Here is a 50,685-nt window from a genome sequence, read left to right on the forward strand (position 1 = left end):
CCTAGCAAATCAACCGAAGCACCTCAAGAAGTTTCCTCAGCGCCGCCGGTGAATGGGGATATAGGTCCCACTCCCCATACCGTCAATCATAAAAATGCATATGGGCTAAAAAAATCACCGCGCCTTTTCAGCCCGATAGGCAAAAAACCGCACTAGGCCGCCCGATTGCGGTCCATCAGCATATTCGTAACAGCCGATTTGAACGGAGCCAGCGCATCCGCCACACGCAGTCCGGCCTGACGCAGGACCCTGAAAGCGGGCTCATCACGGGTATAAAGCGTTGCGATTCCATTGGTGGCGGCAAACAGGGGCGCGGTTGCGAGGCGATGCCGCCGTTCAAACCGCCGCAGTACCGACAGGCTGCCCGGCGATTCACCACGCGCCAGCCCAGCTTCGATTTCCTGTGCCAGCGCTTCCTGTCCCTTCAGTCCAAGGTTGAAGCCATGGGCGGTAATGGGATGCATGCCAACCGCCGCATCACCGATCAGGGCAAAGCCGGGAGCAGCAAAACGGTGTGCATAGACACCTCGCAGCGGATAGGCATGCCGGGTGCTGACCAGACGCATGTTCCCCAGCCGCCGCCCCACACGCTGCATGATCTCGGTATTGAAGGCATCGCGTTCCAGCGTGCGCAGGCGGTCGATCTCTTCCACCGGCAGGGTCAGGACAATGGAGGACGCCCCGCCATTGACGGGCAGCAGGGCGATTGTCTGTCCTTCATCAAACCATTGCGTCGCGACATGATGGTGCGGCAGGTCATGCGCCATGCGGCAGACCAGCATGGCACGCCTGAAATCATGCATGACCGCGCCAATGCGCTGCAGGCGGCGGATCTGTGAAAAGCGGCCATCCGCCCCCACGGCCAGACGGGATGTGATCTCCCCCCCATCATGCACGACCGTCATCTCCTCCCCGATGCGCCGGATATGCCGGGTGGAGGTTCCGCCCAGCAGGCGGATGCCGGAACGCTGGCTGGCGGCAACATACAGTCCGCGCCGGACGCAGTGGTTGGACACAAGGTACCCCAGCGCATCCACGCCACGCCCCTGCGTATCAAATGTAAGGGGATGGTTGCTGCGCCCGGTTTCCACCCGTGCTTCACGCAGGGGGGAAATGGCGACCTGCGGGATATGTTCCCACGCGCCCAGCTCCTTCAGCACCGAAACCGAATGATGGGTCAGGGCGATTTCGCGCCCGTCGAACGCGGGTTCGGCCCAGCGCGCCTGCGGCGCACGTTCCAGCACCGCGACGGACAGGCCACGCGCCTCCAGTGACAGGGCCGCGGCCAGCCCCGCCGGACCGCCACCCATTATGGTTACATCATGATATGCCATGGCCTGCCTGCTTCCCTGTCCGTCTACTGTCCTTACAGATTATGCATCCGCGCCGAACTGTACGGGGTTTCCGGTCCATTCGGCCACATATCCGTCAACATCACGGCGCTTCGGTCCCCTGGCGTCCGGCTTCGGCGTGCCGACAAACAGGAAACCCGCCAGCCTGTGTGGAGCAGGAAAGCCCAGTTCAGCTGCAAGTTCCGGATCATAGGCCACGTCGCCACTGACCCATACCCCGCCAAAGCCCGTGGCATGCAGGGCATTGAGGATGTTCATCGCCGCGGCGCCGACCGCCAGTTCCTGTTCGATCAGGGGAATCTTGTGTTCGGGACGCAGGTGCATGCCCAGCACGATGACCAGAGGCATGGTGGAAAAACGGGACTGCCGTTTCTCAATCTTCGCGGGATCAACATCCGGGTCCAGCCGCTTCATGCTGGCCACCACGCGCTGCGCCACTTCGGGCCGGGCGTCGCCACGCACCAGAACGTAACGCCAGGGGCGCAGCTTGCCATGGTCCGGCGCCCGCATGGCGGTGGACAGGATGGCATGCAGCACGTCACCCGTGGGCGCAGGTTCCATCAACGCATCGGTGGAAAAACGGGACAGAAGAAGATCGAGCGATGTCATATGGTCATTCCCTGATAAACCGGGTGCCCGCTGACAGTCCGTGGCCTGATGGCGGGAGCCGTGACGCGACACCATGCAGCAACTGCCCCCTCCTGCCAATATCCACCCCGCCATGCAACGCCCGCGCCACGGGATCGGTATGGATTCCGGCCTCGGGCTTCTATAGAAGGGAGAGCATGAATACCCCGCGCACAGCCACGGTCCACCGCGCCACAAGCGAGACCGACATTACCGTCACCATCAACCTTGATGGCACGGGACAGACCCGCATCGACACCGGCATCGGGTTCCTTGACCACATGCTGACCGCCCTCGGCCGTCACAGCATGTGCGATCTGGACATTACCGCCAAGGGTGACCTGCATATCGACTACCACCACACGGTGGAGGATACCGGCATCGCGCTGGGCAAGGCCTTTGCCAGGGCCATAGGCGACAAACGTGGCATCCGCCGCTACGGCAGCGCCACCGTGCCGCTGGATGAGGCACTGTGCGAAGCGGTCGTGGATATTTCGGGGCGTCCCTTTCTTGCGTGGTCCGTCACCTTCGGGCGTGACAAGATCGGGGACATGGACACCGAACTGTTCGAGGAATTCTTCCGCGCCTTCGCCATGAGCGCCCTTGTCACGCTGCATGTCATCCAGCGCGCCGGGCATAACTGCCACCACATTGCCGAAGCCGCGTTCAAGGCGCTCGCACGTGCGCTGCGCACCGCAAGCGAAGCTGACCCACGCGCCGGCGGCATCATCCCGTCCACCAAGGGCAGCCTGTGACATTCTATTCCGCCCTGCTGCCCCCTGCCCGCGCTACGGGCCCGGCCCCGGGGCCGGTCATGGTGGCGTGGGGCATGTCATGGCTGGTACTGCTGTCGGGGTGGGTCGGGCTGGTGCTGCGTGGCTGCTGGATCAGCGGGCTGCTGGCAGGGGGGGCGTGTATCCTGACCAGACAGCTGCTGCCGCTGCCGGTCGCCTTGCCGCTGCTGGGCGGGATGCACCTTCTGCTTGCACTGAACGCCCCGGACCTGCGGCAGTGGGAACTGCGCCTGCGCGGCTACCAGACCGCGCGCGGCGTTTACGCGACCGATCCCAAGGCAGCCCTGCTGCGCTGGATGGACCGTAACCGGTCCCATCCCCTTTCCCCTGTATCATGAGGCATCCCATGCCCGCGCATCCTTCCGCCCAATCCATCGTGGTGATCGACTATAACGGTGGCAACCTTGCATCCGCCGCGCGGGCGCTGTCCCGCGCGGCGGCCGACAGCGGCATTGACGCCACCGTCACCATCACCGCCGACCCGCAGGCCGTCAGACAGGCCGACCGGATTGTCCTGCCCGGACAGGGCGCGTTCGCCGACTGCGCGGCGGGCCTTGCAGCCCGGCCCGGCCTGCATGACGCCATACTGGCCGCAACCGACAACGGCACGCCCTTCCTTGGCATATGCGTCGGCATGCAGCTTATGGCCGAACGCGGGCGTGAACATGGGGTGACACCGGGGTTTGGCTGGATTGCGGGCGAAATCGCCCTGATGGACGCCCCCGGCCTGCACCTGCCACAGATGGGGTGGAACCAGCTTGAATTCACACCTGGCGCCCACCCGCTGACAGAAGGCCTGCCGGGGGAAGCGCACGGTTATTTCGTCCATTCCTTCGCCCTGCGCGACTATGATGCCGCGGACATGGTGGCGACTACCGACTATGGCGGCACGGTGCCCGCCATAGTCGCGCGCGGCAACCGGGCGGGCACGCAGTTCCATGTGGAAAAAAGCCAGAAGGTCGGCCTGCGCATCCTGTCCAATTTCCTGCGCTGGACACCCGCGCCGGGCAGCACACCATGACACGGCGGACTGCAACGGCCGGCACCATCCATGCCGAACGCGTGCAGCAGATGCATGAAGACGACCTGCATGCCCTGTGCGACGCGACCAATGCCGCCATTCTGGACGGCGGTGGTTTCGGCTGGCTGGCCCCGCCCCCGCGTGAGACGCTGGAACGGTATTTCCGCGGTGTCCTGCTGGTGCCCGAACGCCAGATGTTCGTGGCCCGGCTGGATGACATGATCGTGGGGTCGGCACAACTTGTGCGTCCGCCGCGCAATAACGAAGCGCAGGCCATGAGTGCGACCCTCATGCATTTCTATATCGCCCCCTACGCCCGCGGGCTGGGACTGGGCCGCCTGCTTCTGACCGAAGTGGAAAGCTGCGCGCGCAGCATGGGATACCAGATCATCAACCTGGACGTGCGCGAAACCCAGACCGATGCCGTCCGCCTGTTCCGCAGCAGCGGCTTCCACCACTGGGGCACCCACCCCAGCTACGCCCGCACGGACGGACGCACCGTGCGCGGCCTGTTTTTCACCAAGCGCCTGCAGGATGACGAGCGGATCGTACCCGCCCACCCGCTGGCGGCTTCAACCCCCATTCCTGCAGCAGGACATGCCCCCGTGACCGGACACAGCCTGACACTCTATCCCGCAATCGACCTCAAGGACGGCACATGCGTGCGCCTGCGCCGGGGGGAAATGGACAACGCAACCGTCTATTCCGATGATCCCGGCGCGCAGGCGCGGGCATGGATCGACGCCGGATGCAGCTGGCTGCACGTAGTGGACCTGAATGGTGCCTTCGCGGGGCGTTCGGCCAATACCGAAGCGATTGAGGCCATCATCGCCAATGCCTCCGTCCCGGTGCAGCTTGGTGGCGGGCTGCGTGACCTGGACAGCATCGGCAAATGGCTCAATGCCGGGATCAGCCGCGTGATCCTGGGGTCCATCGCGGTCAAGAACCCCGAACTGGTGCGCGAGGCCTGCCGTCTGTTCCCCGGCCGGATCGTGGCCGGAATTGATGCACGCAGCGGACAGGTCGCAACCGAAGGCTGGGCCGAAACATCGGAAATGAAGGCCGTGGACCTGGGTCAGCGCATGCAGGACGCGGGGGTCGCAGCCGTCATCTTCACCGAAATCAGCCGCGACGGCATGCTGACGGGCATCGATATCGAACAGACCGCCGACATGGCCAATGCCCTGTCCATTCCCGTCATCGCCAGCGGCGGGGTGGGCAGTCTTGAACATCTCGAAGCCCTGCGTGCAGCAACCGCGCAGGCGCCAGGCATCGAAGGCGTGATCGTGGGCCGCGCGCTGTATGACGGGCGCATCGACCTGGGCGAAGCCCTGCGGGTCCTGTCCTGATGCTGAAACTGCGTGTCATCCCCTGTCTGGATGTCAAGAACGGCCGGGTGGTCAAGGGTGTCAACTTCGTCTCGCTGCGCGACGCGGGCGACCCGGTGGAACAGGCCGCCGTATATGACGCAGCCGGGGCAGATGAGCTGACCTTCCTCGACATCACCGCCAGCAATGAAAACCGCGACACCATCCTTGATGTCGTCAGCCGCACGGCGGAACGTATTTTCCTGCCGCTGACGGTGGGCGGCGGCGTGCGCACCACGGATGACATGCGACGCCTGCTGCTGGCGGGGGCAGACAAGTGCGCCATGAACTCGGCTGCAGTCTCACGCCCCGAACTGGTCAGTGAGGCCGCGCAGAAATTCGGCAGCCAGTGCGTGGTCGTCGCCATTGACGCCCGGAGCGATGGCCATGGATCATGGGAGGTCTATACCCATGGCGGCCGTACCCCCACCGGGCGCAACGTGATCGACTGGTGCCGCGAAGTGGCCGAACGGGGTGCGGGCGAGATCCTGCTGACCAGCATGGACCGCGACGGCACGGGCAAGGGGTTCGACCTTGACCTGCTGCGCGCGGCCAATGCGGCAGTGCGGATTCCCATCGTGGCCTCTGGCGGGGTTGGGGAACTGGAGCATTTTGTCGAAGGTGCCCGCGCGGGCGCCACCGGCCTGCTGGCCGCCAGTGTCTTCCATTTCGGCCAGTTCACCATTCCCCAGGTCAAGCAGGCGCTGGCGGCAGCGGGCCTGCCGGTCCGCCTGAGTGACTGATCCCCTTTCCCCTGCCTATCGGAGCACTGTGATGGCCAAGCCAGAAAAATCCCGCAAGAACGCCCCGGCAAAAGCCGCCGCCAGCCTGAAGCTGGAAGCGGTGGGGCCTGCCACCCCTGATGTGCTGGACCGCCTGTTCGATGTTGTGGAATCACGGCGCGGCACGGACCCGTCCGTCAGCCATTCCGCCCGCCTTCTGGCGCGCGGCCGGCGCAAGATCGCGCAGAAATTCGGCGAGGAAGCCGTCGAATGCCTGATCGAGGCGGTGGCGGGCAACCGGGGCGAACTGGTCAGCGAAAGCGCGGACGTGCTGTACCACCTGATCGTGATGTGGGTGGATGCCGGGGTCAAACCGGCGGAAGTATGGGCGGAACTGCTGCGCCGTGAAGGCACCAGCGGCGTCGCTGAAAAGGCGTCGCGCCCGCACGATCCGCTGGCCTGATCCCCATTCGCAAACAGGAGATACCCCATGGCCGTCAACGGCACCGGACCCTACGATCCGCAGAACGTATTCGCCCGCATCCTGCGCGGTGAACTGCCATGCAAGAAGGTGTATGAGGACGAATACGCCCTCGCCTTCCATGACATCGCGCCCAAGGCGCCCGTGCATGTACTGGTCATTCCCAAGGGGCCGTTCGTTTCCTTCGCAGATTTCAGCCGCAATGGCACGGAAGCCGAAATTACCGGCTTCACCCGCGCGGTGGGACAGGTCGCGCGCGACCTGAAACTGGAAGCGCCCGGCTACCGCCTGCTGTCCAATGTCGGCGTGGAAGGCGGACAGGAAGTGCCGCATTTCCATGTTCACCTGTTTGGCGGCAGGGCGCTGGGCGCCATGCTGCCGGGCCAGGACGCAACCTGAAAACGGCATCCCGGAAACCGGGATGCTTCCCCTGCAGTCCCTGGATGCCTACAGGGACTGCAGTTCAAACAGTCCGCGATAGATTCCTCCCTCGCGCGTCATGAGGGTCGCGTGGGGGCCATCCTCGCATACCCGTCCGTGGCGGAACACGATGATGCGGTCCAGACCCATCACGGTGGACAGCCGGTGGGCGATGACCAGAACCGTGCGCCCGGCCATCAGCCGTTCCATCGCCTGCTGGACCAGCATTTCCGAACGGGAATCAAGGCTGGATGTTGCCTCGTCCATGATGACAATGGGCGCATGGCTCAGAAACGCGCGCGCAATGGCGATGCGCTGGCGCTCCCCACCCGACAGCTTGACACCGCGTTCGCCCACCATGGTGGCGTAACCGCGCGGCAGACGGGCGATAAAGTCCGCTGCATTGGCCTGCCGGGCGGCATGTTCGATCTCCGCATCCGTGGCGTCCGGTCGGCCGTAGGCAATGTTTTCCGCCAGCGAACGATGGAACAGCAGTGGCTCCTGCGGGACGATGGCAATCTGCCCACGCAGGCTGGCCTGCGTGACGGTGGCGATATCCGTCCCGTCAATCGTGATCCGTCCCCCCTGCACATCATACAGCCGCTGCAGCAGCCGTGTCAGCGTGGTCTTGCCTGAACCCGACGGACCAACAAGGGCCACCCTGCTGCCCGGCGCGATATCAAGGTTCAGGTCATCGAACAGCAGCCTGCCATGCTGGCGTTCATAGCCAAAGCGCACATGCTCGAAACGGATATGGCCATGCGTCACCCGCAGGGGCGCGGCACCGGGGCAATCGGCCACCGCAGGCTGCATATGAAACAGGGTGACCAGTTCCTCCATTTCATTGACCGAACGCTGCACGACGGAAATCTGCTGGCCAATATCGCGCAGGTAGCCCTGGATCACGAACATCATCGTCAGCACATAGGCCACATCCCCCGGCCCCGCGCGGCCACGCACCCATAGCAGCGCCACCCCCGCGATCAGCACCATGCGCATGACAAGGGCTGCCAGGTTCTGCAGGTTTGCGCTGTCGGTTCCGCGCAGCCACGACCGCACCGTGCGCTTCCGCCAGCGACCCGCCACCCATGCCAGCCGCGCGTCCTCCCGCGCTTCCGCGCCGCATGCCTTCACCACCGCATTGCATGTCACCGCATCGGACAGGGTCGCCCCCATGCGCGTATCCCATGTATTGGCAAGGCGCGCGGATGGCGCGACGTACCGCAGCGTCAGCATGACCGACAGCGCCACCAGTGCGGCCGCCCCCACAGCCAGTACCAGTCCCATCTGGGGCCAGTGAAAGGCCAGCACGGCCGTCGTGGCGCACAGCACGATCCCCTCCGGCACCAGCATGAGCAGCAGCGTATCCCCCAGCGTGTCCACCGCCCCCATTCCGCGCGTGATGCGCCGAACGGTTGACCCGGCAAAGTTGGAGGCATGCCATTCGCTGGAAAACCGCTGTACGCGGGCGAACACCTCCGTCACGATGCCGGTCATGACGTGCGATGTCAGGTGGGAAATGCCGATATAGGCCGTACGCCGCGCGATGATGCCACCCAGCCCCAGCACGGTCAGGCCGACCACATCCCATATGGCGCGATGAACCGCAGCGTGCTGCGCGGGACGGGACACATCATTGACCAGCCAGCCCGCCAGCAGCGGCATCATCACATCCGCCACGGTGGCCGATGCGATCCCCGCCAGCGTCCATGCAAGAAAGCCGGGATACGTGCGCCACCTGCGCCAGACAAAGCCCAGCACGTCGGAAAATTCATGTCGTCCCGATACCGGACGGAAAAGAAAGGATACCATTGCCAACACGCCATGATGCAGGAAACCGCACGGCCATACGCTCGGGCACCCATGCGCCGCCGGGGCCGGAACGACTAGCCCCCACCGCAGCCATGCGCAAGGCCGATGGCCGCCGCCGGGTGGCGGGGTGATTTACACCGCCACCCGCAACGCCGCACAATGGCGTGCGATCCACCGCCTGCGAGTAACCGATGACAACAGCCAGATCCCCGAAGAAACCCGCGCGCCGCGCCATGACACTGGCGGAAGTGCGGTCCTTCATCACCCAGTTGGCCGCCGCCAACCCGAATGCCGAAAGCGAACTGGATTTCGTGGACGACTATACCCTGCTGGTTGCCGTGGTGCTGTCGGCGCAGGCGACCGATGCCTCGGTCAACAGGGCGACAAAGGCGCTGTTCCGTGACGCGCCCACCCCACGGGCCATGGTGGAACTGGGGGAGGAAAAGGTCGGCGCGCATATCCGCACCATCGGGCTGTGGCGGACCAAGGCGCGCAATGTCGTCGCCCTGTCACAGCAGTTGCTGGAACGCTTTGACGGCAAGGTACCCTATGACCGCGCGGCGCTTGAATCGCTTCCCGGCGTGGGGCGCAAGACCGCGAACGTGGTCATGAACGTGGCCTTTGGCGACAGCACCATGGCGGTCGATACCCATATCTTCCGTATCGGCAACCGCACCGGCCTGGCGCCCGGGGCGACCCCACGCGCGGTGGAGGACCAGCTTGTCCGCCGCATTCCCGCTGACATGCTGCGCCCTGCGCACCACTGGCTGATCCTGCACGGACGCTATGTCTGCAAGGCCCGCAGGCCCGAATGCTGGCGCTGTCCCGCCTTTGACCCATGCCAGTACCGCATGAAGGACGACCTGCGCGCGGTGGGGGCGCCAGCCGCATCCTCAAAGGAATGAAAGTCTCCGGGTACCGCCTTTTTTCATCAAGAGCGGTGTCCTTCGAAGCTTTTTGAAAAAAGCCTCATCAAAAAACTTCTTTCTGATTGGCAGATACCTGCGTGTCCTGTCCTATTCCGCCGTGGCCATGGGCAGGTCAGGCATGCCGGTCCCACCGGGCCGCATGACCCAGGGCCGTGCACCACGTACCTGCCGGTCGGTCCGGACCATGACGCCACCTGCATGATCGGGTAATAGGGCATAGGCCCCGTTGCGCCAGATATCGAACCGCCCGATCAGCGGAACGCCGGGGCACCCGGCCTGCCCCGACAGGTTCACCACCAGCCGGGCATCACGACAGGACACCCATCCCGGTTGCCGTGGGGAAAGCACGACCACCACATCTCCATCCGGTTCGCGCACGCGGCACGTCCTGTCCTGACAGGACAGGACGCCCTGCCTGCCGTTATCGGGCAACGTACCCGCATCCAGCCCCGTCACCCGTTGCCATTCGCGTAAAACGAACGGGTCGGGATGCGCACCGGGACCGGTCAGGATTGTATGCCCCACCGTAACGCCCACCATCCGCGCATCAGGCGATACCATCACCCCCGGGCGCGCCGCCCACCATGGTGACAGCAGCGCCAGCGCAACCGGTGCAAACCCCAGCAGGCGCACGCGCCCGCCCCACAGGCACAGCCAGCACAACCCGGCAAAAAACAGCGCCAGTCCCTCATTGCCGATGGCGGGCACCCCGATATGCGCGCCCGGCAGCCATGACACCTGCCGCGCCAGCCAGTCCACCACGGCAATGCCCCACCCCATGGGCACCAGCGCCAGCTTTTCCCAACCCGGTAGCATCAGCACGAAGGACAGCAGCCCCCACGGCATGATCCACACCGACATGAGCGGCACGGCCAGCAGGTTGGCCAGCACGAACCACGGCTGCACCGTTCCGAAATGCGCCATGCCCACCGGGATGCACGCGCTACCCGCAAGGATACTCGCCAGCAGCGGATGCGCACACCGCGCACCGAGCCTGCGCCACCATGCCATGTCATGTTCCCATGCCGACAGGCCGGGACGCAGCGCATCGAAACCGACGATCAGCGCCATCACCGCCGCAGCCGACATCTGCAGCGACAGTTCGGCCACGTTTTCCGCATCAAGGCACAGCAGGATAACCACCGCCACCGCCAGCGCCCGCATGGACACCACCCGCCTGCCAGCCACCAGCGCCACGACCGCAAGCATCGCCATGAACAGGCTGCGCAGTGCCGGCAGGTGCGCACCGGTGACAAGGACATATCCCCCACCCGCCAGTAACGCGCAGACCGCCGCAATCTGACGGCACGGCCAGAACAGCGCCGTACGTTCGGACAGCGCCAGCCCCATGCGCACCGCAGCCATGACCAGCCCCATGACAATGGCAAGATGCAGCCCCGCCACCGCCAGCAGGTGCGCCAACCCGGCATCGGCGAAGGCGTCACGCACGCGCGCCGGAATCGCGCCATCGGCCCCCACCAGAACGGTGGCAGCAATATCACCGCGCGTACCGGGCAGGGCGGCACGAATCCGCTGCGCCAATGCCTGCCGCATGCTGGCGATGCGGGCGGATGGGGGATGCCCATGCCCGCATGTCACCCTGTCCAGCGCACGGGCGGTCCCCGCACGCCCGTCAAACCATGCGCGGCGCTGGGCATCATGACCGCCCGGCAGGGCGGGAAAGGCGGGTGGCGACAGCATCACGCGCGCCAGCACGGTATCGCCCGACACGGGAACACATGCATCATCGGGCAGCAGACTCAACACAAGGACGCGGCGCAGCGGCGGCATGCCGGTATTGATGCCGTCAAGGAAGCGCACATCCGCCAGCCGCACCCGCCATGCCCACGCGCCATCACGCAGGGCCCGTCCGTCGGCATCCAGCACCCGGCCCGACAGGTGCACCGCCCGGCGCGGCAGGTCGGGAAACGGGGGCATGCGGTGCGCCTGCACCCATGCCAGCAGGGCGCCCGCCGCACACGCCCCCACCACCCCGCAGCCAAGGCGCACCAACAGCCCATGACCCCAGACAAGCCGTGCAGCGACACACCCCACGACCAGCATGCCCGCCCCCCATGCCCATGCGGCGGACGGTTCCCATGACAGCGTGAAATACATGGCCATCCCGGCTGCCAGCAGGGCGGGAAGCCACAGCACGAAACGGGTATGCTGCCCCCACAGCCATGCGCTGACGCCCATCGTCATGCGCGACAGTGTGGAGCGGGCGCGGTCGATATGCTGGCGCGGCAGGACAACCCCCGTAATGATCTGCACCCATGTCATGGCCACGTCCATGCGTGGCCGGAATGCACACCCTACCGGCGGAGATGGCACACACGCCAGACTGCCCCCTGTCAGCAGGCGGAAAACATGCTAAGGAACCGGCTCATGACAGTCCGTACGCGTTTTGCACCCAGCCCCACCGGCCTGCTGCATATCGGCAACGCCCGTGCCGCCCTTTTCAATTTCCTCTATGCCCGCCACCATGGCGGCCAGTTCCTGCTCAGGATCGAGGATACCGACCGAGAACGCTCGACCCAGAAGGCGGTCGATGTCCTGTTCGACGGGCTGGCGTGGATGGATATCCACTCAGACGAAAAACCGGTGTTCCAGTCCACCCGGCAGGCACGCCATACCGAAGTGGCGCATGAACTGCTGGAAAAGGGGCTGGCCTACCGCTGCTACTGCACGGCAGACGAACTGAAGGAAATGCGCGAAAAGGCGATGGCCGAGGGCCGTCCCCCGCGTTACAATGGCATGTGGCGCGACCGCGACCCGTCGGAAGCCCCCGCCAACACCCCCTACACCATCCGCATCAAGGCCCCGCGTGAGGGCGAAACGACCATCCATGACCTGGTGCAGGGCGACGTACGCGTGGCCAATTCGGAACTGGATGACATGATCATCCTGCGCGCCGATGGCACCCCGGTCTACCAGCTTGCCGTGGTAGTGGATGACCATGACATGGACATCACCCACGTCATCCGTGGCGATGACCACCTGACCAACACTTTCCGCCAGGCCATGATCTACCGCGCCATGGGCTGGGATCTGCCGCATTTCGCGCATCTGCCGCTGATCCACGGCCCCGACGGCGCCAAGCTGTCCAAGCGGCACGGGGCGCAGTCGGTCGTCGAATTCCGCGAAATGGGCTACCTGCCCGAAGCACTGAACAATTACCTGCTGCGTCTTGGCTGGGGCCATGGCGATGCCGAGATCCTGTCGCGGGAGGAACAGATCAAACTGTTCGACCTTGACGGCGTCGGCCGCTCGCCCTCGCGCATGGATTACGCCAAGCTGCTGTACATCAATGGTGTATGGCTGCGTCAGGCCGATGATACGCGCCTGACCAATGACGTGATGGAACGCCTGGACAGGATGGAAGGGGTCGATACCTCCGACGCTACGCGTGCAAAGGTACTGGCGCTTATGCCGGGGCTGAAGGAACGTGCGAAGACGCTGGTGGAACTGGCGGACAATGCCGCCTTCCTTGGCCGTTCGCTGCCGCTTGAATTCGCGCCCAAGGCCGAAAAGCTGCTGACGCCGGAAAACCGCGTCATGCTGGGCAGGCTGGCCGATGCGCTGACAGCGACCGAGCCATTTACGAAGGACGGCATTGACGCGACCCTGCGCCAGTTTGCCGAAACGCATGACATGAAGCTGGGCAAGGTGGCGCAGCCGCTGCGCGCCGCCGTGACCGGCAGCACCATGTCACCCGGCATTGATGACACGCTGGCCGCCCTTGGCCGTGACGAAGTACTGGCGCGCATCAATGCGGTTGCCGCCCATGAATGATCGCGGCAGCCATGGCAGCAATGTCTTCCTGACCCGACCGGCCCGGCATCTGCTGGGCGTGCAGGGCATGCATCCCAGCCGGATCACGCCATTCCTTGACCTGGCGGAACATTACGCCCTGCTCAACCGGTCGCGCAAAACGCCGCGCGACCTGCTGCGGGGGCGCACGCTGATCAACCTGTTTTTCGAGGACAGCACCCGCACGCGCACCTCGTTCGAACTGGCGGGCAAGCGGCTGGGTGCGGATGTGGTGAACATGACGGTCGCCAGTTCCTCGGTCAACAAGGGGGAGACGCTGCTGGACACGGCCGCGACCCTGAATGCAATGCATACCGACCTGCTGGTGGTGCGCCATTCGCAGTCCGGCGCGCCTGCCCTGCTGGCGCAGAAAGTGCAGGCCAGCGTGGTCAATGCCGGTGACGGCACGCATGAACACCCGACACAGGCACTGCTGGACGCGCTGACCATCCGCCGCCACTTCGGCACGTTCGAGGGGCTGACCGTCGCCATATGTGGCGATGTCAGCCACAGCCGCGTGGCGCGCTCCAACATCCACCTGCTGACCGCCATGGGCTGCCAGGTGCGCGTGGTGGGACCACCGACACTGGTGCCCGGCGCGATCGGGGTGCTGGGGGTCAGCATTCACCATACGATGGAAGATGGCCTGCGCGGGGTGGATGTCGTCATGATGCTGCGCGTGCAGCGTGAGCGCATGAAGGGCACGCAGGTACCCAGCGCGCGTGAATATTTCCGTTTCTACGGACTGGATAACAAACGCCTTGCGCTGGCAAAACCGCATGCGCTGGTCATGCATCCTGGCCCGATGAACCGGGGCGTAGAAATTGACAGCCGCGTTGCCGATTCCGACCAGAGCGTGATCCGTGAACAGGTGGAAATGGGGGTTGCCGTGCGCATGGCGGTTCTGGACATCCTCGCACGCGGGGGAGATGGCGCATGAAGCCGGTCCTGTTTGAAAATGTCCGCCTGATCGATCCGGCAAGCTCCCTTGACCGTCCCGGCCGCCTGCTGGTGCAGGACGGCGTGATCGCCGGTACCGACCTGCCACAGGCGGAAGGTACGCCGGAAGGCGCGGACATCGTGGATGGCGGCGGCCACCTCGTCCTGTGTCCCGGACTGGTGGACATGCGGGTCACCATTGGCGAACCCGGCTATGAATACCGCGAAACGGTGCTGTCCGCGGCAAAGGCTGCGGTTGCCGGTGGCATCACCACCATCGCCGTGCTGCCCAATACCAGCCCGACCATAGACAACCCCGCCCTCGCCCGCCTGCTGCGCGCACGCGGCGAGGAAACGGGCATGATCGGCATCCTGCCCTATGGCGCGCTGACACGCGAATGCGCCGGAAAGGAAATGGCGGAAATCGGCCTGCTGGCCGAAGCGGGTGCGATTGCCTTCACCGACGGTCCCCACGCCATTGCCGACAGCCGCACCATGAGGCAGATGCTGACCTATGCCAAAGGCTTCGACGCGCTGATTGTCCAGCATCCCGAAGATCCGTCACTGGCGCGTGGCGGCTGCGCGACCGATGGCGAACTGGCGACCCGCCTGGGCCTGCCGGGCATTCCGGCGGCGGCCGAGGCCATCCTTATCGCGCGTGACCTGCGCCTTGCGCGCATGACGGGCGGGCGGCTGCATTTCGGCCACGTTTCCACCGCCGAGGGGCTGGACCTGATCCGGGCCGCCAAGGCCGATGGCGTCAGGGTGACATGCGATACGGCGCCACCGTATTTCGACCTGAATGAAACCGTGATCGGTGATTTCCGCACCTATGCCAAGCTGTCGCCGCCGCTGCGTGCGGAAGCGGACCGCCGCGCTGTATGCGCCGCGCTGGCGGATGGTACGATTGACGCCATCGCGTCCGATCACATGCCGTGCGACGCGGATGACAAGCGCCAGCCTTTTGCCGTGGCCTCCGCCGGGGGGACAGGACTGTGCACGCTGCTGGCAGTGACGCTGGCGCAGGTGCATGCGGGCAACCTGGGCATGATGGATGCCCTTGGCCTGCTGACCCATCGCCCCGCCGGCGTGCTGCGCAGCGGGGCCGGGACGCTTGCGGCAGGCAGTGCCGCTGACCTGTGTCTGTTCAATCCCGAGACGGGCTGGGTCGTGCGCGCGGGCGAACTGCCGGGCAAGGCGCAGAATACCCCGTTTGACGGCCGCGCGCTGGAAGGCCGCGTGCTGGGCACATGGAAAAACGGGCGGCGTGTATTCGGGGCCGCCGCCGCATGATCTACGGCATTCCCACCTATGACCTGCCGCTTATGGCCGCGGTCGCGTTCCTGTCCTACCTGATTGGCAGCATTCCCTTCGGGCTGGTGCTGACAGCCCTGTCGGGCAATGGGGATATCCGCAAGATCGGATCGGGCAATATCGGGGCCACCAACGTGCTGCGCACCGGGCGCAAGGGACTGGCGGCCGGCACGCTGGCGCTGGATGGCACGAAGGGGGCTTTCGCCGTTTTCTGCGCCTTCGTGCTGTGTCCGTTCCATACGCTGGCTGCCGAATCCCTTGCCGCCGTCTTTGCCGTGGCGGGGCACTGCTTTCCCGTGTGGCTGAAATTCCGTGGCGGCAAGGGGGTTGCGACCGGTCTGGGCTGCGTGCTGGCGCTCATGCCCGGGGTTGGCCTGTGCTGCTGTGCGCTGTGGCTGATATTTGCCAAGGTCACACGCATTTCATCAGCGGGCGCGATCATTGCCTTCGCAGCGCTGCCGCTGCTCATGATCCGGCCGGGCCGGATCGACTTTTCCTCCCCCGCCTATGTTGCGGGCTGCCTGATCGCGGTAATGATCCTGATCCGCCATCACGCCAATATCAGCCGCCTGCTGAAGGGCACGGAACCAAGGATCGGCCAGAAAAGCGCATGACCGCCCCCGATGCCGAAACGGTGCTGGCCTGCCTGCGGCTGGCCAGGACGGACGGCATCGGGCCGGTTGCCTACCGCCGCCTTGTCCGAACGCATGGCAGCGCGCACTCCGCGCTCGACATGCTTGAACGCGGTGCAACCCGCATAAGCCGCAGCGTGGGTCCGGTGTGCCCGCGTGATGCGGCATTACGTGAAACTGACCGGCTGCAGGCCATGGGCGCGCACCTGCTGGTACACGGGCAGCCAGGGTATCCGCCCCTTCTGGCCCGCCTGCATGATGCCCCGCCGGTGCTGTGCGTGCTGGGAGACGTCACACTGCTGGCGAATCGGATGGTAGGCATCGTGGGCGGGCGTAATGCCTCATCCGGCGGGATCCGCATGGCGGAAAGCCTTGCCGCCCTGCTGGCGGCCCACGGCGTGGACACCGTATCGGGACTGGCACGCGGGATCGATGCCGCCGCCCATCGCGGCGCCATGACGGCAGGCCGCACGGTGGCGGCCATCGCGGGCGGTCTGGACTGTCCATATCCACCCGAGCATGGCGACCTGCAGGACCTGATCGCGCGCACTGGCGCGGTTGTGACCGAGGCCCCACCGGGCACGGTGCCGCAGGCACGGCACTTCCCGCGCCGTAACCGGCTGATCGCCGGACTGGGGCTGGGTTGCGTGGTGATCGAGGCCGCGCTGCGTTCAGGCAGCCTGATCACGGCACGCATGGCACTGGAAAATGACCGCACCGTATTTGCCGTGCCCGGATCACCACTGGACCCCCGTTGCCATGGCAGCAATGATCTGCTGCGCCAGGGCGCGGTCCTGACGGAAAATGAACGCGATATTTTGCGTGAACTTCCTGAATTCATGGAGGAAAGCACGCTGTTTTCCCAACAGGCGCCGCGACCGGCCGCCCCGGTGCGCGCCCCCGTCCCGCGCCACGGATCGCAGCCCGCGCCACCGCCTGCCCCCCCGCCAGCAGGGACGGGTGACCTTCATGAAATGATAGAGGGTTTTCTATCTTTCACACCATCACCTGTTGACGATCTTGTACGGCGCTGCCAGTTCTCGACAGCAGCAGTCCTGACCGTCCTGTCGGAAATGGAGATTGCGGGCACGATCGAATTCCTTGCGGGGGATATGGTCGTGCGGCGTCCACCCCCCGCCTGACAGCCGGGATTATACAAGGTTTGAGAATCGTGATCCGGAGACAGAATGACTGACGTCGTGGTGGTCGAATCGCCAGCCAAGGCGAAAACGATCAATAAGTATCTGGGTGATGACTACACGGTTCTTGCCTCGTTCGGGCATGTGCGCGACCTGCCGCCCAAGGATGGCAGCGTCAAGCCCGACGAAGGCTTTGCCATGGTGTGGGAAACCGACGAGCGCGGCAGCCGCCAGATCGCGGCCATTGCCAAGGCGCTGCGTGGGGCAAAGCATCTGTACCTCGCCACTGACCCCGACCGTGAGGGCGAGGCCATTTCATGGCACGTGCGCGCGATCCTGGAGGAGAAGAACCTCCTCAAGGGGATCGACGTGCAGCGCGTCACATTCAACGAAATCACCAAAAGCGCCATCAAGACCGCGATGGCCCATCCACGCGGGCTGGATTTCCCGCTGATCGAGGCATATCTCGCCCGGCGCGCGCTGGACTACCTCGTGGGCTTCACGCTGTCGCCCGTGCTGTGGCGCAAGCTGCCCGGATCGCGCAGCGCGGGCCGCGTGCAGTCGGTCGCCCTGCGCCTGATCTGTGAGCGCGAAGCGGAAATCGAGGTCTTCAAGCCGCGCGAATACTGGTCGGTCATCGCACGCATGACCACGCCGGCGGGTGCTGCGTTCTCCGCACGGCTGACCCATCTGGATGGACACAAGCTGGACCAGTTCGACCTGAACACCGAAGCCCGCGCCATGGACGCGAAGGCAGCGGTGGAAGCAGGCGATTTCAGCGTTGAAAAGGTTGAACGCCGCAAGGTCCGCCGCAACCCGCCGCCGCCCTTCACCACATCGACCATGCAACAGGAAGCATCACGCAAGCTGGGCATGGGTGCGCAGGTGGCCATGCGCACCGCGCAGCAGCTGTATGAAGGCATTGATATCGGTGGCGAGACGGTCGGCCTGATCACCTACATGCGAACCGACGGCGTGCAGATGGCAGGCGAGGCGATAAGCGCCATCCGCGGCCATATCGGCCACAGCTTCGGACCGGAATACGTGCCAGAGAAGGCGCGCATGTATTCCACCAAGGCCAAGAACGCACAGGAAGCGCACGAAGCAATCCGCCCGACCGACGTGCGGCGCACGCCCGCCGACATGGCGCGCTACCTCTCGCCCGAACAGAAGAAGCTGTATGATCTGGTGTGGAAACGCTCGGTCGCCAGCCAGATGCAGTCAGCCGAACTCGATCAGGTCGCAGTCGACATCGTGGACCGCCAGCAGCGCGTGACCCTGCGCGCCACCGGGTCCATGATCGCGTTTGACGGTTTCCTGCGCCTGTACAGCGAAGGCCGCGACGATTCCCCCGCCAAGGCGGAGGACGATCAGGACCGCATGCTGCCCGCCATGAAGGAACGTGACGCCATTGGCCGTGGCGATGTCGCGGCGGAACAGCACTTCACCCAGCCACCGCCGCGTTATTCGGAAGCGTCGCTGGTGAAGAAGATGGAGGAAATCGGCATTGGCCGTCCCTCCACCTATGCTTCCATCCTGACCGTGCTGCGCGACCGGAATTACGTCCAGCTGGAAAACCGGCGCTTCGTGCCCGAGGATCGCGGGCGGCTGGTCACGGCCTTCCTGACCTCCTTCTTTGAACGGTATGTCGATACGCAGTTCACGGCGGGGCTGGAGGAACAGCTTGATGACATTTCCGGCGGGCGCGCGAACTGGCGGGATGTCATGTCCGCGTTCTGGTCCGATTTCTCCCATGCGGTGGACCAGACCAAGGACCTGAAGATTTCCGACGTCATCACGGCGCTGGATGCGGACCTTGCCCCCTATTTCTTCCCGCAGCGCGAGGACGGGCAGGACCCGCGCGTCTGCACCGCCTGCCATACCGGGCGTCTGGGGCTGAAGCTGGGGCGTTATGGCGCATTCATAGGGTGTTCCAACTATCCTACCTGCCAGTATACCCGCAAGCTGGTGGTTGACCCCACCAAGGAAGGCGAGGACGCGGCAGCACTGAAGGATGGCATGCGCGTGCTGGGCACCGGACCGACGGGCGAGGAAGTCACCGTGCGCCGTGGTCCGTGGGGCCTGTATGTGCAGCAGGGCGAGCCCGACCCGGAAGACAAGAAGGCCAAGCCGAAGCGCGCCACCATTCCGCGCGGGCTGGATGGGGACAAGATCACGCTGGAACAGGCCGTGGGGCTGCTGTCCCTGCCGCGCATCGTGGGCATCCATCCCGAACTGGGCGAACCGATTGAGGCCGGTCTGGGCCGTTTCGGGCCATATGTGAAAATGGGTGCGGTGTACGGGTCGCTGGACAAGGATGATGACGTCCTGACCGTGGGGCTGAACCGCGCGGTGGATGCGCTGGCCAAGAAACTGGCGTCCATCCGTACCATTGGTCCCCACCCCAAGGATGGCGAACCGGTCATGGTGCGCAAGGGCCGCTTTGGTCCTTATGTGCAGCACGGATCCATCGTGGCCACCGTGCCACGTGGTCAGGACATGAACGATGTGACCATGGACGAGGCGCTGACGCTGCTGACCGAAAAGGGCAAGCCGCTGAAGGCCAAGGGCAAGAAAGCGACCACCACCCGCAAGCCCGCGGCCCGCAAGACGAAGACAAAGACGGCCGAAGCCACCGAAGGCGACGAAGCCGCGCCGAAGAAAAAGGCCGCCCCCCGCAAGACGGCGACCAAAACCGCAGCCAAGACGACCACGCGCAAGACCACGACCCGCAAGAAGGCCACCCCGGCCAAGACCGAAAGCGAGAGCGACTGATCATGAAACGGCAGCGTCCAGCAACTTCCGAGATGCCGGACACCCTGCCCACGGGCATGCCACAGGCCCGTGCGGGCGGCCTGCCGGATCGTGAACAGCTTCGCGCGTTTATCGAAAACGCAACCGGGCGGATCGGCAAGCGCGAGATCAGCCGGGAATTCGGTCTGGGGCCCGAACACAAACAGGCCCTGCGCCAGATGCTGCGTGAAATGGCGCTGGATGGCACGCTGGCCCCCGCCGGGGCGCGGCGGTTCCGTGTTTCAGACCGGCTGCCCGAATCCATGGTCGTGCAGGTCACCGGCACGGATTCGGATGGCGACCCCATTGCCCGGCCCGTGCAGTGGGATGGCGATGGCAGCGCGCCCGTCATCTTCATGCATCCCGAACTGCGTGGCCGGGCTGCCCTGGCACCTGGTGAACGCGTGGTCGCCCGTCTTCGCCGCGTCGGGCCGGGCCGGTACGAAGGCCGCACGCTGCGTCGCCTGAACGATGCGCCCATGGAGGTTGTTGGCCTGTTCCGCACCCTTGATGAAACCGATCCCATGGCCTCTGCGCCTGCGCGCTATCGTCCGGCGGGCACGCTGACCCCCGCCGACCGACGGGCGAAGGCGCAATGGGTCATTCCCGTGGGCGAGGACGCGGACAGCCCGGATAACGAAATCGTCATCGCCACCCCCCTGCCCCAGTCCGGGCCGGGACTGCACCCCGCGCGGATCATCGAACGCCTTGGCCCGCAGGGGGATGCACGGACCATAAGCATGATCGCGGTGGCCATGCTGGGAATCCCCCATGTCTTCCCGACCGAAGCACTGGCGCAGGCAAGGGCCGCCCGTGGGGTCACGGCACAGGGGCGCACCGACCTGCGCGACATGCCACTGGTCACCATTGATGGCGCGGACGCCCGTGATTTTGATGATGCAGTCTATGCCGAACCCGATGGTGAGGGATTCCGCATTACCGTCGCCATCGCGGATGTCGCGTGGTACGTGCGGCCGGGCAGCGCACTGGACCGTGAGGCCCACCTGCGAGGCAATTCGGTCTACTTCCCCGACCGGGTGATCCCCATGCTGCCCGAAGACCTGCCCAACGGGTGGTGTTCGCTCCGCCCCGGGGAAGATCGGGGCTGTATTTTCGTCAACATGGACGTGGCTGCCGACGGCGCCATCAGCAATGCCCGCTTCGGGCGCGGCATCATGCGCAGTGCCGCCCGACTGACCTATGAACAGGTGCAGGCGGCGCGTGATGGCGCGCCGGACGCCAGCGTTGCCACCCTGCCCGACGGGCTGCTGGACAGTCTGTTCGGGGCATGGCGATGCCTGTCCACGGCGCGGGCACAGCGCGGCACGCTGGATCTGGACCTGCCCGAACGGCAGGTGCGGCTGGATGACCATGGACAGATCGCGGCCATCCAGCCGCGCATCCGTCTCGACAGCCACCGCCTGGTCGAGGAATTCATGATCGCGGCCAATGTCGCCGCCGCCCGATGCCTGGAGGGGCAGCACCTGCCCTGCCTGTACCGGATCCACGCGCCGCCGACGCCCGAACGGCTGGAAAGCCTGCGCCGCACGCTGGACACCATGGGCCTGAAGCTGCCGCCAGTGGGCAGCCTGCGCGCCGCCGATCTTGACCATATCCTGCAGCAGGTCCGCGATACGGATCAGGCCGGACTGGTGAACGAACTGATCCTGCGCGCGCAGAATCAGGCGGAATACAGCCCCGAACCAGTCGGGCATTTTGGCCTGTCCCTGGCCGCCTATGCCCATTTCACCAGCCCGATCCGCCGTTATGCCGACCTGCTGACCCACCGCGCCCTGCTGGTCGCCACCGGGCTGGAACCCGGCCCCGCCCCCAGCCATGATGAACTGGAGGAAGCGGGACTCGCCATTACCCGCACCGAACGCCGCGCGGCACAGGCCGAACGCGAAACGCTGGAACGCTACGCCGCCACATGGCTGCAGGCCCGCGTGGGCACGGTCATGGATGCGCATATATCCAGCCTGTCGCGATTCGGCATCTTCACCGTGCTGGATGCAACCGGCACGTCGGCGCTGCTGCCCATGTCTGCCCTGCCGGAAGATCAGTGGCATCATGACGAAAAAACGCAGACATTGCATGCACGCGACACGACCATGGTATTCCGCCCCGGTCAGGCCCTGCGCGTACGGATAGAAGAAGCATGCGCCATCCGGGGGACAGTCCTGCTGGCACTGCCCGACACACCACCCAGCCATCGCAGGCGGCGGACATGAAACGCAGCCGGTTTCCGGTCATCGTCCTGCGTCCTCAGTCCCGGGGGGGCGAACACGCCGGGGTATGGCGGCGGCGCATCTCCACGCTGGGGCATATCCCGCGTGACACGATCGTGCTGCTGCTTGTCATCGTCCGGCTGACCACGGCCGCCTGCGCCGATGATATCCCCACGCCCACGCGCGCACCAACACCCCAGCCCCCCATGCATGAAGACAGCATGGAGGCGACCGATGGCGCCAGCATGGACCTGGGGGTCATTTCCTCGGTCATTCAGGCGAGTCTGTCATTCCTGCAGCCCCGTACGCTGGAAAGCCACGACATCCATGATTTCGCGCTGTGGGGCCTGAACGGGCTGAGCGCGCTGGACCCTTCGCTGAGCATCGAGGAACAGCACGGTTTCCTCCAGCTTGCCGCGACACAGAAAACCGTCCTTGCCCTGCCGGTGCCCGCGGCGGACGACATCGCGGGGTGGAGTTCGGCGATCACCCGTATACTGGATGTGGCGTGGCACCATTCCCCCGCCATGCGCAGCACGGGACAGGATGGCGTGCTGCAGGGTTTCTTTGACGAACTGTTCAACCACCTTGACCCGTATTCGCGCTATGTCCCGCCGGGGGCGGCCGTATCGGACCGCAGCATCCGCACCGGAGGCGAGGCCACGGCGGGCCTGACGCTGGGGCAGGATCATCATGCGATCATCATCACCGCCGTCAACGCGAATGGCCCTGCATGGCCCACCAGTCTGGCCGCGGGGCAGATCGTACGGGCCATAAACGGACGCGCCACCGCATCCCGCACTCTGGAAACCGTGACGTCATGGCTGAACGGTCCCACTGGCAGCCTCGTGCGCATCACTGTCGAGTCGAAGGGACGGCAGAGCACGGTCACGCTGCATCGCGCCTCCCCCCCCCCGAAACCGTGTTCGCCTATACCAGCGGCAAGCATGTGGTCCTGCACATCACCGCCTTTTCCGCCAACACGGCGGAGGAAATGAGCCAGTACCTGGACGAGGCCATGAACGTACCCGGCATTTCGGGTCTGATCATCGACCTGCGTGGCAACCGGGGCGGCGTGCTGCAGCAGGCGGTCACCACATCGGCGCTGATGCTTGATCACGGTGTTGCAGCCATAACACAGGGCCGTGACCCGCAGGCCAACCATGTCTGGGCCGTGCAGGGTGGCGACATGACCAATGGCCTGCCCATTATCGTGCTGGTGGACGGACGGACCGCCAGCGCGGCCGAAATACTGGCTGCGGCCCTGGCTGACCAGAAACGCGGCGTGGTCATAGGCAGCGCCACGCTGGGCAAGGGTCTGGTGCAGACCATTGGCCAGATGCCCAACGGGGCGGAGCTGTTCGTTACGTGGAGTCGCGTGCTGGCGCCGCTGGGCTGGCCACTGCAGGGGCTGGGCGTCATGCCGCAGGTCTGCACCAGCCTTGGGGAAAGTGAGCTCGAACGCCAGCTCCAGAACCTGGCGGAAGGCAGCGCGGACAGCCGGGAATGGGTCGCGGCGGCCCGCCAGATCCGCTATCCCGTTGACCTGTCGCGTATCCTGACCATCCGCAAGGCATGTCCCGCCGCCATTGGCACGGACAGCGACCTTGATGCCGCACATTCCCTGCTGGACAATCCCGTCGAGTACCACGCCGCCCTGTCCACCATTCCCGAAGAAGGGGCCGCGCCCGCAAACGGCGGGTAAGCCACAACCGTGCCGGAAACCGTGCTATTCCTGCATACCTCCCGCTGTTTTTCTGCATTACCGGAGAAGTCCGCCCCAATGGAAGAAGCGCGTCTGAAAACCGGCATCTGGGTCAAGGCAATGCTGCGCCAGGCTGGACAAAAGGGAAATCCGGGCATGGTCCTGCACCATGGCGATGATGACGCGGGCGGCGTCCTGATCGTGCTGCTGGGGCGGGCAGGACACATGTCTGTGCTGGCCCAGACACGCACCCACGATGGACGCCGGGCATGGTTCCGCGCTACAGGAGAGGCGGCTGTAGATCAGGCCGGTGTTGATGCCTATGTTACAAGGCAGATGGAACGGGACCCGGATTTGTGGGTTCTTGAATTCGAGACGCCGGACCTGATGCCACCGTTTGAAGCAAAGATGATATGAAAGACGTGATTCCTCAGGAGTGAACAACACGGAAACCAGTCCGGACAGGGGTGTGGCATCTCGCACACACTCCGGTGTGACAGTTGGCGCAGCCGCCCAAAGCGGTCGATAAGGTGGCGGCAATGGATTGTCAGGGCTGGTTTATTTCAGCAAAAGAAAGCTGATGCTGATCATTTCAGGGAATAGGGCACGTGCACCCGACCGGGCCGATATGCCGGAAGAGGCCCGTCGAAGGGAGAAGAAGAGTATGAATCTGCGGTACGGATTGCTTGCAGGGTCTTTATTGGCTGCCTCGGTTACCCTGGGCTCCGTACTGGTCTCCGCTCCTGTATTCGCCCAGCCTGTCCAGGGCCTGTATATCACCGGTGAAGGCGGCGCCAGCTTCAACCAGGGGCAGGTCATACGCCATTCTTCCGCGCGTGATGAATTCAAGACAGGGGCCACCGGCATCGGCAGCCTTGGCTGGGGACTGGGCAACGGCTTCCGTGTCGAACTTGAAGGCTTCTACCGCAACAACGACATGAAGACGGTGGGCGGCAATGCCGCGTACCATGCCCATGCCGATGGCCGGCAGCAGGAATCGGGCCTTATGGCCAATGCCCTGTTCGACCTGGATATCGGCAAAAGCTGGCTGTTCCCGTATTTCGGCGCGGGTATCGGCTATGGCTGGCAGAACATGAACAGCACCATTACCGGCAACGTGAATGGCCAGAACTACAGCCAGCATGTGGGCGGCACTTATGGCAACTTCGCCTATCAGGGCATTTTCGGCCTGTCCTTCCCCATGCCGTGGGTTGTGGGCCTGTCCGCCACGGCGGAATACCGGTTCTGGACCATGCTGGGCCCGCAGTCGCACCATTCCATTGTCAGTGGCAGCGCCACGGCCCTGTCGGCCATGAACAGCGATTATGGGTTCCGTAACGGCAACCGCGACAGCCGGACCGACTTCAACCATTCGCTCATGCTCGGGTTGCGGTACGAGTTCAATCCCGCCCCGCCGCCACCGCCGCCGCCTGCGACCGTCGCGGCACCTGCACCGGCGGAAAACCGCACGTATCTCGTATTCTTTAACTGGGACCGCAGCGACCTGACCGACCGTGCCCGGTCCATCGTGGCCGTGGCGGCACAGGCTTCAACCAATACCCAGACCACCCGGATCGAGGTGAACGGATATACCGACAACTCGGCCGCCCATCCCGGCCCGCAGGGTGAAAAATACAATCAGGCCCTGTCCATCAAGCGGGCGCAGGTGATCAAGGCCGAACTGGTGCGTGATGGCGTCCCCGGTCCGTCCATTGACATTCATGGCTATGGCGATGCCAACCCGCTGGTCCAGACCGCAGCCAACACGCGTGAAGCCCAGAACCGGCGCGTCGAGATCATCCTGCACTGATCCCGCATCCCGTCTGATCATGGAAAAGAAAAAAGCGGCGCCCGATGGGGCAGCCGCTTTTTCCATATGTGCGGCCCGTCAGGCCACGCGCAGGCAATGGATCAGACCAGCCCGGTAAAGAGCGAGGTGGACAGGTAGCGTTCGGCAAAGGACGGCGCGATGGTCACGATGGTCTTGCCTGCGTTTTCCGGCCGTCCCGCCAGCTGTACCGCCGCATGCAGCGCAGCCCCCGAGGAAATGCCCACCGGCACCCCATCCAGCCGGGCACAGCGCCGTGCCGCCGCGATGGCTTCACGTTCCGATACGGGGATCACCCCATCCAGCGCCGCAAGATCAAGCGTGCGGGGACAAAAGCCCGGACCGATGCCCTGAATGCCGTGCGGTCCCGGTTCATCACCATTCAGGATGGCACTTTCCATCGGTTCGACACCATAGACCTGAAGGCTCTCCTTGCGGGGCTTCAGGCCGTGCGCAATGCCGCTGGCGGTCCCACCCGTGCCCAGGCCGGCAACCACGATATCGACTTCCCCCGCCGTATCGACCCAGATCTCCTCGGCCGTAGTGGCGGCGTGGATGGCAGGATTGGCCGGATTGTCAAACTGCCGGGGCATCCAGGCATTTGGGGTCTTTTTCAGGATCTCCTCGGCGCGCGCGATTGCCCCCGCCATTCCCAGCCGCGACGGGGTCAGTTCCAGCTGCGCATCCAGCAGACGCAGCATCTTCCGCCGTTCGATCGATGCGCCTTCAGGCATGGTGACAATCAGGCGGTACCCACGCGCGGCCGCGACGAACGCCAGCGAAATGCCCGTATTGCCCGACGTCGGTTCGACCAGGGTGGTCCTGCCCGGATGGATTTCGCCACGGCTTTCCGCATCCTCGATCATGGCCGCGCCGATACGGTCCTTTACGGACGCCAGGGGATTGAAAAACTCCAGCTTCATCAATATCCGACTCTGCAACCCGTCCTCACGGGTCAGATGCGGCAGCGCCACCAGTGGCGTTCCCCCCACGGTATCGACAATGGAGTCGTAGACCTTGCCACGAGGTGCTGCAAAACCATACGTGCGATCTGGTGGGGTGGTCTTTTTCATTCGTTATCACTCCTTGTTGCGGAAATGGCCTATTCACGCATACAATCTGTACATAATCCACCATCCTCCTGCACAGAAGCGTGGATAAATCGGGGGATTGCTGGTAAATGAAGCGGACTGGTTTCCAAATCCATTCAAAGCGAGGCTGAACGATATGCTGCTCCGGCGGGACAGGACCATGATCGCAATCCTGATCATGCTTGACGTAGCCTTTCACGCGGGGCGCAACGGCACCATAAGTGCTGCCGACATTGCCGAGCGCGCGGGACTGGCCCGACGCGGGATCGAACCGCTGCTGCAGACCCTGTCGCGTTCCGGGCTGCTGGAAAGCGTGCGCGGGCCACGCGGGGGCTACCGTCTGGGCCGCCCCCGGCGCGATATCCTGCTGTCGGATATCCTGTCCGTCATCACGGCGGAGGACAACACGGATGACGGGCCGATCGGTGGCCTGTTCCAGAAGGTGGTGGAACCCTGCTGGCAGGAATTCGACACCATGCTGGATGAGGAATGTCGCAAGATCAGCCTGGATGACCTGGTACGCCGGGCCGAACATGCCGGCATGCGCCGCCCCCTGCCCGAACCCATCACTTTTTCCATCTGATACGGGCTGGCAGACACCGCGGCACATGTCCCGGCCCCACGGATGGGGGCCGGGACACAGGTGTTATTTCGCGCCGACAGCCGGTGCAGTGACGTTAGCCGTCACGTCCATGTATTCGCGCGGCTGCTTTTCACCCGTAATCAGCACAACGCGGAATTTGTCCTGGCCAGAATAGGCGGTGTTGGGCGTGTACGTCACGTAAGTGTGATCGTTATAGTTGTAGATGAACGCCTTGCCATGTTCAGGTGCCGGGGACACGCCAAACGATGCATAGGGGTGACCTGCGGAGGCGCGCGTCTCGATCGCGCAGTACCCGTCATCGCTGCGCACCTGCATGCTGGCGGCCCTGGTGTCCTTGCCAGCCGCGGTGGGGCCGGTCACCTGACACTGCCCGGACGCCTTCATGTAGTTGTAGGGGTTGGGGGTTCCGCCGATACCACCAAGGTTTACGGCCGATTTGTTGTCACATCCGGCGAGCAGAATGCCCGTCGTCATCATGATTGCAGACAGTCGCAGTCGCACTCGTCAGCTCCGCTGTATTTGATACATACCCGTTATCAGGACAGTTTCGCCCGCGCCGTCCCGTAACGGTCTGGATCGGCACAACGGCTAACCGGTTTTGCATATGCTCTAGAGCAACGCACCCCCGTGGGAAAGACCTGTTGGTCCTTTTACGCAAGCGGACAGGTCCTGCCTGTGTGGCATAGCCCGCGCCGGGGGCGCTGTCATCCCACGTGGCGGGTCTGACGCATCTTTTTGAACAGGGAAGGATATCCCTCCCTTTTGGCGCGTGCCGGTTTGCGCTATAGACCTGATCCGGATTTCATTCCTGCCGGAATATGCGGGGTCCGTGCATTCCCCGTTGGCAACTGCCCCAATATCTGGAGAACCCGTCCTGATGTCCATGTCGATCTGGCGCGCTGGCGCTGCTGCCCTTGCCCTCATGGGGCTGGTTAATGGTGGGCAGGCACTGGCTGCCGGCCCCTGCTCCCCCTCCCCCGCGCATGAAGCCTTTGACGTGCAGGGCCTGAAAAGCGAGCTGATGGTCACGGCCCTGTCATGCGGCGCGCAGGACAAGTACAACAACTTCGTGACGAAATTCCGCCCCAAACTGGCCGCTGAGGAGCATGTCCTCAACAGCTATTTCAACAGCACCTACGGCCGCAATTCACAGCGCCAGCATGACGATTACATCACTCAGCTTGCCAATGTGCAGTCCGAACGTGGGCTGAAATCCGGCACCGCCTTCTGCCAGCAGCGCATGTCCATGTTCGATGAGGTGCAGGTGCTTGAAAGCTCCGCCGACCTGTCCAACTATGCCCAGGCCAAGGATATCCTTCAGCCGGCATCCTACCTGACCTGCACCGCGCCCAACCGCCCGGCCACCAGCACACGCAGCCGTACCACGGCCCGCCGCACGGTCCGCAGCTAGCTCAATCCCCGATCGGGCATGAAGAAAAAATATGGCCGGGCCCGTGTCCGGCCTTTTTCATGCGCACAAGTGCAGGCATAGTCCATGCGGCGTGCAGGGCCTTATGGCTTGACAGGACGCGACCCGACAGAACAAAAAGAACGCTTCATGAACGACGATCTTTTTTCCGCACCTGCAGGCCCCGCAAAGCCCACCCGACGCAAGGTTTCCCCTGCCCCCATGCCAGATAATGCCAAAAACGGCCCCGATGCCTATGATGCCAGCGCCATCGAGGTACTGGAGGGCCTGGAACCCGTGCGCCGCCGTCCGGGCATGTATATCGGCGGCACGGATGAGACGGCGTATCACCACCTCGCCTCCGAAATCCTTGATAACGCGATGGACGAAGCCGTAGCCGGACACGCCACTACCATCGACGTATCGCTGGAAGCCGGCGACTGCCTGACCATACGCGACAACGGTCGTGGCATACCGGTGGACCCGCACCCGCGTTTTCCCGACCGTTCGGCGCTGGAGGTCATCCTGACCACACTACATGCGGGCGGCAAGTTTTCGGGCAAGGCATACGCCACGTCGGGCGGCCTGCATGGCGTGGGGTCATCGGTGGTCAATGCACTGGCATCGCGCATGGAAGTCGAGATCGCGCGCGACCGCGAACTGTGGCGGCAGGTCTATGAACGCGGCCACCCGTTAAGCGGCGTGGAAAAGATTGGCCCGGTCAACAACCGGCGCGGCACGCAGATCCGCTTTACCCCGGATCCGCAGATTTTCGGGCGGCTGCATTTCTCACCCCTGCGGCTGTACCGGCTATGCCGGTCCAAGGCGTTCCTGTTCCGTGGCGTCACCATCCGCTGGTCATGCGATCCGTCCCTTATCCGCAATGATGAGGTTCCTGCGGAAGCCGTCCTGCATTTCCCCGGTGGGCTGGCGGACAGCCTGCGTGACGAACTGGGTGACAAGGCCGCCCTGCTGACCGACCTGTGGGCGGGGGATGCGGACCTGCCTACCGGCCCCGACGGGGTGGATACCGGCCGTATGGAATGGGCGATCGCCTTCCTGGAACAGGGTACGGCGGCCCTGGCGTCATACTGCAACACCATTCCAACGCCCAATGGCGGCACGCACGAGACGGGCTTTCGCAACGCGCTGCTCAAGGGCCTGCGCAACTGGGGTGAACAGCGCGCCAACAAGCGCGCGGCCAGCATCAACGCCGATGACATCCTTGGCTGTATCGCCGCCAAGCTGTCCGTCTTCATCCGTGACCCGCAGTTCCAGGGCCAGACCAAGGAAAAGCTGACCAGCAGCGAGGCCAGCAAACTGGTTGAAACCGCGCTGCGCGACCGTTTCGACCACTGGCTGGCGGGCAACCCGCCACAGGCGGACAACCTGCTGGCCTTCGTGGTGGAACGGGCCGAAGAACGCCTGCGCCGCAAGGAACAGAAAGACACGCCCCGCAAGAGCGCCACCCGCCGCCTGCGCCTGCCGGGCAAGCTGACGGACTGCACGCGCGAAAACGCGGCCGAGACCGAAATCTTCCTTGTCGAGGGGGATTCGGCAGGTGGCTCCGCCAAACAGGCCCGCAACCGCGAAACACAGGCTGTCCTGCCGCTGCGGGGCAAGATCCTGAACGTTGCCAGCGCCTCGACCGAAAAGCTGCGTGGCAACCAGGAACTCCGCGATCTGGTGGAGGCACTGGGCTGCGGCATGGGGGAACGTTTCGACGCGACCAAGCTGCGTTATGGCCGCATCATCATCATGACCGACGCGGATGTGGACGGGGCGCATATCGCCTCGCTGCTCATGACGTTCTTCTATCGTGAACTGCCAGGCCTGATCCGGGGCGGGCACCTGTATCTGGCCCAGCCACCGCTGTACCGCCTGACACAGGGCGGCAAGAGCGTTTACGCCATGGACGATGCCGACCGTGAGCGGAAGATGAAGAAGGATTTCAAGCCCAACAGCAAGGTCGAGGTCTCCCGCTTCAAGGGTCTTGGTGAAATGCCGCCCGGCGACCTGAAACAGACCACCATGGACCCGAAGCACCGTACCCTGCTGAAGGTCATCACCCCGCCCGAAGACAGGGCGCTGACGCTGGAACGCGTGGAACACCTGATGGGACGCAAGGCGGAACTGCGCTTCCGTTTCATTCAGGAACATGCCCGTCAGGTCGATAACCTCGACGTCTGAACCATTCACAACGACAGAAGCCCGGTCACCTGTCCCAAGGTAACCGGGCTTTTTTATACAATCCTGAAGAAGCTTCAGGGGATACCGCCTTTCTACAAAAAGACGGTACCTGAAACCTTTTGTTTTTTCAGCTTCAACCTGCGCCCGTCACCGGAACAACCTGCTGCGGGTCAACCGTGGCGACGGTTGTCACCGGATGCAGCAGACCGGTCACGGCCGGGTCGAACACCCGCAGGAACGACCCCGGATGCACCCCCATCCAGATCGTCACGACCGCCAGCGGCACCAGCACCGCCAGTTCCTGTCCCGTCAGGTCACGCAGCAGGGCGACAATCCCGCCACGATCCGCCCCGAACAGCACCCGGCGATACAGCACCAGCATATAGACCGCACCAAGGATCATACTGGTCCCCCCAAGGAAGGCCAGCCAGAACGACACATGCAGCGCGCCGACCATGACCAGGAATTCCCCCACGAATGCGCCCGTGCCCGGCAGGCCGATATTGGCCATGACAAACAGCATGGCCAGCGTGGCCAGCACAGGCATCTTGTGCGCAACGCCTGAAAATGTACTGATTTCACGGGTTTCAGCCCGCCACGATACGGCGGAAACACAGAAGAACAGCGCCGCGATCACGATGCCATGCGACAGCATCTGGAAAATCGCACCATCGATTCCCTCGGGCGTCATGGTGAACAGCCCGATGGCAATCACCCCCATATGCGAGAACGAGGAATAGGCGATCACCCGCTTCATGTCCGTCTGCGCCAGCGCGATCATCGCGGCATAGATCACCGCAATCACCCCCAGCGTCAGCACCACCGGCGCGAACAGGCGCGCGGCATCGGGGAACATCATCACGCCAAAGCGCAGCAGGCCATACGCCCCCGCCTTGGACAGTACGCCCGACAGCATGACGGATGCCGGGGTCGGGGCCTCGGTATAGGCATCGGGCAGCCACGCATGCAGCGGAAACAGCGGCAGCTTGACGCCAAAGGCGATGATGAAGCCCGCCAGCAGCCAGCACTGCATGGCATGGCCAAAGCCATGATGCTGCAGAGCCACGATATCGGTCGTGCCCGCCGCGTTCCACATGGCCAGCAGCGCCAGCAGCATGAACAGCGACCCGCCAAAGGTGAACAGGAAGAACTGCAGCGATGCCCATACCCGCTTCGGCCCGCCCCATACCCCAATCATAAGGCTGGCGGGCAGCAGGGTCGCTTCGTAGAACAGATAGAACAGCACCAGATCAAGGGCGGAAAACAGCCCGATCAGCGTTGTTTCCAGCACCAGCATGGCGATCATGTAATCCCGCACACGCCCCGTCACCTGACGCCAGCCCCCGATAATGGACAGCGGGGTCAGGAACGCGGACAGCAGCACGAACATAAGGCTGATGCCATCCAGCCCGGCATGGTAGGAAATGCCAGCGCCGCTGGCCCATCCCACCTGCTGTTCAAACTGGATGCCCGGCCGGGCGGGATCAAATTCGGCCCACATGATCACGGCCAGCGCGAAGACAATGCCACTGGTCCACAACGCCACCCACCGGGCGGCGGTCTCGACCGTCTGGGTCGTGCCACGCGTCAGCAATATGGCCAATGCCCCGGCGAGAGGCAGATACGTAACTAGGGAGAGCAGGATCGGATGCACATTCGGTCTCACATCATCCATGGATAATGGCTGACCCTAGTGGCGTTGCCGCCGGAGAATCCAGTAAGCCCCCGCTCACATTATGCAGAGGGCACACCCATTCCCTACCCCGCCATGCCTGCATGGCCATCCAGGCGGATGGCGTGCCGTCGCGTCACCTACGGCCGAACATGCGCTCCAGATCAGCCTTTTCCAGCTTCAGCCATGTGGGCCGGCCGTGTGAACAGGTGCCCGAACGGGGGGTCCGTTCCATGTCCCGCAGCAGGGCGTTCATTTCCTCGTGTGTCAGCTTCCGGCCCGCCCGTACGCTGCCGTGGCAGGCCATGCGCGCGATGATCGCATCCATGCGCGCATCCAGCGCATCGGCCTGCGCGGGCGTGGCCAGATCATCCGCTTCCAGTTCCTCGGCCAGGTCGCGCAGCATGCCGACCGGGTTTTCCTTGCCCAGAAGGGCCGGCATGGTCCGGACCAGAACGGCCGTACCGCCAAATGGTTCGATCTCGATTCCCAGCCGGGCCAGTCCGGGGCCAAAAGACAGCAGCACCTCCACCTGCCGCGCGGGCAGGTCCACCACCTCGGGCAGCAGCAGGCGCTGGGCACGGATTTCCCCGCCCAGATACTGCTCACGCAGGATCTCATGCGTCAGGCGCTCGTGGGCGGCATGCTGGTCCACCAGCACAAGCGCGCCGTCCGCCGTCTGGGATACGATATAGGTGCCCAGAACCTGCGCCACCGCCGCCCCCAGCGGGTGGTCGATGGCAGGCGCCATATCCGCCACTGCTGTCTCCGGCTCATCGGGGACTGCCTTGCGCGCGGCGGGCAGGGCGGACAGGGGTAATGTCGATTCGGCAAAGCCGGGGGGCAGGGCCGTACCTGACGGTACGGATGCAGGCGACGGAGCGGCCAGACGGGTGGACATCCCTGCGGCATCGGCAGCACGTTCCGGCGGATACCAGATCCGCGCGGACGAAGCCCCACGCGACTGCAGCAGGTCGGGCCTGACCCCGGCAACACCCGCGCCGGTGCCCAGTGCGCGCCCCAACGAACCGATCACCAGCGCCCGCACGGCTGCCGAATCGGCATAGCGCAGTTCCGTCTTGGCGGGATGCACGTTCACGTCCACCTGTTCGGGCGGGATGTCCAGCGACAGGGCCACAACTGCGTGCCGTCCATGTTCCATCACGTTGCGATAGGCTACCCGTACCGCCGTGCGCAGCACCGGATCCACCACGGGCCGCCCATTGACCAGCAGCATCTGACCATTGGCCGTGGCACGGTGCACGGATGGGGCGCAGATGAAACCGCTCAGTTTCAGGTCCCCGCGCTGCCCTTCCACCGGCAGCAGGCCATCGGCATGTCCCGACTCCAGAATCGCGGCAACGCGCGCCGCCATGTCCTGCGCCGGCAGGTCAAGGATCAGGCGCTGGTCGAATTCCAGCCGGAAGGCGATATGCGGGACGGACAGCGCCAGACGGCGCACCACGTTTTCGGCATGGCTGGATTCGACACGTGGGCTTTTGAGGAATTTCCGCCGTGCAGGTGTTGCGAAAAACATATCCTCGACCAGCACGCGCGTGCCGGGCGGACCCGCGCAGGGTTCCACGTCCCCCACCGCCCCGCCTTCCACACGGATCGACCAGGCCGAATCACTGTCGTGCAGCCGGGACATGACCGTAAGACGGGCCGCGGCACCGATGGAGGGCAGAGCCTCGCCGCGGAAACCAAGGGTGGAAATGCGCACCAGCGTCTCGTCACGCAGCTTGGACGTGCAGTGCCGCTCCACCGCAAGCCGCAGGTCCTCGGGCGACATGCCGCAGCCATCATCCGTGACATCGATCCGGTCAATGCCACCCCGGTCCAGACGGATCTGGATCCGGCGCGCACCGGAATCGATGGCGTTTTCCACCAGTTCCTTCAGTGCCGCGGCGGGGCGTTCAATCACCTCGCCCGCGGCAATGCGGTTGACGACCTGTTCCGACAGGCGACGAATGACCGGCTGGCCATTACCAGAAGACATATTCACACCATGGACCGGATTGCAGGCATCAGGCCACATGCCGCGCATCGGTCAGATACGCGGTCGGACCATTTATTTGCTGGGACCGCTGACGGTCGGGGTCGCACCCTGCGTCAGGTTGCGGCCAAGGGCCGAATCCTCACGCAGGCGGGCATTCTCGGCCTTGCCGTTGACAAGATTGCCGGCCCCACCACCGTGCCAGAACATCAGCTTGTCAACAAAACTGGTATCGGCGCGGCCCATTTCGCCCCTGTCCTCCTCGTTGGAGGCCTGCTGCGCTTCACCCACCAGGGCGGTCTGGCCCTCGCTGCCCGGGCCATCAGCCCCCTGCAGCGCCACATTGGGGGAAAGCGTTTCCAGCGCCTGCATGCGCGGGTTGGTGTCCTGCGCGCGCTGGACGGCGTTGCTGTTGGGGGCACCCAGTTCATCGGACGGCGGCATGGACAGCGGCGCGCGCGTCGTGACCGTGTATTCGTCCGGCAGGCTCCGCTCCAGCCCGAAGGCACGCGAAACATCGGCACCGGTGCAGCCCGATAGCATGAAGCCGCCCGATACAAGCATTGCACAGGAAAGGGGTCTGAGAGCAGAAATCGCCATATCTCGCCTATTACCGTTAGTGGAACGGTTCGGCAAGCATGTGCAGGCCGCTCCTAACCTAGTTTGCATCGCGATGACGCATGTTGTCGATAATCAGGATCGCAACACCGCAGTCAATCATGGCATCGGCAATGTTGAACACCGGCCATGACCAGCCAAAGGCATGGGCGTCAATGAAATCAACCACCGCGCCAAAGCGCAACCGGTCAATGACATTGCCGATGGCCCCGCCCATGATCATGCCCAGCGCCACCGCCACCCACCGGCGCGGGGTGCGCGCAAGCCATACCGCAAGACCGGCCACGATCACCAGCGCCGCAACCGAGAAGATGATCCGCCCCGCGGCACCCGCGCCACCCAGCATGCCAAATGTAATGGCGTGGTTCCACACCATGGTCAGGTTCAGCACCGGCAGCAGCGGCACGCTTATGCGCGCCGGCAGGTCATAGACATTCAGTATCCAGAACTTGCTGGCCTGGTCGGCTGCCAGCGCACCCAGCAGGCAGACGCCGCCCAGAACACGGTTGTTCATGAAGGTTACGCCCCGTCCTGCACCACATCGACACAACGCAGGCACAGTTCGGGATGGGCGCTGTCCTGTCCCACTTCCTCCAGCACTTTCCAGCAGCGCGCGCATTTATGCCCCGCTGCCACGCTGATGGTGGGAATGCCATGCGGCACGCCATCCTGCGCCCCGTCCTCGCCAAGGTAGATCGAACCGGCACCCGCGATGATGGTGACATCCGCCTGCGAGACAATGGTCAGTTCCGCCCAGTCCACACCCTCAAACCGGGCCGCCTCCGCTTCCGACAGCGGCAGGTCGAGTGCGGCCTGCAGCGATGACTTGACCAGCCCGTCGCGACGCGCGGTTTCGATTTCGGTCGTGATGACACGACGTACCGCACGCAGCATTGCCCAGCGTTCACCCAGCGCGTCATCGTGCCACTGCGTGGGCAGTTCGGGGAACGGCTGCAGGTGGATGCTTTCGGAATTGCCGGGACGGGCCAGCCACGCCTCTTCCGCCGTGAAGACCAGTACGGGGGCAAGCCATGCGCACAGGCAGCGATGCAGCTGGTCCAGCACCGTGCGCGCCGCGCGGCGCTTCAGGCTGGATGCGCCATCACAGTATATGGTGTCCTTGCGCACGTCGAAATAGAAGGCCGACAGGTCCGCAGCGCAGAAACCGTGCAGCGCGGGATAGACCCCGACCCATTCATGCGTTTCCACCGCGCGCGCCACAAGGCTGCCCAGTTCGGACATACGATGCAGGACCCAGCGTTCAAGTTCGGGCAGCTGTTCGTATGGCACGCGCTCGGCTTCGGTAAAGCCATCCAGCGCGCCCAGCAGCCAGCGCAGCGTATTGCGCAGGCGACGGTAGAGTTCGCCCTGCTGCTTGAGGATTTCCTTGCCGATGCGCAGGTCCTCGTTGGTGTCCGAGTTCATGACCCACAGGCGCAGGATGTCGGCGCCAAGGCTGTCATTCACGTCCTGTGGCGCGATGACATTGCCCAGCGACTTGGACATCTTGCGGCCCTGCTCATCCAGCACGAAGCCATTGGTGACCAGCGCCTTGTACGGGGCCACGCCACGGGTACCGACACTTTCCAGCAGCGAGGACTGGAACCAGCCACGATGCTGGTCGGACCCTTCCAGATACAGGTCGGCAGGGAACGGCATGTCGCCATGGCCCAGCACGAAGGCATGGGTCGAACCGCTTTCGAACCACACATCGACAATATCGAACACCTGTTCGTAGTCGTCAGGATTGCGGCCATCGCCAAGGAAACGCGCGGCGGGGGAACTGTACCATGCATCCGCCCCTTCGGCGCTGAAGGCGTCGACAATACGCTCCATCACCGCGGCATCGCGCAGGACCTCGCCCGTGCGCTTTTCCACGAATACGGCAATCGGCACGCCCCACGCGCGCTGGCGACTGATGCACCAGTCGGGGCGGCCCGCCACCATGGAGGTCAGGCGGTTACGCGCCTGAGCCGGCACGAATGTCACCTTTTCCAGCGCCGTCAGTGCGCGGTCACGTAAGTGCCCGTCGCCATCCATGCGGATGAACCACTGCGGGGTGGCGCGGTAGATGATCGGCGCGCGCGACCGCCACGAATGCGGATAGGAATGGACCAGCGTCGCCCGCGCCACCAGCCCGCACGGCGCGGTGCCTGCAGCAACGGCGCGCTGCATGGCCTCCAGCAGCGCCTGGCACACCGGCTCGGCCGCCTTGAACACATGGCCACCGGCGAACAGCGGCACCCAGTCGGCATAGCGGCCATCGTCCATCACCAGTTCGGTAACCTCAAGGCCATAGGCGCGGCCAAGGTTGAAGTCGTCCTCACCATGGGCCGGGGCGGTGTGCACCAGCCCGGTGCCCGCCTCGGTGGTGACATGCGCGCCGGGCAGCAGCGGCACGTCGAAATCATAGCCCTGCCCGCGCAGCGGATGGGCGCAGACGGCACCTTCCAGCGCGCTGCCAGGCAGTGTGTACAGCACATGGTGGGCCGTGACATTCGCCGCCTCGCAGAACGGGGCGATCAGATCCTCGGCCACCAGCACGCGGGCCTCGGGTTCCAGTGTCGCATTGTCGCCCACGCCATCGACGCGCACCACGGCATAGGTGATGTCGGGGCCATAGGCGATGGCGCGGTTGGCAGGAATGGTCCACGGCGTGGTGGTCCAGATCACCGCCGCAACGTCCTGCAGCGCCCTGGCGGGCGTGGGGTCGGTCACGATGGGGAACGCCACGTGAATGGCGGTGGATTCATGGTCGCGATATTCGATTTCGGCTTCGGCCAGCGCGGTTTTTTCAACCGGGCTCCACATGACCGGGCGCAGGCCACGGTACAGCAGGCCGTTGAGCAGGAATTTGCCGATTTCCCCCGCGATCGCCGCCTCGGATGAAAAATCCATGGTGGCGTAGCGGTTCGCCCATTCCGCCTGCACGCCCAGCCTGCGGAATTCACTGGCCTGGATATCCAGCCATTTCTGGGCATAGGCGCGACATTCGGCGCGGAACTGCAGCACCGGCACGCTGTCCTTGTCCTGCCCGCGCTTGCGGTATTCTTCCTCGATCTTCCATTCGATCGGCAGGCCGTGGCAGTCCCAGCCCGGCACGTAATGGATGCCATAGCCCGACATGCGGTGGGCGCGGTTGATCACGTCCTTGAGGATCTTGTTCAGAGCGTGCCCGATATGCAGGTGCCCGTTGGCATAGGGCGGGCCGTCATGCAGCATGAACACGTCACGGCCGCGCGCCTGCGCGAACAGGCGGTCATCAAGCTTCTCGCTCTCCCATCCCGCCAGAATCTCCGGCTCCCGCCTGGGCAGATTGCCCCGCATGGGAAAGGAAGTGGTCGGCAGGAAGACCGTCTCCCGGTAGAGATCCTGTGGTTTTGACTCGGACATGGCCTGTTCTGTTCTTCTGGCAAGGGGAAGTGCATGCGCGACCACCGGCCCGCGTGCAGGAAACCTTATGGGGACCACGGTGGCGCGTGGTCAAGTTCTGGCGGATATGGGCGCGAATTCGTGGGTGGACAGGTATGCCATCGCCTGCGTGCAGTCGCGCGCGATCTGTTCCTTCAGCGCGTCCAGCCCGTCAAAACGACGTTCTGCCCGCAGCAGGGTATGCAGCGCCACCGACAGGGTCTGGCCATACAGATCGCCCGAGAAGCCCAGCAGGTGTACCTCCAGCCGACTTTCCTGGCCATCATTGATGGTGGGCCTGCGCCCGATATTGGCCACGCCGGGACAGACCTGGCCATCCGCCATGCGCACGCTGACGGCATAGACCCCGCGCGCGGGTTCCAGATGGCGGCCCAGCGCGATATTGGCGGTGGGAAAGCCCAGCAGGCGACCGCGCTTGTCCCCATGCTGGACCACGCCGCGAATCGACCACGGGCGCCCCAGTTCCTCCGCCGCGCGTTCGGGGTAGCCATCCTGCAGCAGCCTGCGGATGCGGCTTGATGAATACGGGCCCAGCGCATCCGACAGCGGGGGCACAACACTCAGGCCGATCCCCAGTTCAGCGGTCCGTTCGGTCAGGAAGGCGACATTGCCGCGCCTGCGGTGGCCAAAGGCGAAATCCATGCCGCAGGCGACATGATGCAGGCCCAGCCCCTCATGCAGCACGCGGGTGACGAATTCCTCGGCGCTCATGGCGCTGAATTCGCGGTCAAACCCGATCTGGAACACATGCCGGACCCCGAGCGCGGACAGCGCGGCAAAACGTTCCTGCGGCAGGGTCAGGCGAAAGGGCGGGTCCTGCGGGCGGAACAGTTCGCGCGGATGCGGCTCGAACGTCACGACAGCCAGTTCACGCTCGGGCCGGGCCGCATGCAGCGCATGGACCAGATGGGCATGGCCCAGATGCACGCCATCAAAATTACCCAGCGCCGCCACCGTGCCCCGCGCGCTGTCGGGAATGTTGCGCCAGTCGGTATGCAGGTGCGCCTTCATGCCTGCCCCGCGCGGGGCAGGCCAAAGCGTTCGGCCACCTCATCCAGCGTCGTGGCCACGGGGTGGGTCGTGCCCGGCTGCGTGCCATCCTGCGGGCGCACGATCTGGCACGTGCGCAGGCCCGCCTGCGCTGCCGCATCCAGTTCGGCCACCACATCGGACAGGAACAGGACGTCGCCCGCCTGCCACTGCGCGTCCTGCAGGATGTTGACGTAGCTCTGCGCATCCCGCTTGCCGCCCATCTGCAGGTCATAAAAGCCGACGAAGACGCTGCTCAGATCACCCTCGGTCGTGTGGCCATAGATCAGCTTCTGTGCTGCGACCGAACCCGATGAATATACCGCCAGCGCCAGTCCCGCCGCGGCCCAGCAGCGCAGCGCGGGTGTCACGTCGGGAAACAGCGTGGCCTTCAGCATGCCATCGGCATAACCCTGCGCCCAGACCATGCCCTGCAATGCCTTGAGCGGGGCGACCTTGGCATCGGCATCCATCCATGCCTCCAGCTGGCGCAGCGGCGGCACGCCGGGGGCAAGACGGGCGATTTCCGCCACCTGCGCGCGCACGTCCGGGTCATCCGCCCGCTTGCGCAGCAGTTCCGGCAGCGCCTTGCTGGCATAGGGGAACAATGTGTCATGGACGAAGGAAACCGGTATGGTCGTTCCCTCAATATCCAGCAGCACCGCGCGTACTGGCGGCTGCGTGGCCTGGGTCACGTTCTCATCTCCCTCAGTACGGCTCAGGCTTCAACGGGGAAGCGGGCCGCGATGTCACTGCCGGTATACTGCGCGATCCACCCATCGGGGTTGGTGAACACGCGCAGGGTCACGAAGTCCGGGCTCTCGCCCCCATCAAACCAGTGGGGGACACCGGCAGGCACCGAAATCAGATCCCCCGCCGTGCAGCGCACGTCATATACGCGCCCGCCCACATGCATGATGAAATCCCCCTGCCCATGCACGAAAAACCGGACCTCGTCCTCGCTATGGACATGTTCGGACAGGTATTTGCTGCGCGCCTGTGCCCAGCCCTGCGTGTCGGGCCCGACACGCAGCACATCGGCCGAACCCGCGCCTGTCTCCCCCATCAACTGGTCAAGATAGGGCCGGTAGGCATCCAGTACCTCGGCTTCGGACGCGGTGCGCGAGGGGACAACGGGGCTGTCCCAACGTTCGAAGCGCACATTGATCGCCGCAAGTTCGGATGCAATCCGCCTGGGATCGGTCAGGTGGATGATGGGCGTGCCGGGATTGTTATCGGCATAGACGTTCAGGCTGCTCATCGGATCTTCCTTTTTTCCAGTTCGCAGGCCAGCAGGAATTCCAGCCCCTCCAGCCGGGCCAGCGCGGTGTCCATGTCCTTCCCCCACACGTACACCCCGTGCCCGCGGATGATGTAGCCCGCGCGCATGCCATCCAGATGCGGGGCCACGACGCCGGACAGGCGGACAATGTCCTGGTCATTGTCGAATATGGGCACGTGAACCCGCGCGGCATGCGTGGTCTGTCCCGCGAAGACCTTCTGCACCTCGTAGTCTTCAAGCACCAGCGCATCCCCACCCAGCCGCGACAGCACGGTGGAGGCGACGGAATGACCATGCAGTACCGCGCCCGCATCCGGGTCATGGGCATAGATCTGGCAATGCAGCAGGGTTTCGGCGCTGGGCCGGTCGCCCGGGGTCAGGGGCCTGCCCGCCGCATCGACGCATATCACACCCTCCGGCCCCAGCAGCCCCTTGTGCCCGCCCGAGCGCGTGATGGCGAGGTTGCCGTCAGGCAGGCGGATACTGATATTGCCAGCCGTGGCAGGCACCCAGCCGAAACGGTCCATACGCCGGCCCGCCGCGATGATCCGGTCCACTGCCCGGCAGTATGCCCCCGCCGGGAACGCTGCATTATCCATTACGCCGCCCATCCGCGCGGCACAGGCGCGCAATCCATCATCATTTTACGTTATTGGCCGAATGCTGCGGCGCTTCGGAAAAGGAGGCGTCCTTCTCCTTGCCCGGTCCCTGGATATGACCGGTCGGCACCGGATCTTCCGGCGCATCATCGGCCATGTTCTTCTTGAACGACTTGATCCCGCGCGCCATGTCACCCATGAGCGAACTGATCTTGCCACCGCCGCCAAACAGTACCAGCACCACCGCCAGCACGATCAGCCAATGTCCCCAGCTCAAGCTACCCATCGCATCCCTCGATCCGCGTCCATGACGCAAAATACCGTATTGTCCATCCGCCATCCAATATGGCGGCGGCCTGCCCTACCCCGCCTATGTGAGGGGAGGCGCCACGATATGCAAGCACCCCCGCCAGTCTGACCGGTCAGCCTGCCGGCAGAATGAACCCGTAAGCAGGATAAACGGTTTTGCCCATGTCGTGAATGGGGGACCACCAGACCTTCACCCGCGACCAGTCATTGCGGGCAGAGACATCGACCACCGGTTCGCCCCGGCCAACACGCCCGGGCACCCAATTGGCCTGGTCCACCAGTACCTCACGCGGGCTGCGCACTGCGCGCACGACGGACACATGCCCGTCGGGCAGGCGCCCCGTGGCGCGAAACACCAGCACCGCCCCCGTCCTTGGCGCATGGGTGCGCGGATACCGGCCCTGCGCCTGCCCCCACCATGATGCGGCAGCGCCACTGAGCTGCACATGCGTGACCTGTCGTGCATAGGGAGCGCACTGCACCGCCCCGTGCCAACCATGGCCGCTGCCGCCGCCCGCACATGCCGCAAGCGACAGCAGGCCGCCCGCCGCCACGACCCGTGTCAGTACTGTCCGCGCCAGCGCGGCCCGTGTCCGCTCGCGCTTCATGCCATCCTCATGCGCATGATCCGGTCCTCCGCTTCCTCCAGTTCCATGTCCAGCGCCCTGCGGGCCGTATCATGCGCAAACCCCGCGCGCGCCATGGCATCCATCGCGCGGCGGTAGCGTCTGTCCACCTCGTCCCCATCCGCATCGGGACGCACGAAGGGGCCGGCGCGACGCTTGCGGGCAAAGACAAGGGCCGCGGCCAGTTCGGTTTCCTGCCCTTCCCCGTCACGCGGGCCGAGGGCTTCCTCCACCGCACGGCCCACCGTGGCCTCATCCACGCCACGCACGCCCAGATGGGCGGCGACCATACGGCGCGAACGGCCCGCGCGGGCAAGGGACCGGGCGCGGAATTCGGAAAAACGGGCGTCATCCACCGCGCCCAGCCCCTCCATGTCGGCCACGACGGCGGCAATGGCGCCGCGTGCAGGCAGCACGGCCTGCATGGCGTCATGTTCATCCATGCCGCTGCTGACCGCGCGGCGCACCCAGCGGTCGATATGACGCGCCAGCATCCGTTCCACGCCCACGCGGGTTGCGGAAAAACGGGCAAGATAGGCAAGGGCCACCTCACGCAGCCTGGCGGCATCGGGCGCGGGGGCAGGCGGTCGGGGTGCGGAGCGGGAAGGACGGGCCACCATGATCCCCACTATGCCACAGCCATGCGCCCGCGCCCATGATTATGCGCGGATGTATGGCTGCCATGGCCCCAGCGGGGGCGGAAATGGCGCGAAGGTTGCATTTCGCACAGGCGGGCCATATTCTCCCTCCTTTCCGGATCTGCATGCGCAGACAGGACGGCGCGACAGGTCGTGTCGCCTTAATTGTAGTAGCCGGAGAAATCGGAAAACGGAATATGCCCACCCCGATGGCGGTGGGCCGTTTTCGTTTCTGAACCATGATCCTTTTTTCTTTGACCTGAAATCACAAGGCTGTTCCATGATTTCCGCCCTGATGCCGAATTACAATCGCGCCGACCTCGCCTTCGAGCGCGGCGAAGGTGCCTGGCTGTACACGGTGGACGGGCGACGATTCCTCGATTTCGGGTCCGGCATCGCCACATCCTCGGTCGGGCACAACAACCCCCACCTTGTCGGCGCCATCACGCAGCAGGCGCAGCGCGTGATGCATGTGTCCAACCTGTACCGCGTGCCGCAGGCCGAACGGCTGGCGCAGCGGCTGGTGGCCAATACCTTTGCCGACAGCGCCTTCTTCTGCAATTCGGGCGCTGAAGCCAACGAAGGCCTGATCAAGATGATCCGCCGCGCGCAGGCCAAGTCCGGCCACCCCGAACGCACGCGCATCATCTGCTTCAACGGCGCGTTCCACGGGCGCACGCTGGCGACACTGTCGGCCACGGGCAACCCCAAATACCTCGACGGGTTCGGCCCGCGGGTGGAAGGGTTCGACCATGTGCCACTCAACAACATGAACGCGGTGCGCGACGCCATCGGGGCCGAGACGGCGGGCATCATGATCGAGCCTGTGCAGGGCGAAAGCGGCATCCATGTCGCCACCCCGCGCTTCATGCGCGAACTGCGCGCAGTGTGCGATGAATACGGCCTGTTCCTGGGCGTGGATGAAGTCCAGTGCGGCATGGGCCGTACGGGGCGCCTGTTCGCGTATGAATGGTCGGACATAACGCCCGATATCCTGTCCACCGCCAAGGGCATTGCCGGTGGCTTCCCCATGGGTGCAGTGCTGACCACCGAAACCATCGCGAAGCATATGACGCCGGGCAGCCATGGCACGACCTTTGGCGGCAGCCCGCTGGCGTGTGCCGCGGCGAATGCGGTACTCGACATCCTGCTGGCCCCCGGCTTCCTCGAAGGGGTGCGCGCCCGTGCGGCACAGCTGGATGCGGGGCTGGACCGGCTGTGCGCGACCTATCCGGATGTCTTTGCCAGCCGCCGGGGACTGGGGCTGCTGATCGGCCTGAAATGCAGCGCGGACGTGGCGCTGGTGCAGACCGCCGCCATCCATGAAGGCATGCTGAGTGTCACGGCAGGCGACAACGTGCTGCGCATGCTGCCGCCGCTGACCGTGACCGAGGCCGACTGCGCCGACGCGCTGTCCATGCTGGACCGTGCGGCACAGCGGGTGCGCGCCCATGTCGCCGCAGCCAAGACGGAGAATGTGGCATGAACGCGCTTCAGACCCCCACCCACGTGACCCCTCGCCACTTCCTTGACCTGCGTGACCTGGACGGTGCGACGCTACGCACGATCCTGGATGTCGCGGCCGGGATTAAGCGCATGCAGCACCATCGCACCCGCCCGCTGCACCCGGCGCTGCCGCTGCGCGGCCGGGCGCTTGGCCTCATGCTGTCCAAGCCGTCCACGCGTACCCGTGTCTCGTTTGAAGTGGGGATGCAGCAGCTGGGCGGAAACGTGATCCTGCTCTCCCCCGGTGACATGCAGCTGGGCCGGGGGGAAAGCATTGCCGATACCGCGCGCGTGCTGTCACGCTTTGTTGACGCCATCGTACTGCGTACCGGCAAGACGGAAAACCTGCGCCAGCTTGCACGCTGGAGCAGCGTTCCGGTCATCAACGGCCTGACACCGGATTCGCACCCGGTGCAGATCATGGCCGACATCATGACGTTCGAGGAACATCGCGGCCCGATCACGGGACGTACGCTGGCATGGGTAGGGGATGGCAACAATGTCGCCACCTCCTTCATCGAGGCGGCAGCCCTGTTCGGCTTCCACCTGCGTCTGGCCACGCCCGCGACGCATGCGCCATCGGCCGCCGCCGTGGCATGGGCGCGCGAACATGGCGCGCAGATCACGGTCACGACCGACCCCGTGGCCGCCGTGGCCGGGGCGGACGCGGTGATTACAGACACATGGGTCAGCATGTCGGACAAGGAATCGGCCCAGCGCATCAGCGCGTTCGAACCATACCGCGTCAATGCGGCCCTGATGGCACATGCGGCGCCCGACGCCCTTTTCCTGCACTGCCTGCCTGCCCATATCGGGGAAGAGGTGACGGAAGACGTGTTTGAAGGCCCGCATTCCGTCGTGTTCGACGAGGCCGAAAATCGCCTGCATGCGCAGAAGGGCATCCTGATCTGGGCGCTGTGCGGCGAGGACTGGCAGCAATATGGAAAGGAACCCACGGCATGACCGGACCGGCCGAACAGCCCGCCCTGCCCTCCGCCACCGAAGACACGCCGGAAATCCCCGGCTGGGCGGAAAAAAGCGTGCGCGACATCTTTGCCGCCCTGCCCACCCGTGACACCCGTATTGACGCGGTGCGTGACGCCTATCTGGACTGCATTGCCGGGGCAGGCCGCACCGAAGACCTGGATATGGAACATGACCGCTGCCGCCTGCGTGCCATGACCACGCTGGACACGGACGGCCTGCTGCCGGCGGACCAGCTGAAAGACCTCGACCAGCGCCTTGCCGCGCTGGAGGCGGATATTACCGCCAATCTGTAATGACCCACGTCCCCCGGAAACGGGGGCACGTGATGCTGCGGGTTTCTGCCATGACTGCCAACAATTCTTCCCCCGCCTTTCTGGACGCAAGTCGCCCCGACACGCCCGATCTGGTCGTGCCGCAGGGTGTCGTGCCGTTCTATCTGGACCACCGGCCGGTGCGCGGCCGTCTTGTGCGTCCCGGCGTGCTGACCGATACGCTGCTGACCCGCCATGACAATCCTGATGCCGTGCTGCGGCTGGCGGGGGAAGCGCTGGCGCTGGTGGCGGCCCTTGCATCGTCACTGAAGTTCAGGGGGTCATTTTCCCTGCAGGCCAAGGGGGATGGCCCGGTCAGCCTGCTGCTGGCGGACTGCACCGATTCCGGCGCGCTGCGCTTCCATGCCCGTTCGGATGACGAACAGGTGGCCGAGCTGCTGAAGACCACACCCGCCCCGACCGCCAGCCAGCTGCTGGGCAAGGGATATATCGCCTTCAGCGTCGATCAGGGGCCCGATACCGACATCCATCAGGGCATTGTCGAGATGAATGGCGAAAGCCTGTCGGAAATGGCCGCGCATTACTTTGCCACCAGCGAACAGCATGCCTGCTGGGTCAGGCTGTTCTGTGAAAAAACACCCGTGGGCTGGCGCTCTGGCGCGCTGGTGATGGAAAAGATCGCCATGGATGGCGGCATCGATGCCGACATGACGCCCGAAGAAGGCGATGATGCGTGGGAAACCGCCGTTACCCTGGCCACGACGCTGACGGCGCGCGAAGTGCTGGATGACACCCTTTCGTCCGCGGATCTTCTGTACCGCCTGTTTCATGCCGAAGGGCTGGTTGCGGGGCAGCCGCGCGCACTGGCGTTTGGCTGCCGCTGCTCACGCGCGCGCCTGTCGGGCATTCTGGAAACCTTCCCGCTGGATGACCTGGACCATATGGCGCAGGACGGCACGATCACCATGAACTGCTCGTTCTGCAACCACAGCTTCCACTTCCAGCGTGATGAGATCGGCGGCAAGGCAGCCTGACGCTGTCCTGCCCCTGTTCCACCGGCGCGGAACATGGCACGGTCGCAGGACTGACCCACCGACCGCGCCGCGCGCGCCTGCCGTTACCGGGATATAATCCATGCGACCGAACCGTTCGCCGCTTTCCGCCCCCGCCCTGCGCCGCAGCCTGCGCGCGGCACTTGTGGCCAGCCTGCCGTTGCTGACGCTGCCACTGTGCGATCCTGCCTACAGCCGCAGCCACCGTAACGACACCCCCACCACGTTCGAAGGCCCGCAGTATGGCGATGCCCAGCCGCTGAACCTGAATGTCGCGTCCATTTCGGTGGTGGACCGGGGGCAGCCGGGGCTGGTGCCAGGCGATCTGTCCGGACGTGCGCCCAACCCGCCGGACCAGCTTCTCAAGCAGATGGCGCATGACCGGCTGATTGCCGCAGGCAGCGGGGGGGAAGGCGTCTTCACCATCGACCGGGCCTCGATCCTGCATGAACCCGGTGGCATTCTGGACGGACAGCTGAACGTGCATCTGGACGTGACATCGGCCGATGGCCGCCGCACGGGATATGCCGTCGCCCAGGTGACCCGGTCCTATGACCCGAAACGGAAACATGGCAACAGCGATACGCCGGAAAATCTGAACACCCTCACCAACATGATGCTGGTGGACATGAGCAAGGAACTGGAATCCCAGATCCGCAACAATCTGGGCAACTGGCTGGTCACCGGGCAGGCGCAGGCGCCCGGCGGCATCGTCGCACAGCCACTGGACGGCACCGAGGAACAGCAGCCAGCCACCACGCAGGCCACCACCCCGGCCCCGGACACCAGCACCATGACCATTGGCGGTGGGCCGACAGACCTTCCGGCTGCGGCCCCTTCGACACCCGCGGCAACGCAGGCAACACCAAAGCCCGCGAATGACGGGCCGGACGCCATCTTCCCAACCGGGTATCCATCCGATGATGGGGACAGCGCGACACCGGCGGCCAAGCCGCAACTGCGCTCTCCCCCGCCGGGGAACCTAACGCTGCCGGGCAGCACCAACTGATCTTTCCCATGCAGGGGGCGGCATCATCCGTCCCCTGTTTTTTCGGCTCTGTAAAGACGGTTCTGGTGAAGTTCTTTTTTCAAAGAGCTTCGAGGAACGCCGCCTTCCTGAAAAAAGGCGGCGTTCCCAAAAAACCTTATTTTCCCGCCGGTGCGGTCATACGCAGGACAAGGCCGGGCGTCAGGATTTCGGGCAGGATGACCTCCGTCCCGTGTGCAGGATAATAGGCATAGAATGGCACGCCGTCGCGGCCATGGTCATGCAGGAAGGCGGTAATCGCCGCATCCCGCAGGGTCCAGTCTCCCTTCATGTAAACGATTCCACGCCGGGCAAAGGCGTCCTGCACTGCATGGGTGGACAGGGCCACGCGTTCATTGACCAGACATGAAATGCACCATGCCGCCGTCATGTCCACGAAGACCGGACGCCCCTGCCTGCGCAGTTCCGTCAGCCGGGTGGGGGAAAAGGTGGAACTGCCATCCGTCACCCGGTCGGTCCCCCGGCCCCGGTCATGCACGGTGGCAGGTGGCAGCACGCCACCACCCACGAATGCCACCAGCAGGGTCAGGATCGCAACGGCGCGACACAGCCCCGCGCGGCCTTCCATGGCATCGCGCAGGTCCATCATACTGGCCCGGCGCAGGCACCAGCATCCCGCCAGAACCAGCATCGCACCCGCCGCCAGCAGGCCCAGCGCGTCCATGCCGCCTTCCAGCTTCGCCACCCATGCCAGCCACACGCATGTTCCCAGCACCGGCAGGGCCAGCAGGTTGCGCACGGTTTCCATCCACCGGCCCGGCTGCGGCAGCCAGCCCAGCAGGCCGGGCATGCACGCCAGCAGCAGATAAGGTGCCGCAAGCCCGCACCCGAGTGCCGCGAAAACCAGCAGCCCCACCACCGGGGACGCGGCCAGCGCCCCGGCCACCGCCGCCCCCATGAATGGCGCGGTGCATGGCGAGGCAAGGACAACCGCCAGCACGCCGGTCAGGAAATCCCCCGCATGGGCAGGCAGGCCGTCCCCCAGCCCCATCAACCGCAGGCCGATGGTAAAGAAACCCAGCAGATTCAGCGCTACGGCAAGCAGCAGCAGGCAGATCACGATGACAAAACCGGTAGACTGGAACTGAAACCCCCAGCCCGCCTGCTGGCCCGCCACACGCAGCGCGGCAATCGCCCCGCCCAGCACCACGAACGAACCCACCACGCCCGCGGCATAGGCCCCTGCCCCCATAAGCGCCGCCTTACGCGCGCCCCGCGCCATGCGCTCCAGCGACAGCACCTTCATCGCCAGCACCGGGAATACGCAGGGCATGAGGTTCAGGATCAGCCCCCCCACGAATGCCATGCCCACAAGCCAGCCGACATGCCTGATTCCGCCGGGGGCAACAGCCATGGGCGATGGAGGTGCAAGCACGCGCACGTCCCCCACCACCGGCTGCACCAATAATCCGCGCTCACGTCCCATGGGGTCACGCAGGACCACGATACCCGACAGGCCCGCCCCGTCATGGAATACCGGCCCCGGTTTCAGTGTCAGTTGCACGACACCCTCGCGCACCGTCACGGCCTGCGGCACGTCCTGATCGATCGCACCCGCCACTTCGGGCATGAACCACGCATCCTTCACTGCATCCGGCGATAGCCCGCGCCCGATCAACTGCAGGACCCCGACGGTTGAGACACGGGCGGCAAAGGGCGAGGCCACCGGCCTGCTGGCGGCGGCACTGACGAAAGCGGCCACCTGCGCCGAAGGCGCCGGTTCCCCCCGTGGCAGGGTCAGGCTGAAACTGCCATGTTCGGGCACACAGACATCGGCACAGACCAGCCACTCCGCCGTGGCATCCAGCGTGACCGGCCCGTCCCCCTTCCCCGCCACGGGGGACAGCGTGACCGGCAGCAGCACATCGCCGGTATAGGCATAGGATGTCAGCGGGCCGTCATGCAGCACGCGCGGCGTGGGCCATTCAATGGTGCTACCCTGTCCCGTCGCCCCGCCCGTTGCCCGCACATCCAGCGTCGGCGCATCGCCCGCATCACCGGGGTTGAGCCAGTAGGTGTGCCACCCTGGCGTCAGTTGCAGCCGCAGGCCCACATGCAGGGGCCTGCCGGGCATGTAGGTATCGTCATCCGTGACCAGGGTTGCGGTGGCACGGGGGGACACCACGCTGCCGCTCTGCGCGGCGCGGGCCGGATGCAGGACCGTCACCAGCATGCACAGGATGGACACAAGCCACAGGAAGGGCACGGACAGTACTCCGCCAGAACAGGATGAATGAAAAACGCGCCCGTGTACCATGCCAAGGATTGCCCCACCACCATGCCGGACGCCATAAGATCAGGATATGGCCTTAGAGCCCGATCCGAAAGTTTTTGAACAATACCAGCCTGTTGTGATTCATCCGTCTTTGCGAAGAGATGGAGTGAATGGTGACATGGACTGGTATTGCCC

45 protein-coding genes and 1 pseudogene are annotated in these 50,685 nt (G+C 64.8%); 27 read left to right on the forward strand and 19 right to left on the reverse strand.

Going from position 1 to position 50,685, the window contains the following annotated elements; translation table 11 throughout:
• Nucleotides 1-152 precede the first annotated feature (152 nt).
• Both ubiM and CFR80_RS09240 read right to left on the reverse strand, forming a co-directional pair.
• Nucleotides 153-1,334, reverse strand: coding sequence for a 5-demethoxyubiquinol-8 5-hydroxylase UbiM (gene ubiM / locus CFR80_RS09235; protein ID WP_010514860.1), 1,182 nt, complete (start codon nucleotides 1,332-1,334; stop codon nucleotides 153-155).
• Between the two features lie 39 nt (nucleotides 1,335-1,373).
• Entirely contained in the window at nucleotides 1,374-1,961 is a 588-nt protein-coding gene (locus tag CFR80_RS09240; RefSeq protein WP_010514859.1) for a nitroreductase family protein, read from the reverse strand.
• Between the two features lie 176 nt (nucleotides 1,962-2,137).
• Between CFR80_RS09240 and hisB the strand changes: the two genes are divergently transcribed.
• The 7 genes from hisB to CFR80_RS09275 are packed head-to-tail and all read left to right on the forward strand — an operon-like array spanning nucleotide 2,138 to nucleotide 6,763.
• Complete coding sequence (hisB, locus tag CFR80_RS09245) at nucleotides 2,138-2,734, forward strand: imidazoleglycerol-phosphate dehydratase HisB (protein ID WP_010514858.1); 597 nt, start codon at nucleotides 2,138-2,140, stop codon at nucleotides 2,732-2,734.
• A complete protein-coding gene (locus CFR80_RS09250; protein WP_010514857.1) occupies nucleotides 2,731-3,111 on the forward strand; it encodes a hypothetical protein in 381 nt (126 codons plus the stop codon). Before hisB ends, CFR80_RS09250 begins: the two co-directional genes overlap by 4 nt.
• An 8-nt stretch (nucleotides 3,112-3,119) precedes the next feature.
• The gene (gene hisH, locus CFR80_RS09255) at nucleotides 3,120-3,794 is read left to right on the forward strand and encodes an imidazole glycerol phosphate synthase subunit HisH (protein WP_110507276.1); all 675 of its coding nucleotides are present in this window, start codon (nucleotides 3,120-3,122) and stop codon (nucleotides 3,792-3,794) included.
• On the forward strand, nucleotides 3,791-5,143 hold the full coding sequence (hisA, locus tag CFR80_RS09260) for a 1-(5-phosphoribosyl)-5-[(5-phosphoribosylamino)methylideneamino]imidazole-4-carboxamide isomerase (RefSeq protein WP_010514855.1): 1,353 nt from the start codon (nucleotides 3,791-3,793) through the stop codon (nucleotides 5,141-5,143). The genes hisH and hisA overlap by 4 nt, the downstream gene beginning before the upstream one ends.
• Complete coding sequence (gene hisF / locus CFR80_RS09265) at nucleotides 5,143-5,904, forward strand: imidazole glycerol phosphate synthase subunit HisF (protein WP_010514854.1); 762 nt, start codon at nucleotides 5,143-5,145, stop codon at nucleotides 5,902-5,904. The genes hisA and hisF overlap by 1 nt, the downstream gene beginning before the upstream one ends.
• A gap of 31 nt (nucleotides 5,905-5,935) precedes the next feature.
• Nucleotides 5,936-6,346 (forward strand): phosphoribosyl-ATP diphosphatase, encoded by a 411-nt coding sequence (locus tag CFR80_RS09270; RefSeq protein ID WP_010514853.1) that lies wholly within the window; start codon nucleotides 5,936-5,938, stop codon nucleotides 6,344-6,346.
• Between the two features lie 27 nt (nucleotides 6,347-6,373).
• On the forward strand, nucleotides 6,374-6,763 hold the full coding sequence (locus CFR80_RS09275) for a histidine triad nucleotide-binding protein (protein WP_010514852.1): 390 nt from the start codon (nucleotides 6,374-6,376) through the stop codon (nucleotides 6,761-6,763).
• A gap of 48 nt (nucleotides 6,764-6,811) precedes the next feature.
• Here the strand turns inward: CFR80_RS09275 and CFR80_RS09280 are convergent, their stop codons facing one another.
• Nucleotides 6,812-8,596 (reverse strand): ABC transporter ATP-binding protein, encoded by a 1,785-nt coding sequence (locus CFR80_RS09280; protein ID WP_010514851.1) that lies wholly within the window; start codon nucleotides 8,594-8,596, stop codon nucleotides 6,812-6,814.
• Here CFR80_RS09280 and CFR80_RS19800 point away from each other — a divergent pair.
• Nucleotides 8,596-8,727, forward strand: coding sequence for a hypothetical protein (locus CFR80_RS19800; RefSeq protein ID WP_010514850.1), 132 nt, complete (start codon nucleotides 8,596-8,598; stop codon nucleotides 8,725-8,727). The genes CFR80_RS09280 and CFR80_RS19800 overlap by 1 nt on opposite strands.
• 60 nt (nucleotides 8,728-8,787) lie before the next feature.
• Nucleotides 8,788-9,501 carry an endonuclease III gene (nth, locus tag CFR80_RS09285; protein WP_048856314.1) on the forward strand — a complete coding sequence of 238 codons (714 nt, stop codon included), beginning with the start codon at nucleotides 8,788-8,790 and terminating at the stop codon, nucleotides 9,499-9,501.
• Between the two features lie 111 nt (nucleotides 9,502-9,612).
• Here the strand turns inward: nth and CFR80_RS09290 are convergent, their stop codons facing one another.
• Nucleotides 9,613-11,799, reverse strand: coding sequence for a ComEC/Rec2 family competence protein (locus CFR80_RS09290; RefSeq protein WP_110507282.1), 2,187 nt, complete (start codon nucleotides 11,797-11,799; stop codon nucleotides 9,613-9,615).
• A 114-nt stretch (nucleotides 11,800-11,913) separates the two neighbouring features.
• Between CFR80_RS09290 and gltX the strand changes: the two genes are divergently transcribed.
• The 10 genes and pseudogenes from gltX (at nucleotide 11,914) to CFR80_RS09340 (ending at nucleotide 25,898) form a co-directional block, all read left to right on the forward strand.
• Nucleotides 11,914-13,320, forward strand: coding sequence for a glutamate--tRNA ligase (gene gltX, locus CFR80_RS09295; RefSeq protein WP_010514846.1), 1,407 nt, complete (start codon nucleotides 11,914-11,916; stop codon nucleotides 13,318-13,320).
• Nucleotides 13,313-14,278 carry an aspartate carbamoyltransferase catalytic subunit gene (locus tag CFR80_RS09300; RefSeq protein ID WP_029329531.1) on the forward strand — a complete coding sequence of 322 codons (966 nt, stop codon included), beginning with the start codon at nucleotides 13,313-13,315 and terminating at the stop codon, nucleotides 14,276-14,278. The genes gltX and CFR80_RS09300 overlap by 8 nt, the downstream gene beginning before the upstream one ends.
• On the forward strand, nucleotides 14,275-15,570 hold the full coding sequence (locus CFR80_RS09305; protein ID WP_010514844.1) for a dihydroorotase: 1,296 nt from the start codon (nucleotides 14,275-14,277) through the stop codon (nucleotides 15,568-15,570). The genes CFR80_RS09300 and CFR80_RS09305 overlap by 4 nt, the downstream gene beginning before the upstream one ends.
• Nucleotides 15,567-16,205: a glycerol-3-phosphate 1-O-acyltransferase PlsY gene (plsY, locus tag CFR80_RS09310; RefSeq protein ID WP_029329530.1), complete on the forward strand. Its 639-nt coding sequence runs from the start codon at nucleotides 15,567-15,569 to the stop codon at nucleotides 16,203-16,205. Before CFR80_RS09305 ends, plsY begins: the two co-directional genes overlap by 4 nt.
• On the forward strand, nucleotides 16,202-17,365 hold the full coding sequence (gene dprA, locus CFR80_RS09315; protein WP_110507277.1) for a DNA-processing protein DprA: 1,164 nt from the start codon (nucleotides 16,202-16,204) through the stop codon (nucleotides 17,363-17,365). The genes plsY and dprA overlap by 4 nt, the downstream gene beginning before the upstream one ends.
• A 45-nt stretch (nucleotides 17,366-17,410) precedes the next feature.
• On the forward strand, nucleotides 17,411-20,137 hold the full coding sequence (gene topA, locus CFR80_RS09320; protein ID WP_110507278.1) for a type I DNA topoisomerase: 2,727 nt from the start codon (nucleotides 17,411-17,413) through the stop codon (nucleotides 20,135-20,137).
• A 32-nt stretch (nucleotides 20,138-20,169) separates the two neighbouring features.
• The gene (locus CFR80_RS09325) at nucleotides 20,170-22,386 is read left to right on the forward strand and encodes a ribonuclease R family protein (RefSeq protein ID WP_029329529.1); all 2,217 of its coding nucleotides are present in this window, start codon (nucleotides 20,170-20,172) and stop codon (nucleotides 22,384-22,386) included.
• A pseudogene (locus tag CFR80_RS09330) lies at nucleotides 22,383-24,088 on the forward strand (S41 family peptidase). Before CFR80_RS09325 ends, CFR80_RS09330 begins: the two are co-directional and overlap by 4 nt.
• Nucleotides 24,089-24,166: 78 nt before the next feature.
• The gene (locus CFR80_RS09335) at nucleotides 24,167-24,505 is read left to right on the forward strand and encodes a DUF1491 family protein (RefSeq protein WP_010514837.1); all 339 of its coding nucleotides are present in this window, start codon (nucleotides 24,167-24,169) and stop codon (nucleotides 24,503-24,505) included.
• A gap of 247 nt (nucleotides 24,506-24,752) precedes the next feature.
• Entirely contained in the window at nucleotides 24,753-25,898 is a 1,146-nt protein-coding gene (locus CFR80_RS09340; RefSeq protein WP_181418186.1) for an OmpA family protein, read from the forward strand.
• A 101-nt stretch (nucleotides 25,899-25,999) separates the two neighbouring features.
• Here the strand turns inward: CFR80_RS09340 and cysK are convergent, their stop codons facing one another.
• Nucleotides 26,000-26,989 (reverse strand): cysteine synthase A, encoded by a 990-nt coding sequence (cysK, locus tag CFR80_RS09345; protein ID WP_010514834.1) that lies wholly within the window; start codon nucleotides 26,987-26,989, stop codon nucleotides 26,000-26,002.
• Between the two features lie 154 nt (nucleotides 26,990-27,143).
• On the opposite strand from cysK, the gene CFR80_RS09350 reads away from it, so the two are divergent.
• Nucleotides 27,144-27,590: an RrF2 family transcriptional regulator gene (locus CFR80_RS09350; RefSeq protein ID WP_026018474.1), complete on the forward strand. Its 447-nt coding sequence runs from the start codon at nucleotides 27,144-27,146 to the stop codon at nucleotides 27,588-27,590.
• Nucleotides 27,591-27,653: 63 nt separating this feature from the next.
• Here CFR80_RS09350 and CFR80_RS09355 read toward each other — a convergent pair whose 3' ends face one another.
• Nucleotides 27,654-28,088 carry a hypothetical protein gene (locus CFR80_RS09355; RefSeq protein ID WP_042658882.1) on the reverse strand — a complete coding sequence of 145 codons (435 nt, stop codon included), beginning with the start codon at nucleotides 28,086-28,088 and terminating at the stop codon, nucleotides 27,654-27,656.
• A 400-nt stretch (nucleotides 28,089-28,488) separates the two neighbouring features.
• Here CFR80_RS09355 and CFR80_RS09360 point away from each other — a divergent pair, with 400 nt between their 5' ends.
• Together CFR80_RS09360 and parE are read left to right on the forward strand one after the other, a co-directional pair.
• Nucleotides 28,489-29,022 carry a hypothetical protein gene (locus CFR80_RS09360; RefSeq protein ID WP_082071147.1) on the forward strand — a complete coding sequence of 178 codons (534 nt, stop codon included), beginning with the start codon at nucleotides 28,489-28,491 and terminating at the stop codon, nucleotides 29,020-29,022.
• Nucleotides 29,023-29,169: 147 nt separating this feature from the next.
• Nucleotides 29,170-31,209: a DNA topoisomerase IV subunit B gene (gene parE, locus CFR80_RS09365; RefSeq protein ID WP_110507280.1), complete on the forward strand. Its 2,040-nt coding sequence runs from the start codon at nucleotides 29,170-29,172 to the stop codon at nucleotides 31,207-31,209.
• Between the two features lie 133 nt (nucleotides 31,210-31,342).
• Here parE and CFR80_RS09370 read toward each other — a convergent pair whose 3' ends face one another.
• From CFR80_RS09370 to CFR80_RS09425, 12 genes are all read right to left on the reverse strand, one after another.
• Nucleotides 31,343-32,884, reverse strand: a complete 1,542-nt coding sequence (locus tag CFR80_RS09370) for an NADH-quinone oxidoreductase subunit M (RefSeq protein ID WP_029329525.1) — start codon at nucleotides 32,882-32,884, stop codon at nucleotides 31,343-31,345.
• Nucleotides 32,885-33,017: 133 nt separating this feature from the next.
• Complete coding sequence (gene mutL, locus CFR80_RS09375) at nucleotides 33,018-34,880, reverse strand: DNA mismatch repair endonuclease MutL (protein WP_258367758.1); 1,863 nt, start codon at nucleotides 34,878-34,880, stop codon at nucleotides 33,018-33,020.
• Between the two features lie 72 nt (nucleotides 34,881-34,952).
• Entirely contained in the window at nucleotides 34,953-35,441 is a 489-nt protein-coding gene (locus tag CFR80_RS09380; protein ID WP_010514827.1) for a DUF3035 domain-containing protein, read from the reverse strand.
• 94 nt (nucleotides 35,442-35,535) lie between these two features.
• Nucleotides 35,536-36,009 (reverse strand): signal peptidase II, encoded by a 474-nt coding sequence (gene lspA / locus CFR80_RS09385; RefSeq protein ID WP_010514826.1) that lies wholly within the window; start codon nucleotides 36,007-36,009, stop codon nucleotides 35,536-35,538.
• A 5-nt stretch (nucleotides 36,010-36,014) separates the two neighbouring features.
• Nucleotides 36,015-38,888, reverse strand: a complete 2,874-nt coding sequence (ileS, locus tag CFR80_RS09390; RefSeq protein ID WP_010514825.1) for an isoleucine--tRNA ligase — start codon at nucleotides 38,886-38,888, stop codon at nucleotides 36,015-36,017.
• 90 nt (nucleotides 38,889-38,978) lie between these two features.
• Nucleotides 38,979-39,938: a bifunctional riboflavin kinase/FAD synthetase gene (locus CFR80_RS09395; protein WP_010514824.1), complete on the reverse strand. Its 960-nt coding sequence runs from the start codon at nucleotides 39,936-39,938 to the stop codon at nucleotides 38,979-38,981.
• Entirely contained in the window at nucleotides 39,935-40,651 is a 717-nt protein-coding gene (gene mtnC / locus CFR80_RS09400; protein ID WP_010514823.1) for an acireductone synthase, read from the reverse strand. The genes CFR80_RS09395 and mtnC overlap by 4 nt, the downstream gene beginning before the upstream one ends.
• A 23-nt stretch (nucleotides 40,652-40,674) precedes the next feature.
• Nucleotides 40,675-41,217, reverse strand: a complete 543-nt coding sequence (locus tag CFR80_RS09405) for a 1,2-dihydroxy-3-keto-5-methylthiopentene dioxygenase (protein WP_110507281.1) — start codon at nucleotides 41,215-41,217, stop codon at nucleotides 40,675-40,677.
• The gene (locus CFR80_RS09410) at nucleotides 41,214-41,837 is read right to left on the reverse strand and encodes a methylthioribulose 1-phosphate dehydratase (protein WP_010514820.1); all 624 of its coding nucleotides are present in this window, start codon (nucleotides 41,835-41,837) and stop codon (nucleotides 41,214-41,216) included. Before CFR80_RS09410 ends, CFR80_RS09405 begins: the two co-directional genes overlap by 4 nt.
• A 40-nt stretch (nucleotides 41,838-41,877) precedes the next feature.
• Nucleotides 41,878-42,123, reverse strand: coding sequence for a twin-arginine translocase TatA/TatE family subunit (locus CFR80_RS09415; RefSeq protein WP_029329523.1), 246 nt, complete (start codon nucleotides 42,121-42,123; stop codon nucleotides 41,878-41,880).
• Between the two features lie 136 nt (nucleotides 42,124-42,259).
• On the reverse strand, nucleotides 42,260-42,754 hold the full coding sequence (locus CFR80_RS09420; protein ID WP_010514818.1) for a CHAP domain-containing protein: 495 nt from the start codon (nucleotides 42,752-42,754) through the stop codon (nucleotides 42,260-42,262).
• Entirely contained in the window at nucleotides 42,751-43,392 is a 642-nt protein-coding gene (locus CFR80_RS09425) for a regulatory protein RecX (protein WP_029329521.1), read from the reverse strand. The genes CFR80_RS09420 and CFR80_RS09425 overlap by 4 nt, the downstream gene beginning before the upstream one ends.
• Before the next feature lie 298 nt (nucleotides 43,393-43,690).
• On the opposite strand from CFR80_RS09425, the gene CFR80_RS09430 reads away from it, so the two are divergent.
• From CFR80_RS09430 to CFR80_RS09450, 5 genes are all read left to right on the forward strand, one after another.
• The gene (locus CFR80_RS09430) at nucleotides 43,691-44,896 is read left to right on the forward strand and encodes an aspartate aminotransferase family protein (protein WP_048856301.1); all 1,206 of its coding nucleotides are present in this window, start codon (nucleotides 43,691-43,693) and stop codon (nucleotides 44,894-44,896) included.
• A complete protein-coding gene (gene argF / locus CFR80_RS09435) occupies nucleotides 44,893-45,879 on the forward strand; it encodes an ornithine carbamoyltransferase (RefSeq protein ID WP_010514814.1) in 987 nt (328 codons plus the stop codon). Before CFR80_RS09430 ends, argF begins: the two co-directional genes overlap by 4 nt.
• Nucleotides 45,876-46,196, forward strand: a complete 321-nt coding sequence (locus CFR80_RS09440) for a hypothetical protein (protein ID WP_010514813.1) — start codon at nucleotides 45,876-45,878, stop codon at nucleotides 46,194-46,196. Before argF ends, CFR80_RS09440 begins: the two co-directional genes overlap by 4 nt.
• 32 nt (nucleotides 46,197-46,228) lie before the next feature.
• A complete protein-coding gene (gene hslO / locus CFR80_RS09445; protein WP_010514812.1) occupies nucleotides 46,229-47,209 on the forward strand; it encodes an Hsp33 family molecular chaperone HslO in 981 nt (326 codons plus the stop codon).
• A 100-nt stretch (nucleotides 47,210-47,309) separates the two neighbouring features.
• A complete protein-coding gene (locus CFR80_RS09450; protein WP_010514811.1) occupies nucleotides 47,310-48,236 on the forward strand; it encodes a hypothetical protein in 927 nt (308 codons plus the stop codon).
• 136 nt (nucleotides 48,237-48,372) lie between these two features.
• Here the strand turns inward: CFR80_RS09450 and CFR80_RS09455 are convergent, their stop codons facing one another.
• A complete protein-coding gene (locus tag CFR80_RS09455; protein WP_029329519.1) occupies nucleotides 48,373-50,487 on the reverse strand; it encodes a protein-disulfide reductase DsbD family protein in 2,115 nt (704 codons plus the stop codon).
• Nucleotides 50,488-50,685 lie beyond the last annotated feature (198 nt).

It is taken from the genome of Komagataeibacter oboediens, from assembly GCF_003207815.1.
Taxonomy (GTDB): Bacteria; Pseudomonadota; Alphaproteobacteria; order Acetobacterales; family Acetobacteraceae; genus Komagataeibacter; species Komagataeibacter oboediens.

What these genes read in the sequence shown, in the direction of transcription:
- CFR80_RS09270 (WP_010514853.1), top strand. Translation starts at nt 5,936, where the DNA reads ATGGCCAAGCCAGAAAAATCCCGCAAGAACGCCCCGGCAAAAGCCGCC.
- ileS (WP_010514825.1), bottom strand. Translation starts at nt 38,888, where the DNA reads ATGTCCGAGTCAAAACCACAGGATCTCTACCGGGAGACGGTCTTCCTG.
- dprA (WP_110507277.1), top strand. Translation starts at nt 16,202, where the DNA reads ATGACCGCCCCCGATGCCGAAACGGTGCTGGCCTGCCTGCGGCTGGCC.
- hisA (WP_010514855.1), top strand. Translation starts at nt 3,791, where the DNA reads ATGACACGGCGGACTGCAACGGCCGGCACCATCCATGCCGAACGCGTG.
- CFR80_RS09335 (WP_010514837.1), top strand. Translation starts at nt 24,167, where the DNA reads ATGGAAGAAGCGCGTCTGAAAACCGGCATCTGGGTCAAGGCAATGCTG.
- lspA (WP_010514826.1), bottom strand. Translation starts at nt 36,009, where the DNA reads ATGAACAACCGTGTTCTGGGCGGCGTCTGCCTGCTGGGTGCGCTGGCA.
- topA (WP_110507278.1), top strand. Translation starts at nt 17,411, where the DNA reads ATGACTGACGTCGTGGTGGTCGAATCGCCAGCCAAGGCGAAAACGATC.
- CFR80_RS09380 (WP_010514827.1), bottom strand. Translation starts at nt 35,441, where the DNA reads ATGCTTGTATCGGGCGGCTTCATGCTATCGGGCTGCACCGGTGCCGAT.
- CFR80_RS09325 (WP_029329529.1), top strand. Translation starts at nt 20,170, where the DNA reads ATGCCGGACACCCTGCCCACGGGCATGCCACAGGCCCGTGCGGGCGGC.
- cysK (WP_010514834.1), bottom strand. Translation starts at nt 26,989, where the DNA reads ATGAAAAAGACCACCCCACCAGATCGCACGTATGGTTTTGCAGCACCT.
- CFR80_RS09350 (WP_026018474.1), top strand. Translation starts at nt 27,144, where the DNA reads ATGCTGCTCCGGCGGGACAGGACCATGATCGCAATCCTGATCATGCTT.
- mutL (WP_258367758.1), bottom strand. Translation starts at nt 34,880, where the DNA reads ATGTCTTCTGGTAATGGCCAGCCGGTCATTCGTCGCCTGTCGGAACAG.
- hisB (WP_010514858.1), top strand. Translation starts at nt 2,138, where the DNA reads ATGAATACCCCGCGCACAGCCACGGTCCACCGCGCCACAAGCGAGACC.
- CFR80_RS09370 (WP_029329525.1), bottom strand. Translation starts at nt 32,884, where the DNA reads ATGGATGATGTGAGACCGAATGTGCATCCGATCCTGCTCTCCCTAGTT.
- CFR80_RS09360 (WP_082071147.1), top strand. Translation starts at nt 28,489, where the DNA reads ATGTCCATGTCGATCTGGCGCGCTGGCGCTGCTGCCCTTGCCCTCATG.
- plsY (WP_029329530.1), top strand. Translation starts at nt 15,567, where the DNA reads ATGATCTACGGCATTCCCACCTATGACCTGCCGCTTATGGCCGCGGTC.
- CFR80_RS09410 (WP_010514820.1), bottom strand. Translation starts at nt 41,837, where the DNA reads ATGGATAATGCAGCGTTCCCGGCGGGGGCATACTGCCGGGCAGTGGAC.
- hslO (WP_010514812.1), top strand. Translation starts at nt 46,229, where the DNA reads ATGCTGCGGGTTTCTGCCATGACTGCCAACAATTCTTCCCCCGCCTTT.
- CFR80_RS09420 (WP_010514818.1), bottom strand. Translation starts at nt 42,754, where the DNA reads ATGAAGCGCGAGCGGACACGGGCCGCGCTGGCGCGGACAGTACTGACA.
- CFR80_RS09340 (WP_181418186.1), top strand. Translation starts at nt 24,753, where the DNA reads ATGAATCTGCGGTACGGATTGCTTGCAGGGTCTTTATTGGCTGCCTCG.
- ubiM (WP_010514860.1), bottom strand. Translation starts at nt 1,334, where the DNA reads ATGGCATATCATGATGTAACCATAATGGGTGGCGGTCCGGCGGGGCTG.
- CFR80_RS09305 (WP_010514844.1), top strand. Translation starts at nt 14,275, where the DNA reads ATGAAGCCGGTCCTGTTTGAAAATGTCCGCCTGATCGATCCGGCAAGC.
- CFR80_RS09300 (WP_029329531.1), top strand. Translation starts at nt 13,313, where the DNA reads ATGAATGATCGCGGCAGCCATGGCAGCAATGTCTTCCTGACCCGACCG.
- hisH (WP_110507276.1), top strand. Translation starts at nt 3,120, where the DNA reads ATGCCCGCGCATCCTTCCGCCCAATCCATCGTGGTGATCGACTATAAC.
- argF (WP_010514814.1), top strand. Translation starts at nt 44,893, where the DNA reads ATGAACGCGCTTCAGACCCCCACCCACGTGACCCCTCGCCACTTCCTT.
- nth (WP_048856314.1), top strand. Translation starts at nt 8,788, where the DNA reads ATGACAACAGCCAGATCCCCGAAGAAACCCGCGCGCCGCGCCATGACA.
- CFR80_RS09450 (WP_010514811.1), top strand. Translation starts at nt 47,310, where the DNA reads ATGCGACCGAACCGTTCGCCGCTTTCCGCCCCCGCCCTGCGCCGCAGC.
- gltX (WP_010514846.1), top strand. Translation starts at nt 11,914, where the DNA reads ATGACAGTCCGTACGCGTTTTGCACCCAGCCCCACCGGCCTGCTGCAT.
- CFR80_RS09275 (WP_010514852.1), top strand. Translation starts at nt 6,374, where the DNA reads ATGGCCGTCAACGGCACCGGACCCTACGATCCGCAGAACGTATTCGCC.
- CFR80_RS09355 (WP_042658882.1), bottom strand. Translation starts at nt 28,088, where the DNA reads ATGATGACGACGGGCATTCTGCTCGCCGGATGTGACAACAAATCGGCC.
- CFR80_RS09415 (WP_029329523.1), bottom strand. Translation starts at nt 42,123, where the DNA reads ATGGGTAGCTTGAGCTGGGGACATTGGCTGATCGTGCTGGCGGTGGTG.
- CFR80_RS09405 (WP_110507281.1), bottom strand. Translation starts at nt 41,217, where the DNA reads ATGAGCAGCCTGAACGTCTATGCCGATAACAATCCCGGCACGCCCATC.
- CFR80_RS09425 (WP_029329521.1), bottom strand. Translation starts at nt 43,392, where the DNA reads ATGGTGGCCCGTCCTTCCCGCTCCGCACCCCGACCGCCTGCCCCCGCG.
- CFR80_RS09395 (WP_010514824.1), bottom strand. Translation starts at nt 39,938, where the DNA reads ATGAAGGCGCACCTGCATACCGACTGGCGCAACATTCCCGACAGCGCG.
- CFR80_RS09430 (WP_048856301.1), top strand. Translation starts at nt 43,691, where the DNA reads ATGATTTCCGCCCTGATGCCGAATTACAATCGCGCCGACCTCGCCTTC.
- CFR80_RS09240 (WP_010514859.1), bottom strand. Translation starts at nt 1,961, where the DNA reads ATGACATCGCTCGATCTTCTTCTGTCCCGTTTTTCCACCGATGCGTTG.
- hisF (WP_010514854.1), top strand. Translation starts at nt 5,143, where the DNA reads ATGCTGAAACTGCGTGTCATCCCCTGTCTGGATGTCAAGAACGGCCGG.
- CFR80_RS09280 (WP_010514851.1), bottom strand. Translation starts at nt 8,596, where the DNA reads ATGGTATCCTTTCTTTTCCGTCCGGTATCGGGACGACATGAATTTTCC.
- parE (WP_110507280.1), top strand. Translation starts at nt 29,170, where the DNA reads ATGAACGACGATCTTTTTTCCGCACCTGCAGGCCCCGCAAAGCCCACC.
- CFR80_RS09440 (WP_010514813.1), top strand. Translation starts at nt 45,876, where the DNA reads ATGACCGGACCGGCCGAACAGCCCGCCCTGCCCTCCGCCACCGAAGAC.